The organism is Microbacterium binotii (assembly GCF_021398715.1).
Classification (GTDB): domain Bacteria; phylum Actinomycetota; class Actinomycetes; order Actinomycetales; family Microbacteriaceae; genus Microbacterium; species Microbacterium binotii_A.
Window position 1 is genome coordinate 559,380 of the sequence record NZ_CP090347.1, and the last position, 55,031, is coordinate 614,410.

The following is a 55,031-nucleotide window of genomic DNA, read 5'->3' on the forward strand; positions in this document are numbered from 1 at the left end:
GCGGCCGGCTTTGCGGATGCGCGGTCGCTGCGGCGTGCGACCCGGCGCTGGGCGGGATGTCGCCGACCGAGTGGCGTCGCGCTTCAGCCCACCGGGCGACGCAGCATGGCGACCGGCCGGGCTCCGGGAAGGCCCGTGATGGGAGCGAGCTCCTCGAAGCCGAATCGACGGTAGAGACGCCGGTTGTCAGGGGTCGATGATTCGAGGTACGCGTTCTGGCGCATGGTGTCGAGCGCACGCAGGTGCGTGGAGAGCAGGGTCGCTCCCACGCCTCGACCGCGGGCGCGGGGGTTGACGCCGATCTCGGCCAGGTACCAGTGCGGCGCCGTCGGCCGGTACCGCTCCATCCGGCTCAGCATCGCGAAGGCACCCGCGAGCCGCATCCATCCCATCGAGCGGACGAACAGCGGGAGTCGACGGGCTAGGCGCCCCAGCGCCCCGCGCCGCGCTTCGGGTCCCTCCCACGCCGCCACGCCCAGCAGTTCGCCGTCACTGCTGCGGGCGAGATCGACCGTGCCCGTCGTGTACGGTCCGGCGTTCAGTGTCGCCTCGAACAGATCCGTCAGGCGCTCGCGCCGGCGGTCGCGCTGCGGCACGATGACGCCGAGAACGGGGTCGTGCTCGAAAGCCTCGGCGAGGATCGAGGCCGCGGGACGCAGCTCCTCGGCGCGGGCGGGAGTGACGATGATGTTCGACATGACGCTCCAATTGGTCCAGATGGATAAAACTAGTATGGATGCGACGATCGACCACCGGCTCGGAGGATGCTGTGAAGGATGAACCACAGTCACGGCCCTATCTGGGAGTGACGGAACGTCGCAGGCAGCTCCTCGATGCGGCCGTGGAGGTCATGGTGGAAGAGGGCGCCGGTGCTCTCTCCTTGCGCTCGGTGGCGCAGCGTGCCGGCGTGGCGCATCGCGTGGTGAACTACGCGTTCGGGACGAAGGCTGCGCTCGTCGCCGCATTGCTGGATCGGGAGTCCGAGCGCCTCGCTGCGCGGGTCTGGGCCGAGCCGCTACCTGCCCAGACGTTGGAGGTGGCGGTGGCCGCGGCGCTGGGCTCCTTCCTTGCGGAGGTGCGCTCCGACCCCCGCAGGTTCGAGCGCCTGGCGGAACTGACCACTCTCGCCCGCGCATCCGATGCGCTGGTGGATGCGGCTCGCGCGGAATCCGCCGCGTATCGGCGGATGATCGCGGAGCGGCTCGAGCTCTGGTGTGCGCAGCGCGGCACCCAATTGGTATCGCCGCAGGTGGTGGTCTCGGCGATCCATGCGGCGGCGGACGGGCTCGCGGAGTGGTGGCTCACGACGCGGGATGACGCTCAGGTGGAGGGGGTGATCGCCGTGCTCGCGGGTGGTTTCGCGAGTGTTCCGGTGATGCAGTAAGGGCCGGTCGGAGAGGCTTCCGACCGGCCCTTGTCCCTTTGCACCAAGAGTGTCCTGCAATCACATGTCGGTAGCTGCCACAGCAAAACAACTACCGTGCGAGCACTCTATAACGGTGAGATAACGGAGGGGAAGAGGTTTCCGTTACCTTTTCGTGATTCTTTGCTGACGCATAGCCGAAGCCCAGGTTCGCGGATGGACGGGCTCTTCAGTCCGCCGCGGCGAGCCACGCGCGCACGCGGTCGGCGAACCAGTCGGGGTGCTGCAAGAGACGCAGCGCGGCTCCGACCGCACAACTCAGCCATCGGTGCCTTCCGCGCGGACCAGCACCGGTCGGCCGGGCGGCGAAGGCTGAATTGTGCAGCATGCACGTGCTGCGCAACCCCCCTGCGCATGTCGCTGCGGAGGAGTGGACTGGACGTGTTCCGAATCCGAAGGCAACGACCACGAGGGAGATCGTGATGAGCAACGCCGAGAACACCGGACGCGACGAGCGCGACGCGAAGAAGTCCGACGACTCCGCCGCATCCGCCGGCTCCGAGTCGCACGAAGAGGGCGAGGCGGCGATGGACGCTGCCGAGGAGGCGGTCGTCGACCACGGCCGCGACTGACCGCATCCCATGCCGGTGCGGCTGAAAGGGCGGCGCCGCGCAGCGTCGGCGACCGCGCGCCGCGTCGTGGACTGGGCGCGTGTGGATTCGGCCGTTCATTCGGTGATCCAGGTGGGCTCCTACGCACGCGGCACCGAGACGATGGCGAGCGACCTCGACCTCGTCGTGATCGTCGACGATCCCCGCGTTGCCGCGGAGAGCGCCGTCGTTCACGCACTGTTCCCGCGCGCGCGAGTGATCGCCCACCGTCGGTGGGGTCCGGTTCACGAGGTGCGGTTGCGCACGTCGTCCGGGCTCGTGGTGGAGCTGGACCTCGCGTCGGAGTCCTGGCTCGAGGTGCCGCTCGACGCCGGCACGGCGCGGGTCCTCGGCGACGGTCATCTCGTCCTCTACGACGCGGGCGTCGCGGCAGTGGCGATCGCTGCGCTCGACCGAGGCTGATGACGGCCCGCCGAAGGTATCCGACTTCGGCGGGAGACGAATACACCGGGAGGACGATCCGCGGCCGACCACGTCATCGTCAGCGTCGAGGGAGCGCACTACCTGCATGATGTCGCCGCGGGCGCACTGATCGGTCTCGCGGTTCCTGCCATCTTGGCGTGGGTGGCGCACCGGATGCGTCCGCGCCGGCTCGGCCAGAGCCACTGACTGCGCCGGAAACAGTCGGCCGCTAGAGTTCGGCCATGATCCCGTTCGAGAACCTCGTCGCCTTCGTCGTGACGTCGGTGGTGATCATCGTGATCCCCGGGCCCAGTGTGCTGTTCGTGATCGGACGATCGATCGCGCTCGGGCGTCGCGCCGGTGTTCTGAGTGTCGTGGGCAACGCCCTCGGCACGGTGCCCGCGGTCGTGGCGGTCGCCTTCGGTGTCGGCGCGATCGTCGCTTCATCCGTCGTCGCGTTCACGGTCATCAAGGTCGCTGGCGCGGTGTATCTCGTCTGGCTCGGAATCCAGGCGATCCGTCACCGGCGCGCCCGCGTCGACGGTGTCGACCGTGCGCCGGTCTCGACCTTCACGTTGCTGCGCCAGGGCTTCGTCGTGGGGCTCACGAACCCGAAGACGATCGCCTTCTTCGTGGCGGTCCTGCCGCAGTTCGTCGACCCTGCGAGTGGTGCGGTATGGCTGCAGCTGCTGCTCTTGGGACTGATCTTCCAGACGCTCGCTCTCGTATGCGACAGCGTGTGGGCGCTCGCCGCGGGAACGGCGCGGGCCTGGTTCGGCCGTTCGCCGCGACGTATCTCCACGCTCTCCGGCGCCGGCGGCGTCATGATGATCGGTCTCGGCGGGGTGCTGGCGGTCAGCGGTTCGAAGAGCTGACCTTCGCTCAGTGCTCGTTCTCGAGCACCATTCCGACCGAGGTCGCGCAGGCGTCGCCGCGCCACGCCTCAACACCTTCTCGAATCGCGAATGCGGCGATCACCCGGAGCGTGCCGTGATCCGAGCCCTGCGGATGCAGCGGAGTGGCACGCGAAGGCGACTGCGTGAACGATCCGCGAGTGGCGACGCCATCTGCGAGAGACTCGAATCATGACTGCGCCGCGTCCGCTTCCCACCGGCTACCGCCTCCACGCCGACCCTCCGACCGCCGCGGACTACTGCACGCTGCGCGCCGAGAGCGGGCTGTCGCCGAAAACTGTGACCCAGGCGGATGCGGCGATCGCCGGCACATGGACCTTCCGCCGAGTGACGGATGCCGAGGGGCGGACGGTCGCGATGGGCCGAGTCGTCGGCGACGGCGGCTGGTACTTCCTCATCGCCGACATGGCGACGTTGCCGGATCACCAAGGTCTGGGCCTCGGCTCGATCATCCTCGACGGGCTGCTCCAGGAGATCCGCGATCGTGCGGAGGACGGCGCCTACGTCACACTGACCGCGGACCCTCCCGGACGGCGCCTCTACGAGTCGCGCGGTTTCGCGGACGTGGCGCCCGAGCGCACCGGCATGCATCAGGTGTTGCGCGCCTCGGGGTGATCATCGCTGCGCGGTGAGCCACGCATCGAGGATGCGGTGGAACTCCTCCGGCTTCTCCACCCAGGGGTAGTGCCCGCAGTCGCTGATCATGGCGAGCTCGGCGCCGAGGGCTCCGGCGTACGCCTCGACCGGGCGGCGACCGGTCAACAAGTCGACGTCGCCGCCGACGACGAGCGTGGATGGCAGTGACGCGGCGCGGATGAGGTCGACGGCATCGGCGGGGATGTCGCGGAACCAGGCCTCGGCCGCGGCGAGACTCATGCGCCCGATGCTCGCATGCGCCTGCTCGGTCGCCGTCCACCGTGCGTAGGTGGCGGGTGCCTGCCGGCGGAAGACCTCCTCGAAGGCCTCCTGCGTCTGGGGTTCGTCGTTCACGACGGATCTGTACCCGTCGAGGCCCTGCGGGTCCTCTCGAAGCGCGACGAGGTCGTCGCCGTCGTGCGCGGTGCCGGTCAGCCAGGTCGCGGGCGGCGTCACAAGGGCCAGCGAGCGCACCCTGTCGGGGAACCGGGTCGCCAACGCGAGCGAGAGGCGCGTGCCCGCCGAATGGCCGATGATGTCGATCGTGTCGATCCCGAGCGCGTCGATCGCTGCGACGACGTCCTCGGCGTCCGTCCACCATCCTCGGGAGAGGCCGCCGGATGCGGGCGTGCCGCGCGGGTGGAGAACGACGAGGGGGTGGCGCTCGCCGAGTCCGGCGAAGTCGGTGAGGTACTCGGGCGGGCGGCACGGTCCGCCGGGGAGGACGAGGACCGGGCGGCCGACGGCGGAGCCGAGCGGAGTGAGGGCGACGGGCAGGGAGGCGGTGCTGAGATCCACCCGGCCAGTTTCCCAGCTGCCATGCACCGGATCGCATACGACCTGGGGTTGAATCGAGGAGGGCGAGGCTGCTCGCCGCGAACACCGCGGTACCCGCTCATCCGACCTCATCCGAGACGAGAGAAGTCCATCGTGACCTACGGTTCGATCACCACCTTCCCGCAGGCCGCGGACGTCGCCGCCGAGGCCGCCCGCGACGCGGTTCGCACGCTGGGCGCCGCGATCGAGGCGAACGGCGGCGCTGTCTGGGTGCTCGCCGGCGGAAGCTCGCCGATGGCGGCCTACGCGATCCTCGCTGCCCAGGATGCGGACGCGATCGACTGGTCGAAGGTCACGGTCCTGATCGGCGATGAGCGTTCGGTGCCGCTGAGTGACCCGCAGTCGAACTGGGGCACGATCGCTCCCGCGCTGCTGGACCAGCCCGGCTTCGACGCCATGGTGCAGCTGCGTCCCGACACGGACGTCGACGAGGATGAATCCGCGCGCCGGTACGCCGCGGCGATCGCAGCGCTGCCGAAGACGGATGCGGGAGCGCCGCGCCTGGACCTGGTCTGGCTCGGCGTCGGAGAAGACGGACACACACTGTCGCTGTTCCCCGGGCATCCCGACTTCCGCCCGGTCGACGAGCTCGTGATCCCAGTCCACAACTCTCCCAAGCCGCCGCCCACGCGCATCACGCTCACCCTCAAGGCGCTGGACGGTGCGCAGCATGTGGTCGTCTTCGCGACCGGTGCAGGCAAGAAGGATGCGCTGGCCGAGGCGCTCGCCGACGGCGCGTTGCCGATCGCGGTCGTCGCGGCTCACGTCACCGCCGCCGGAGGATCCGTGCAGTGGTTGTTCGACGAGGCAGCGGCCGGCTGAGCCGAACGCTGCGCACGGGAGGAATGGACATGACCGCGGACACGATCTCCGGCTCACCGCTCGAGGCCCGCCCCTGGATCGCTTCCTACGCAGAGGGGGTGCCGGCCGAGATCGAGCCCGTCACCGAGACGCTCGTCGACCTTCTCGACGCATCCGTCTCGCGCTACGGCGACCGCGTCGCGCTGGAGTTCTTCGGCGCCGAGACGACGTACGCCGAGCTGGGGGAGCAGGTCTCCCGCGCCGCAAACGCCCTGCGCAAGTTGGGCGTGCAGGCGGGGGACCGGGTCGCGCTCATCCTGCCGAACTGCCCCCAACACGTCGTCGCGTTCTACGCTGCCCTGCGCATCGGCGCGATCGTCGTCGAGCACAACCCGCTCTACACGCCGCGCGAGCTCCGCCACCAGTTCGAGGTGCACGGCGCCGTCGTCGCGATCGTGTGGGACAAGGTCGCCGACACGGTCGCCGAGTTCCCCGAAGACGTCGCGCCCTCGGCCATCGTCTCCGTGCGGATGCCGGACGCGCTGCCCTTCGGCAAGCGTCTGGCGCTGCGGCTGCCCGTCGCGAAGGCGCGGGAGACGCGCGAAGCCATGACCACCCGCCCGCGCGCCCGCGGCCTGCTCGAATGGTCCGACTTCGTGCGCGTGCGCAAGCTCCCGCGTAAGTGGCCGAAGCCGCGTCTCGACGACACCGCGCTTCTGCAGCTCACGAGCGGCACCACGGGCACGCCCAAGGCGGCGATCCTCTCGCACCGCAACCTCCGCTCGAACGCCGCGCAGGGGCGTGCCTGGGTGCCGGGGCTCACCGAGGGTGGCGAGGTGTTCTACGCCGTGCTCCCGCTCTTCCATGCGTACGGGCTCACCCTCTGCCTCACCTTCGCGATCTCGCTGGGTGCTCGCGTCGTGCTGTTCCCGAAGTTCGACGTGGATGCGGTCATCGCCGCCTCCGCGAGGTCGAAGCCCACGTTCCTGCCCGCCGTGCCGCCGATCTACGACGCACTCTCGCGGGCCAGCACGCGCAAGGGTGTCGATCTCTCCAGCATCCGTTTCGCGATCTCCGGAGCGACGAGTCTGCCGGTACCGACGGTGACGCGCTGGGAGGAGGCGACTGGCGGGCTTCTCGTGGAGGGCTACGGCATGACCGAAACCTCCCCGGTTGCCCTCGGCAACCCGATCGGGCCCTCGCGGCGCCCCGGCACGGTGGGTGTGCCCTTCCCGAGCACCGAGATCCGGGTCGTCGACCCCGACGATCCGCGCGTTGACCGTCCGGCCGGGGAAGCGGGGGAGCTGCTCATCCGCGGCCCGCAGGTGTTCCAGGGCTATTGGCAACAGCCCGACGAGACCCAGGCCGTGCTGCTTCCCGGAGGATGGTTGCGCACCGGCGACATCGTGACGGTGAGCGAGGACGGCTTCGTCACCGTCATCGACCGCGTCAAAGAGCTCATCATCACGGGGGGCTTCAACGTCAGCCCGACCGAGGTCGAGCAGGTGCTGCTGCTGCATCCGGATGTGGCGGAGGCGGCCGTCGTCGGCATCCCCCGTCCGTCGGGCGGCGAGGATGTGGTGGCGGCGATCGTCACGCGCGAGGGTGCAGTCTTCGACGCGGCCGCGCTGCGGGACTTCGCGCGCACGCACATCACCTCGTACAAGGTGCCCAAGCGGATCGTCGAGGTGCAGGATCTGCCCCGCTCGCAGATCGGCAAGGTGCTGCGCCGCGTCGTCCGCGAGCGACTCTCGGCCCGCTAGGGCACGGATCGCCTGACATACCGCATCGCCACGCCGTCTGCTCAGTCGGTGAGTTGGCGGTAGGTCAGGCGGGGCTGATCGCTGAGAAGGTGCCCCTCGTGCGAGCGAAGCTCCACCTCGGCAGCGGGGATCGTCGAGCGGATGCGGCTGGCAGCCGCCACGGCGTCGAGCATCCGGTCCTTTGCGCCGAAGGTGGCGGTCACGCGACCCCGGATGTTCCGCAACAGCTCCGTCGGGTGCTCGGGGAGCTTGTCGGTTCGAGGCGAGAAGTGTGCGAAGGTCTGCATCGCGTACCGGTCGAGCTGTCGCTGGAGTTCTGTTCGCGCTTCGTCGGTCCGGTGCGGCCCTGTGAGATAGGACAGAGCACGCTTCCGGCCGCGCTCCCCGAGCCCGGCGAGGAGGCCGGCAACAACGAGCGGGGCGATCTTGCGCGGGCCGAAACCGCTGGACGAATGAAGGATCAGACGTTCCACCAGCTCGGGGCGGTGTGCCGCGAACGCCGTGGCGATCCACCCGCCGAGCGAGACTCCGACATAGGCGGCCGGGGCGCCGATGAGCTGTTGATGCGCTTCGAAGAGCCAGCGGGCTTGATCCTCGGCGGCGAAGGGCACCCGGGTGGGCGTGCTCCTACCTGGCTCGCCGGGCAGATCGAGCGCGAGGACGTGATGCGACCCGGCCAACTGCAGGATGGTCGGAGCCCAGGACAGCGCCGTCGAGCCCGAGCCGTGCAGAAGGACGACGGGCGGAGCTGTGAGAGATCCGGCGGTGATTGCCGTGATCTCGCCGATCGAGGTGAGTGCGACGCTCTGTCCGGCATCGGGCAGGTAGCGGTGCAGAAGCCGCTCATATGTCTCGCGGATCTGGCGGGCACCAGCGCTGCTGCGATAGCGGAGGTCATTCATTCGTGATCTCCACAGCATTGTTGATGGTGACGAGGACGTCCAGGACGGCCTCGAGCGGACCGGACGCGATGATCTGGAGCGCGAGATCATCTGGCATTCGCACGATCTGAAGTGCGACCCGGGGTGCCGCCCCATTCGCATTGAGCAGGTCTGAGACTCGCCGTTCCTGTTCCGCGCTCGCGGCGTCGACGCGAACGACGACGGAGGCCGCAGTCCGCGTCGACGCGCCATCCTGGGTGGGCGCTGCCAGGGGCGCACCGCCTTCGATGAGCTTCAGATCCTTGATGTGAATGCGGTACTGCTTGCCGATGCGGGTCGCTTGCAGACGTCCACTGCGGATGTACTCGCGCACGGTACGGGGCCGGAGCTGTAGACGGGCAGCAACGTCGTCGACACTCAGAAGCTCTTCCACGGCTACATACTGCCATAAACGTACATAAATGTATGTAAGGGAGCTCTTATTCGCGCGAGAGGGTCACCAGCCCGCGGCGCGAGGCGGACTTCGCGAGCCCTTCCGCCTCGGCGAGACGAAGGGTGCGCGCCGGCAGCGGAGGAAGCTCGGATGCGAGTCCGTCCGCCTGCTTCGCGATGCCCACCAGCAGCGCCAGATCGATCCCCGGTGCGGTGACTTCAAGCCGCGCGTAGTCGCTCGTGATGCCCCATCGCAGCCGCTCGATCTCGCTCAGCCGAAGCGCGTGCGTCGCCTCACCTGCCGTGATCCACATCCGGTCGCGTGACACGCGCACGCTCGCCTCGACCGAGCGCCTGCGCAGCAGTGCGGTGACGACGAGGTAGGCCGGGAAGGCGAAGAGCGCCCCGAGCGCGAGGATCAGCAGGCGGGGTCCGAGTCGCTCGACGATGGTGCTGAATGTGATGAGCGCCGTCGTGACGACCGCCCCCGTCACGACGATGGTGGCGACCATCCACACGGTGAGCTCCCGCATCCGCATCGGGATCGCCCGGAAGCGGACGATGACCGCGTCGCCGTCGTTCTCCCAGGCGAGCGGTACCCGCGGCTGTGCTCGGGTCTTGCCCGGCAGGAGGTTGATCACGCGGTTGAGAAGCGTGATCCAGACCCAGCCGGCGGCTGGCGGCAGTGCGAGCAGCAGCCCCGCGTAGATCGCCCGCGGTGCGCCGGGCGCGAAGAGCGGCGGAAGGAGTTCGATCGATGCGTACAGCGCTGGTGCGAGCGCGACGGCCACGAGCAGGTGGACGATCGCGCCGGTCGGATGCGGCATGCGAACCGTGAGGTTCACGAACCAGATCCCGCAGAGGGCCCCAGCGATGATCGACATCAGGTACGAGAAAAATCCGCCGTCGGTGAGGTATCCGGGCAGCGCTGCCAGGATGCAGGCGGCCGCCCAGACCAGCGGATTCAGGGCGATCCTCCGCAGCAGAGGCGGCCGTCTCGCCGCCTCGGCGGGGTCGTTCACCCGCCGATTCTATGAGGTCACAGAAACGCTCTGGAGGGCGCTGTGAGAACTAGCACTCTCCATGCGAGAGTGCTAATCTGTGATTGTTGAGCCAAGGGGGCTCAACTTAGGGACTACGGGTCGGATCCCGCATCCGATCCCGCTCGAGAGGAGACGACTATGGCTGCATACGACTCGCTCCGTGACCTGGAGCGCATGGCGAACACGTTCTTCGACACCGCGCGGCGCGGCCCTCGGCAGATGCCGATGGACCTCTACCGCGACGGTGACCACTACGTCCTCACCGCCGACCTGCCGGGCATCGATCCCGGATCGGTCGACGTCGACATCGACGGTCAGCTGCTCACCATCCGTGCCGAGCGCACGCTTTCGGCGGGTGACGGAGTCACCTGGATCACGCGGGAGCGGACGTCGGGCACGTTCTTGCGTCAGTTGAGCCTCGGTCAGGGGCTCGACACCGAGAAGATCTCGGCGAGCTACCGCAACGGCGTGCTGAGTGTCACGATCCCCGTCAGCGAGAAGGCCAAGCCGCGGAAGGTCGAGATCGTGACGGGTGACGACGCCCCCGCGCTGCAGGTCTCGGAGTCGCAGAGCTGACGCATCGCGGACAGCAGTAAGGGCCGGTCGGAGAGGCTTCCGACCGGCCCTTGTCCCTTTGCACCAAGAGTGTCCTGCAATCACATGTCGGTAGCTGCCACAGCAAAACAACTACCGTGCGAGCACTCTATAACGGTGAGGTAACGGAGGGGAAGAGGTTTCCGTTACCTTTTCGTGATTCTTTGCCGACGCATAGCCGACTACCGGGTGAGCGGTCAGGTGCGCGCCCCGCGCCGGCGCGCCGGGAGACTGTCGTCGAGAAGATCGTGGAGCCTCAAGGAGTCGAGCCCTCCAGCCCTGACCGGACGCGACTCGGCGAGGAAGTTGTTGGGACCATGCAACGGTTCGGTCGGCAGCGGACATGAACGGGTTATCGCCACCCGATGGGATCACCAATGAACACCATGTCCGACGCCGAGCTGCTCACAGTTCTGCGTGCTGCTGACCCTGCGTCTGCAATCACCTTGTCGACCGCCGAGGCATCCGAGTCTCTGCGGCGGTCGCGCGCAGCACGTAAGCCGCGACGTCGGCTGCTCATTGCGACAAGTCTGGCCGCAGTTCTTGTGGTCGGCGTTCCTGCAGGTGCCCTCGCCTCAGGGCTTGTCGCACGTACCGGATGGTTCGGATCGCCGAACCCCGGCGATGACCGCGGTTCGTGCACGAGTACTGAGTACGACTGCAACAGCGAGTGGATCGATCTGAGCGCTCCCGATCTCGACGAGGTCGTCGAGTCGGTCTACCCCGAGTGGATGCCGCTCGCGCCGGGCGTCACCCGGGAGGACCTCACTGGCCGTGTCGTGGTGATCATGACAGCTGACAACGCACTCGCGCCGGAGCGGCTGCTCCGACGCACCTTCGAGTCCGAGTCTTACAAGGACTGGCTCGGCGCGTGGATCGCAGCTCACGACAGGGGTGACGCCGTGGCGCAAGAAGCCGCGTCGCGAGTGATCACGGAAGCATCTGATTGGCCGACGCTGGTCGCGACGGACGGAGGTGGCGTCACCGACATCATGCGTGCATACGCCGAGCGGATCGCAGCAGGGGATAGCGATGCGGCCCAGGCGATGGCGCAGTTCGAGGGTGCGCCCGGCTGGGATGGTGTCGATCGCTCGGCGCTCGGCGAGGAGATCTACAACGAAGTCCTGGGAGACAGGCGGTGAGCGCGGCCGATGCCATCGGCGGTGAGAACGATGCTGAGCACATCTTCGAGGCTCTTACCGGGGTGACTCGGTCCGCGGAAGGGGCGTTCGAGGAGGCCGTGGCGCCGCTCGTCCCTTTGCTGCTGCGCTACTTCGCGCGTCGTGTATCGCCCGTTGACGATGCGGCCGATTGCACCTCCGAAACGCTCATCGCGCTCTGGAAGCACCGCACGCGTCTTCCGATCGCTGAGGCTGAACGCAGAGCCTGGGCATACGGGATCGCGCGGAAGGTGCTGTCGACCCACCGCCGCGGGCGCGTACGTCGCGACCTGGCGCACGAAGCGCTGCGCGCCGCCGCATCCGTACCGGCCCCTCCTATCCCGGACGAGGCTTTCATCGCAGCTGAGGCACTCAAGCTTCTGCCAGAGCGCGACCAGGAACTCATTCGACTCGTGGTGTGGGAGGAACTGTCGATCGCGGCAGCGGGTCGCGTCGTGGGGGTGGGTCCGGCGACTGCGCGTTCGCGCTATTCCCGTGCACTCACACGACTGCGTGGCGCATACGAGGCGCTCGAGTCGTGAGCAAGGAGGTGACCCTCCGGCAACCGGTACCTCGGCGCGGAAGATGTTGATCTGTTATCGGACGTCAGTTCTCGCGGACCGGCGTGATCAGCACCCCGCCGAAGCGCGCCTCGGAGTACTCCCACTCGCGCCCGTCGACCCAGACCCGGGCCGAGGCGCAGGGGAGTGACTCGTGTTCGCCGTCGGGCCAGTGCAGGACGAAGCCGCCGCCGAAGGAGGCGTTCGATCCGGTGACGCGGGCGCCGTCCGCATCCACTGCGCGAGCCTCGCACTCGCCGCAGAGGTACTCGGGGTACCGGTCCGACTGCGCGACCTGGGCGCCGCAATTCGGGCAGGGTTGCGTGCCGCGGGAACCGGGGAGGAAAGCGCTCATGGCACGAGTGTAGGTCGGGTGTTCACGCCGCCGGCGGGAGCCAGATCGTCAGGCGCACGGCGTCGTCCGGCAGATGGAGGATCTCATAACTCCGCTCGACGACGACACCGTCGAGGCCCCGGATGCGGGTGGTCGCGCCCCGGCGCCGCTCGACGATGTGGCCGCTCCACCATGCCGTGAACTGCGGGCTCCTCGTCCCGAGCTCGCGCACGAGATCCCCGAGTCGCGGATCATCCAGGCGGTCGACGTTCGCCGCGCGCAGGTGGGCGACGGCGCCGCGGGCGAGCTCCTCCCAGTCGAGGAAGGTCTCCCGGGCGCGCGGGTCGGTCAGCAGATAGCGGCACGTGTTGCGCTGCGGGGGCGGAAGCTCAGCGAGCCCGGCGTGCAGCGACATCCCCTCCTCGTTCGCCGCGACGATCGTGCTGAACCTGTCGAGCACGTACGCGGGGTGTGGGCGGACCGCCGCGACGAGCGCCGACATCCGCGGGAGGAGGCCGCTGTCCGCCCTCGGCTCGGCGGGCGCAGCGTCGGCGTCGCGGAGCCGCACGAGATGACGCGCCGCATCCGGTGACAGCGCGAGCGCGTGGGCGAGAGCCGTGAGTACGGCATCGCTCGGGTGGGATTCGCGCCCCTGCTCGAGCCGGATGTAGTAGTCGACGCTGATCCCGGCGCGGGTCGCGACCTCCTCGCGGCGCAGGCCTGGAGTCCGCCGGGCGCCGGGGGAGTCGTGCCCGGGCGCGAGCGCCCTGTCCTGACGGCGAGCACGGAGGAAGTCGCCGAGTTCGTTCGCGATGACCGGCTCCTCTCGGCTGGGTGGGTGGACCGCTCCTATGAACAGTACGGTCTTCCGTCGGGACGACTCGAAGCCGGAGCCTGGAGGCATGTCCACTTACACCCACGGTCACCACGAATCCGTGCTGCGCTCGCACCGCTGGCGTACCGCCGAGAACTCCGCCGCCTACCTTCTGCCCTTCCTCGGAGCCGATGACCGACTGCTGGATGTGGGGGCCGGGCCAGGCACGATCACGGTCGATCTCGCGGATCGCGTGGCCCACGTCACCGCCACCGAGATCGGCGAGGACGAGGCAGCACTGACCCGCGCGACCGTTCGAGAGCGGGGAACCGCGAACGTCGACGTGCGGATCGCGGACGTGCACGCTCTGCCGTTCGACGACGACTCGTTCGAGGTCACGCACGCCCATCAGGTGCTGCAGCACATCGCGGATCCGGTGCAGGCGCTGCGGGAGCTCGCGCGGGTCACTCGGCCCGGCGGGATCATCGCGGTGCGCGACGCCGACTTCGCCGGGTTCGCGTGGTGGCCGCAGCTGCCCGAGATGGACCGCTGGCTGGAGCTGTACCAGGCGGCGGCGCGCGCCAACGGCGGCGAACCGGATGCCGGCAGACGCCTCCTCTCCTGGGCGCGGGAGGCAGGGCTCACCGACATCAGCGCGTCGTCGAGCACGTGGTGTTACGCGAGCGCCGATGAGCGGATGTGGTGGGGCAATCTGTGGGCGGACCGCATCCGTCAGTCCGCGCTCGCACGGCAGCTGGAGAGCAGCCCTGACACCGACGGCGACGAGCTCGACCGGATCGCCGCCGGATGGCGTGAGTGGGCCGCATCCGACGACGGCTGGTTCTCGGTCCTGCACGGTGAGATCATCTGCCGCGTGTCCTGACGAGATCAGACCGGGTACGGTGGCACTTCCGACCCATCGACGCCGGAGGACGACATGAGCTCTGACCAGCGGGGCCGCCCGCGTCCGCCGCAGGCGTTGAATCTCGTTCTCGCGTACATCGCCTTCGTGCCCTTGGCGATCTTCTGGGCGTCCTTCTCGTGGATCATGCTGACCACGAGCGGCGCGAGCAGCATGGCGGCGCTCATGCCGATGGCGGCATTCCTGTTCACCTCGTGGCTCTGGGTGCTGCTGGCGATCATCGCTCTGGCGCGGTCTGCGCGATACGGGGGCAACGCGCACGCGCTCGTGGTCTCGCTCGCGGCGCTCCTGCTCGCGGTCCTCGGGCTCTTCTTCATGCTGCCTCGCTGACAACGAGGACTAGGCTTTCGCGAGCTACGGCGAAGGAGGCCTCATGGTGGGCAAGACGATCGTGATCACCGGTGCGAGCGACGGCATCGGGCGGGAGGCGGCGCGGGTGCTGCACGCGCAGGGGCACACCGTCATCCCCGTCGGGCGCAATCGCGAGCGCACCGCGCAGATCGCCCGAGAGGTCGGGTCGCGTGTGCACCTCGCGGACTTCGCCGATCTCGCGAGCGTTCGTGAACTCGCCGACGATCTGCTCACGCAGTACGACCGCATCGACGTGCTCGCCAACAACGCCGGGGGCATCTTCGGCAAGGTGCGTGAGAGCACGATCGATGGACACGAGATGACCTTTCAGGTGAATTACCTCGCGCCGTTCCTGCTCACACAGCTGCTGATGGACCGGCTCATCGCCTCCACGGCCACGATCATCAACACCTCCAGCGTCGGCGCGCGTCTGTTCGGTCAGCTGGAGATCGACGACCTCGACAACGAGCGCTCCTTCGGCGCCACGCGCGCCTACGGCACCGCCAAGCTCGAGCAGATCCTCCACGTCAAAGAGCTCGATCGGCGCTACCGCGCACAGGGCATCGGCGCGGTGGCGTTCCACCCGGGCAACATCGCCACGAGCTTCTCGAACGCACCCGGCTCGCCCATGCGCCTCATCTACCAGACGCCCCTCAAGAAGCTCTTCCTCACGAGCATCCCCAAGGGTGCCGACACCCTCGTGTACCTCGCGGAGGGCGAGCCTGGTCGTGACTATGCGACGGGCGAGTACTACGTGAAGCGCAGGCCCGCGCGGACTCACGCACAGGCGGACGATGCTGCTCTGGCGCGAGAGCTCTGGGAGCGCAGCGAGCGCATGCTCGCGCTCTGAGGCGGCAACTCTGCTCTTGCCTTCGCAGACTACTTTGCGATACAAAGTTGGTATGACTTCCGCGAACGCTGCTTCCTCCGACGCCCCAGCCGTCATACTCCAGGTGATCGAGCATGAGAAGCGCGCGCTCGCGCGACAGCAGGCGCGGGGTGTGCCGTGGATCCTGCTCGCATGGGGACTCGCGCTCCTGATCGGGTTCGGAGCGCTCTGGCTTGTGGAGCGGGCCGCGGTGGCAGCTCCCATCTCCCTCACCGTCTGCGGTGTCGCGATGGCTGGAGCGCTGGCCGTCAGCTCGATCTTCGGGGCGCGGATGGGGCGTGGTCTGCGACACCGTGGGCCGATCGAGTGGGTCGGTCCTGTCTTCGGTCTCACGTGGCCGGTCGGACTGCTCGGGCTGTTCCTCGTCGGTCTCGGTCTCGTGCGCAACGGAATGGATCCCGCCCTGCTGTGGGTCTTCCTTCCGGTGGCCGGCGTGCTCTTCGTCGGCGTCATGTACGTGATCGCGGGTGGTATCTGGCCCAACTGGCCGACGATCGCGATGGGGGCTTGGCTCGTGCTCGTTGCCGTCGTCGCACCGTTCACCGGTGCGCCTCTGCTCGTGCTCGCTGTGGCCGGCGGCGGGGTCTTCCTCCTGGCCGCCGCCTACGTCGCGCTGTGGATCGGCCGTCGACCGGTCGCTGGGGTGGCACCGTGACCGAGCTCGACCCGGTCATTCACGCAGCAGCTCGATTGCGCATCACCGCCGCTCTGGCGGCTCTCGACCCCGGCACCAGCGTGTCGTTCCCGCGACTGCAGGAACTGCTCGACATGACGGCCGGCAACCTCTCCACTCATGTGCGCAAGCTCGAGGAGGCGTCCTACGTCTCTGTCGAGAAGACGCATCGCGGTCGGACGCCGGTCACCTATCTGTCGCTGACAAAGACCGGACGCCGCGCGTTCGAGGACTACACCGAGACCCTGCGCAGCATCCTCGGCGCGTCATAGCCGAGTCGAGCGCGCGCCCAGTGCCCGCGCCCATTTCGTCTCGTGCTCGCGCACGTAGCGGGATGCGGCGAGCCAGTGATCGCCGTGGCCGGATGCGTACATGGATCCCCAGGGCTCACGGCCCGCCGCGTGGGAAGAGCGCAGAAGCTCGTGCATCGCCTGCGCGCGGGCGGCCATCGCTGCGGGCAGCGCCGCACGCAGCGCGGCGTCCGCCCCGTATCCGTCGACGAAGGCGGCCAGATCCGCAGCGGCGTCGGCGGGGGAGCGCGACGGATCGTTGAGCGTGAACGCCTGCGCAGCGTACGCGAGATCCCAGAGTCGGGTGCTGGGAGCCGCCGCATCCCAGTCGATGAAGACCCATCTCTCGCCCATCACGAGGTTCCACGGGGCGAGGTCGTTGTGGCAGACCAGCTCGGCGCCGGGCGCCGGGATCGCCGAATCCCAGGCCGCATCCGCCGGCGCCGCGAATCCCACGCTCGCATCGTGGATGGCGCGCACCATCCCGCCCACACGATGAAGCTCCGGTCGCGTCAGGCCCTCCGCCGCCAGCGGGCCGGGGACGAACTCCCACACCTGACGGCCCTGCTCGTCACGGCCGAGGGGAGCGGGCGCGTCGACGCCGGCCTCGAGCAGGGACGTGACGTACGCGTGCACGTGAGGAGATGCCGGCGTCCAAGCCTTGCGGACGGTGTTCCCCGCGCGGAAGACGGGACCCGCCGAGTTGCCTCCCGAAAGACTCTGCTCCTGCCGCATCCTTTGAGGCTATCGGCGAGATGCGGCTCCCTGCGCGGGGGTGCTCGTCTCGCCCCCGCGCACCTCGTGGTGCCAGGTCTCACCCCTCCGCTCGTACATGATGCGCGCGTGGCGCCGGTCGGGCGAGCCCTGCCAGAACTCGACGTGCGTGGGCGCGAGCCACCAGAGCATCCAGTCCTCGGGCGTCCTGCCGGAACGCGCGGATTCCGGGCGGGCCTCGAAATCCGCCGCGATCTCTGCGGCGGGGGCGGGCTGTATCCCGCCACGCAGCCGCACGGCGCGGACGATCGGCTGCCACCAGAAGCTGAGGGCCGCCACCGGGTGCGCCGCGAGCTGTTCGGACTTCGCGGAGGACCGGGGACCGGCGACCGCCCATCCGCGGGGACCGGCGTCCTTGAGGATCAGCGCGCGGGCATCGGGGAGCCCGTCCGCATCGACGGTCGAGAGCGTCGCCACGTGCGGCTCGGCGACGCCGGCGGCCTGTGCGCCGCGCAGCCACTGTTCGAACAGCACGTGTGGCCCATCTGGAAGACTCGCCGTGTCGAGAGCCGGTGCTGCCCCGGCGAGCGAAGGCTGCGCCCGCAGCCATGCGGAGAAGGAGGAGGACGTCACCCTCTCATCCTCCTCCTGCACTCGCCGAGTGAGCACGCATTGAGCGAGCGAGCACCCGATCGGATGCTCGCTCGCTCAATGAATGCTCGCTCGCGCCTAGCCGTTGTCGCGGAGGGTGACGTCGCCCGCGGAGACGCGGACCTTGACGGGGATGCGGGGACCGCTGCCCGCGGAGAGCCGGTTGTCGACGCCGCCCGCCTCCACATTGGAGCGGACGTCGTAGTTGCCGCGCGGCACGGTGACGTCCGCGGATCCGGCGCTGACGCCGATGTCGATACTGCGGGGGGTGTCGCCGGTCAACTCGGCGGCGAGGTTCCCCGCCGAGAGCTCGAACGCGGCCTCGGTGACACCCGACAGGCGGATGTCAGAGCTTCCGGCACTCATGGAAGTGTCGATCGTGCGGGCCTCGCCGGAGACGATGAGGCTGCCGGCCGAGAGATGCGTGTCGAGATCGCCGAACGTGCCCGTCGCGCGAAGCTCGCCCGCGGAGAGGGTGAGGGACGCATCGACGCCCTCGAGCGACCGCGGGAGCGTCAGAAGGACTCGCGGCTGCTGGCCGATCCAGCCGATCCCGAAGAACCCTTCGGGGGCGGTGACCTTCAGCTCGTCGCCGTCACGCTCCATCCGCCATGTGGATCGGCCGGCGGTGACCTCGAGCCGCGCTTCGTCGACGTCGGCGAAGCGCAGCTCGAACAGCGCCGCGCTGGCATCCACGTCGACCTCGGTGACGCCGGTGGTGGCGACGCTGAGCGTCTGCGACGACGTCGGCAGCGAGGCGGTCACGGCGTTCGCGGCGCCCGAGACCACGGTGCCGCCGAGGATCACGGCGCCGATGACGATCGCGGTGATCGCGACGGCCTTGCCTGCGGGATGCCGGGGCGGTGTCGCCGAGCCCGAAGGAGTGGCCTCGCCGGGATTCGCAGGGGGAGGGGTGAGCGTGGTCATCGTGATGCTCCTGTCTGAGGTGTCTGCGGGCCGGTCTCGCCGGCGCCGTGCTCGACGTGCGCGAGGGCGGCGAGAACGCGGCGGTTGCCCGATTCGCCGGGCTCGAGTTCGAGCTTCTGGAAGATGGCGGTGATGTGCTTCTCGACGGATGCCTCCGAGAGGAAGAGGGTCGCTGCGATCGACTGGTTCGACCGCCCCTCGGCGATGAGCGCCAGCACCGTCGATTCGCGCTCGGTGAGTCGCTGCATCCGCTCGTCGCGGGTGCGCCGATTCAGCAGCTGCGCGATGACTTCGGGATCGAGCACGGTCGCTCCGCCGCCGATACGGCGCACCGTGTCGAGGAAGTCGGCCACATCCGCGACCCGGTCCTTCAGCAGGTAGCCGAGCGCTCCGCCGTTCGCGGCGATCAGCTCGCTCGCGTACCGCTCCTCGACGTACTGCGAGAGTACGAGCACCGGCAGTTGCGGGTGCGCCGAGCGCAGGCGCAGCGCCGCGCGGATGCCCTCGTCGGTGTAGGTCGGGGGCAGGCGCACGTCGAGGATGCAGAGCTCCGGGTCGGTGGCGGCGACGCTCTCATCGAGCTCGCTCGCGTCCGGGAGGGCGGCGACCACGTCGTGCCCGGCGTCCGCCAGCAGTCGGACGAGACCTTCGCGCAGCAGGACGGAGTCCTCGCAGATCAGGATGCGCACGGCACACTCACCTCCAGTGCGGTGGGCCCGCCTTGCGGGCTGTCGAGGCGGACGTTTCCGCCGGCGGCGAGGATGCGGTTCGAGATGCCGTCGAGGCCGCCGCCGGGCAGGACCCGCGCGCCACCGATGCCGTTGTCCTCGATGCGGGCCCAGAGGGTGGCGCCGTCGCGGACGCGGACGACCACGCGGCACTCGGCGGCACGCGAGTGCTTCGCCGCGTTCGTGAGGGACTCGGCGATCGCGAAATACACCGCGGTCTCGGCCTCTCGGGAGCAGCGGCCGTCGACGCGTACGTCCAGCGCCACCGGCACGTGCGAGCGGGCGGCGAGGGCGGAAAGGGCCGCATCCAGTCCACGGTCGTCCAGGACGGAGGCGTGGATGCCGCGGGCCAGCTGGCGCAGCTCGGTGATCGCAGCCTTCGTGGAGGTGTGTGCCTCTTCGAGCAGCGCCTTGGCGGCCGTCGGGTCGTCATCGATCTTCTGCTGGGCGAGTCCCAGGGTCATGCCGACCGAGACGAGACGCGGCTGGACGCCGTCGTGGAGGTCCCTCTCGATGCGCGTGCGTTCGACGTCGGCGGCGCGGATGGCTCCGGCACGCTGTGCGTCGGAGGTGCGTGCCGCCTGCGCCAGCATCGCGCTGCGGGAGCGGCCGAGGAGGGCGCGGCTGATCACGCCGTGCAGCAGTCCGAGGCCGATCGTCGCCGCGATCGCAGCCAGCGCGGTCACGACGCCCACGACCGGTGCCCAACCTGCGGGGATCGTGCCCACGCCGACCCACACCTCGTCGACCCCCGAGAGGGGTGCGAAGGCGACGCCGATCGCGCCGGTGGCGACGGAGACCAGGCTGACGACCGTGACGCCCATGACGGTGGCGATCGCTGTGTTGGCCAACGCCCGCCACATCGAGGGATCGATGAACTGGTGCCAGAGCGAGTGCAGGTAGCCGCCGAAGCCCGGTCGGAGCCGGGGGCTGAAGCGCGGGGCGGGGAGGCCGAGTCCGTAGAGCCCGTCGATCCGCGCGATCTCCAGCCACCCGACCGCGTACATGACGTAGACGAGTCCGACGAGCACGACGAGACCCACGCCGAGGGCCGGCACGAGCCCGAGTCCGGTGCCGAACAGGCCGATCAGGGTGCTCAGGATGAAGGGGCCGATGAGGCCGAGCGCGGCGAGCTGGGCGATCGCCCCGGCGGTCTGCGCCGGGGCGAAGCGCCTCGCGCGTCGCACGGTGGGAGCTGCGGAAGTCATGTCTCCAAAGTAGGGGCGCACTGCGCGGGCCACATCGGAGCAATCCCGACGACCGGATTCGGGAAAACCCGAACCCTCGCGCATGTCGGCGCCTGACGTCATGATGGACCCACCATCCAGCGAAGCGGAGCCCGCCATGCTCGAAAGCCCCGACACGGCCGAGCACGCCCGCACCTCGCGCATGCGCAGCTTCTACCAGGTCCTGGCCAACACGCTCGTCGCCAACGTGACCACGAGCTACCTGTGGTTCGCGCTCACGTTCTGGGCGTACCTCGAAACGCGCAACGTGCTCGCCACCTCGATCATCGGCGGCAGCTACATGCTCCTGGTGGCCGTGTTCGGCGTCGTCTTCGGGGCGATCGTCGACCACATGAAGAAGAAGGCCGTGATGGTGCTCTCCAGCCTCATCACCCTGGCCACGTACCTGCTCGCGGGCGCCCTCTTTCTCGCGCTTCCCGCATCCGCACTCATCGACTGGGGCGGCCCGTGGTTCTGGCTGTTCGCGGGCGTCATCCTGATCGGCGGGGTCGTCGAGAACCTCCGCAACATCGCGATGTCGACGACGGTCACCCTTCTCGTGCCGGCCGAGCGTCGCGACCGCGCGAACGGGCTCGTGGGTACGGTCCAAGGTGTCGCGTTCATGGTCACGAGCGTCTTCTCGGGGCTCTCGGTGGGGTTGCTCGGCATGGGGCCGACCGTCTTCATCGCGATCGTCGCGACCGCCGTCGCCTTCGCCCACCTGCTGTTCGTACCGATCCCCGAACGAGGAGTCGCGCACGACCCCGAAGCCCCGCCGCGGCGATTCACGTTCCGCGGGGTGCTTCCCGCCATCCGCTCGGTGCCAGGACTCATGCCGCTCCTGCTGTTCACGACGTTCAACAACCTCGTGGGCGGCGTCTTCATGGCGCTCATGGACCCGTACGGGCTCACGCTCTTCAGCGTCGAGATCTGGGGCGTCGTGCTCGGCATCACGAGCATCGGCTTCATCATCGGCGGCGGTCTCGTCGCCAGATTCGGTCTCGGCAAGAACCCCGTGCGCACGCTCCTATGGGTGAACGTCGGCGTCTCTGGGCTGGGGCTCACCTTCGCGCTGCGCGAATGGTGGTGGCTGTACGCGGTGGGGATGCTGGTGTTCATGGCGCTCATGCCGGTGGCCGAGGCCGCCGAGCAGACGATCATCCAGCGAGTGGTGCCGTACGAGACGCAGGGGCGCGTCTTCGGGTTCGCCGCGAGCATCGAGTCCGCGGCCGCGCCCATCTCGGCCTTCCTCATCGGCCCGCTCGCCGAGTTCTGGCTCATCCCGTACATGCGCACGGACGCGGGTCGCGACGGGTGGCGCTGGCTGCTGGGCGACGGCGAAGCGCGGGGCATCGCGCTCGTGTTCGTCGCGGCGAGCCTGGTCATGCTGGTGATCGTCGTCGGCGCGTTCCTGTCGCCGCAGTACCGGCGTCTCTCGCGCAGCTACGCGGAGAGGCCGGCCCCGCTCGCCGAGCAGACCGCGGCGACCACCTGAGCGCGGACGCGTCCGGCGGATCGGGGAGGATGGGGGGATGAGCGAGCCCGCATCCGACATCCGCCTGGTCGCCGTCGACATGGACGGCACGCTCCTCGACGGCGACGGCCGCGTCCCCGGGGGTCTGTGGCCCATCCTGGAGCGGATGCGGCGCGCCGGCGCCTTCTTCGCGCCGGCCAGCGGCAGGCAGTACGCGACCCTGCGCCGCGAGTTCGAAGACCACGCCGACGGGATGGTCTTCATCGCCGAGAACGGCACGTACGTCGTGCGCGACGGCGCGGAGCTGGCCTCCGACACCCTCGACCGTGCCGTCGTCGCCGACGTCCTCGGCCGAGTGCGCGGGATGAGCCACGATGTGGGCGTCGTGCTCTGCGGCAAGCGCTCGGCATACATCGAGCGCGACGACCGAGCGTTCCGTGCGGAGGCGGAGAAGTACTACGCGCTGCTCGAGCACGTGCCCGATCTCGAGCAGGTCGACGACGACGTCCTCAAGATCGCCGTCTACGACTTCGGCGACGCGGAGACGGGCGCGGCCCCGGCGCTGTCCGAGATCGCCCGCACGCACCAGGTCGTCGTCTCCGGTGCACACTGGGTCGACGTCATGAACCGCGGCGTCAACAAGGGCGTCGCGCTCCGGCGGCTCCAGGATGTGCTGGGTGTCTCAGCCGAGCAGACCGCCGTCTTCGGCGACTACCTGAACGACCTCGAGATGATGGATGCGGCCTACCACTCGTACGCGATGGCCAACGCGCACCCGGATGTGGCCGCCCGCGCCCGCCTGCGCGCGCCCTCCCACCTGGAGCACGGTGTCGTCCGCGTCCTGGAGGAGCTGTTCCCCGCCTGACCGCGCAAATGACGAGGGCCCCGGAGCACACGCTCCGGGGCCCTCGTCGTGGCATTGCGGTCAGGCGCCCTTGAAGCTCTGCAACTGCGCGAGGAGGGCAGGCGCGTTGCGGTCGAAGACGCGTCCGCCCACCAACACCCCGACGATGGCGAACACGACGCCGAGGACGAGGCCCGTCGCCAGCGCCACGAATCCCCACATCGCGTCGCCGGTCACGCCGGCGAGGATGGCGGGGATGAGCGAGGGCAACGAGAGCACCGCGATGCCGATCCAGATCACGAACATGAGCAGCGCCGTCACGACGCTGGCCCCGGGAACCCGCTTGAACGGGCTGTCGCCCGGGGCGGGGACGGGCTGCACGATCGATGCCGAGCTGATCGCGCACACGCCGTATCCGGTCAGGAGTAGGCCGAGACTCGCGCCGAGCACCGGCATGAGCAGCGACCACTGCGTGGACAGGCCCACCGTGATGATCGCGATCGCGATGGTCAACGGCACCCCGAGCCCGGCCGCGGCGAGGAGACGGCCGGCGCGGTCCTGCCGGCCGCGCACACCGGTGGCGAGCACCGTCGCGAAGGCGGTGCCGTCGTACGACACATCCGCGTAGGAGACGATGCTGAGCACGAAGGCGACGAGCACCGCGGAGTACGCGAACAGCGGGCTGCGCACGTCGCCGCCGGAGTAGAACAGCATGAGCACGGGGAAGATGGGCACCACCAGGAGCTGACGGAGGTAGCGCGGGTCGTGCAGCCAGTACGTCAGCGCTCGTGCCCACGTCGCTCCCGTGCCGCCGGTGGGCATGCGCCCGAACCAGCCGATCTTGCCCGCCTTGACCGTGGCGGTGCGCGCACGCGGCGGCGAGACCAGGGCCGCAGCCAGCGATCGTCGCCACAGCCACCAGAGGAGAACCAGGGTCGCAGCCCCGATCAACAGCTTCAGGATGCCCCCGAGGATGTCGCCCGACGCCAGCGTCGCCGGCACCGCCCACGCGGCGGCGATCGGAGTCCACGAGGCCGCGGAGATGATGCCGCCGATGCGGTCAGTGGGATCGCCTGCGGCGCTCACTCCCGCGTCGAGCAGGTTCATGATGCCGATCGTGATGGGCCCGGCGAGCATGATCACGAGGAACGCGAGACCACCGAGGAGCTCCCGCGTGCGGCGGTTGCCGCCGGCGCTGCTGCTGAGCGCGGCGATGAGCCGCGACACGACGACGCAGGTGAGGATGCCCAGCGGGATGCACACGAGGGCGGCGACGAGGGCGATCGGCCACCGCCACAGCGCGAGGAAGAGGCCGAGTGCGCCCGCGATCGAGGCGATCCCGGGGATGCCGGTGAGCCCGGCAGCCGTGAGGGCGACCATCATCTTGTTCGTCGTCAGGGGGAACGGGGCGAGCTTGACGGGATCGAGCGTCGTGTCGACACCCGCGACGAACAGCGGTCCGAGCGCCCAGCCGAGCACGAGGATGCCACCGCCCGCGGTCACCACCATCGTCACCACGTCGAGGCCGGCGAAGCCCGCTGCGAACAGCCCGATCCACACGCCGATCAGGAGCCCGACGGCCCAGAGTCCGCCGAGGATGAACCCGACGAGCTGCCAGGGGTTGGCGGCGAGGGTGTTGCCGAGGACGCGGAAGCGCAGCTTCAGGAGAGTCGCAACCACTGCGGTCCCTCCGAATGGTGACGGCCGCCGACGAGGTCGACGAAGCGGTCCTGCAGGCTCTGGCCGGCCCGCACCTCGTCGATCGTGCCCGCCGCCAGGACGCGCCCGCTCGCGATGACCGCGACGTGGTCGCACATACGCTGCACGAGGTCCATCGAGTGACTCGAGACGATCACGGTGCCGCCGCTGCCGGCGTAGCTGCGCAGCACGTCCTCGATGTTCGCCGCGGAGACGGGATCCACCGACTCGAACGGCTCGTCGAGCACCAGGATGCGGGGCGCGTGCACGAGGGCGCAGGCGAGCGCGACCTTCTTCGTCATGCCCGCGGAGTAGTCGACGACGGCGGTGCCGGCGGCTTCCGTCAGGTCCATGAGGGTCAGCAGATCGGCGGTGCGGGCGGCCACCTCGTCGCGCGCCAGACCGAACATCATGCCGGTGTATGTGATGAGCTGCTCGCCGGTGAGCCGGTCGAACAGGCGCACGCCGTCGGCGAGGTTGCCGATCATCGCCTTCGCGGCCACCGGGTCGCGCCACACGTCGACCCCGTGCAGGACGGCGGTTCCCGCATCCGGGCGCAGCAGACCCGTGGCCATCGACAGCGTCGTCGTCTTGCCCGCGCCGTTGGGGCCGACGAGCCCGTAGAAGGAGCCGGTGGGCACGTCGAGGTCGATGCCGGCGACGGCCACCTTGTCACCGAAGCGCTTGGTCAGGCCGCGCAACTGCAGAGCAGGTCCGGATGCGGCGGGGGGATCGATCGGTGGCAGGGCAGGATCTGTGGTGGTCACGCGCCCCATCCTAGGAGCGCGCTGTGCGCGCCCTCCAGGGGTGGCGCGCGATTCGGCCCGTGGCACTCACCCCAGAGACGCGATCCATTCGGTGAAGCTCTGTCGTCCGATCGTGGCGCCGGCGTCGGGCAGGAGTCGACCGTCGCGCATCGCTCGTCCGAACGATCCGGGCAATGACACCGCCGGGATCCACCCGTGATGACCCGTGGCGCGGGCGTAGCGCCGGACCATGTCGACGAGGCTCTCTTCGTGCGGGCCCGCCAGATCCGGAACGCGTCCGCACGCCGGCATCTCGGCGAGATCGACCAGGTGCCCTGCGACCTCGTCAGCGGCGACGGGCTGCGTGCGCATCCGCGGGGCGAGGTGGATCGGACCGCGGGAGGCGACGGTGAACATCTGCGCCGCGAACTCGTGGAACTGGGTCGCCCGGAGAATCGTCCACGGGATCGCGCCCTGCTGCACCGCGCGTTCCTGGGCCACCTTCCCGGCGTAGTAGGCGGTGGGTGCGCGGTCGACGCCCACGATCGAGAGGGCGATGTGGTGGATGACCCCCGCTCGCTCCTCTGCGGACAGCAACGCCCGCGTCGTGGACTCGAAGAAGGCGACCGAGACCGCGTCGCTCTGCGTGCCGACGCTGAGGACATCGACGACCGCATCGCACCCCTCGATCCGCGCCGCAGCGGAAGTGATGCCGTCGGGTGCCGTGAGGTCGATGCCGGTCGCGCGCGAGAGCAACCGCACCTCATGTCCCCGTTGCTCGGCCTCGTGCGCGAGTTTGCCGCCGAGCAGCCCGGTTCCTCCCGCGATCGCGATTCGCATGTCACGTCCTCTCCGCCCCGTCCGTCGGGTGCTTCTGCGTCATCGACGACGCAGCCGGTCAGAACGTGAGGTCACAATCGGAGAGGCTGTGTCGTCGAACGGATGAGAGGGGTGCAGCCATGCGCGATGTCGAGGATGAGCGGGTGTCGCTGGTGGCTCTCGCCTACCGGATGCTGGGCGACGTGGGCGAGGCCGAGGACGCGGTGCAGGAGGCGTACCTGCGCTGGGTGGCGCTGAGCGAACAGGAGCGAGCCGCCATCGACCGGCCGGGGGCGTGGCTCAATCGCGTCACCTCTCGCATCTGCCTCGACGTGCTCGGCTCCGCAAGGTCTCGTCGCGAGCGTTATGTCGGGCCATGGCTCCCCGAGCCGGTGCCCGCGTCCGGCGCTATCGGTGCGGCTCGGCCGGCGACGGATCCGCTCGACTCGGTCACGCTGGACGACTCCGTGAGTCTCGCGCTGCAGATCGTCCTCGACGCGATGACGCCGGCCGAGCGGGTGGCTTTCGTGATGCACGATGTGTTCGGGGTCCCCTTCGCCGAGATCGCCGAGACGGTCGGACGCTCGCCCGCAGCAGTGCGCCAGCTCGCCGCATCCGCTCGGCGCAAGGTCGGCGAGGAACGAGATCGACGCGCATCGCGTGCCGTTCACGACCAGGTGGTCATGGCGTTCGCCGCGGCGTGCGCGAGTGGACGGCTCGAGGAGCTGGTGGTCGCGCTGGATCCTGGGGTCGTCCTGACCTCGGACGGGGGAGGTCGGGTCTCCGCCGCGCGTCGTCCCGTCGTCGGCGCGGACAACGTCGCGAGGTTCGTCCTCGGGATCCTCGCCAAGCAGCCCGATGCGAGCCTGGAGCCCGTGGAGACGGGTGACGGTCTCGGGTACCTGCTGCGCCAGGGCGGCGAAGCCGTCGGGCTCGCCGCATTCGGGGTCGACACCGTCGGGAGGATCGTGGACATCTGGCTTGTGCGCAATCCCGACAAGCTCAGGCAGTGGGCATGAGTCTCAGAGCTGGGCGCCGTCGTCGTCCCGGTCGTAGATGCCGACGTTGCGACCCCGCCACGACTCGTAGGCGATGAGCCATCCGATCGACACGATCAGGGCGAGGAGCAGGCCGATCCAGACCGAGCCGAGGGCGATGCCGATCACGACACCCGCCGCGAACAGGGCCAGCGTGCCGAGGATCCACATGGTGCGACCGCGGGGCCAGCCCGTTCTCGAGTTCGTCATGCGCCCAGCGTAGGGGGTGGATGACTCAGCGCGAGCGGTGGTCCTCCGGCGCCAGGCGCGCGCCGCGACGCTGCTCGTGCACGCCGCTGGCCGCCAGCAACCGGATCACCCTCTGACGCTGCCCCGCCCACGGGGCGAGCAGCTCCAGCATCGCGTCGTCGTCGACGCGGTGGCCGATGAGTGCGTGCCCGACCTCGTGCGCGAGGTGGTAGTCCCCGACGCTCACCGCGTCCGCATCGCCCCAGGCGCGGATGCGCGTCTCCGCCGAGGTCCACGGGCCGATGCCGGGAAGGCTCGTGAGGATGTGGTCGCGCCGGGTGATGTCCGAGGCCTCCGACAGCGCACGCACAAGGCTGTCGCCGTGGGCGGCTGCCTTGACCACGGCACGCGACTGCGGCGGCTCGAGTCCTGCGCGGTGCCAGGCCCAGGAAGGGATGCGTCGCCACTGGTCGACGGTGGGTGGCGCGAACATCGGGCGCGGGGTGGGGCCGGGGGCGCGCTCGCCGAACCAGGTGACGATCCGACGCCATGCTCCGAATGCCTGCAGCCCCGTGACCTTCTGTTCGAAGATCGCGCTTGCGAGGGCGTCGAAGACGAGGTCCGTCCTGCTCAGGCGGAGTCCGGGGTGGCGATGATGCGACGACGCGATGAGCGGATGCCGGGAGGCGTCGAAGTCACCGTGGTCGTCATGCGCGCCGCACAGGCCAGGAGCCTGGTCGAGCACCCAGCCGGCTCCGGGACCCCACGCCGCCAGGCGGATACCGACGCCGCTCTCGCGGAGGGCGAGGGTGGCGATGCCCTCGGGGGTTCTGCTCGCGCGCCAGATGACGTGGCCGTCGACGACGAGGGTGGGGTCGTGCGCCCCACGCCGTTGGAACACGACGGTGCGGGTCAGATCCAGCTCGCCGCGCGGGCGGTAGACACTCTCGCGAGGGCGCGCGTGCGTCGGCGCGGCGGAACGAGGCGGGCGGTGCCCGATCGTCGCCGTGCCCGCATCCATGTGCACACCCTACGTCGGCCCGCCGACAGCGGGCCGACCGGCTCAGAACCGGTCGGGGGAGGGTGTGCCGTGGCCGTATCGGATGGCGACGTCGGCGTGCCGGTCGAAGCGGTAGCCGACGCCACGCACCGTGCGCACGATGTCCTCGAAGCGCCCGAGCTTGGCCCGCAGGCGACGCACGTGCACGTCGATCGTGCGCTCGCCGGGAGCGTCCGCGTCGCCCTGCTGCCAGAGCGAGCCGACGAGCTCGGCGCGCTCGATCGTGCGGCCCTCGCGCAGCACGAGGTACTGCAGCAGCTCGAACTCCTTGAAGGTGAAGGCGGCGGACTCGCCGTCGATCAGAACGCGCTTGCGGGAGATGTCGACGACCACACCGGCCTCGGCGCGCTCCTCGACCTCGATCTCGGGCTTCGTGCGTGCGACGGCGGAGGGCTCGTGCAGTGCCAGGCGCACCACGTCGACATCGCGGCCACCGGCGCCGACGGGGGCGAGGGCGACGGTCGCGTAGGTCTCCGCGGCGGGGGCGAGATCGTGCAGTGTGCGGCGGAGTGCCTCGACGATCGTGCCGAGGGAGACGCCGGACGCGGCGGCCTTCGCCTCGTCGAAGCCGACGTAGAGCGCGAAGCCGCGCGGCGCGGTGCCGGCGGGAAGACTCCGTTCGGCGGCGGGCGCCGGAGCGGGGGATGCGGGAGCGTCGGTGACCAGACGCAGGGCGGGACGGGCGGTGGTGCGGTCGTCGAGAGCAACGGGAGTGGACATGTGCGGATTCCTTGCCGGAAGAGGAACCGGGACTCGTGCCCGATTCGCGTGTTGTCAGTCGCGGCCCAGGGTCAGGGCCGGGTGCGCAGCATCACAGAACGGATGCAGAGGACGCGCGGCGCTTCAGATGCGCGGCGGCGTCGGACGGGGTGACCGAGTCAGCGGCACATTCGACAACACATGACAATGCGGCCGGCCATCATGGAGCCGGCAGTCCCGTTCGCCTCCCAGGCGGACAGAGAACGTGCATCGTCAGTCATGTGGCCGATTATGACGTGCCGGGCGTGTCCGCGTCAAACGGGCGGCCGCCTCGATTTTGTTGTTCATTCCGCGAAACATGTTGCGCTGGCATCCGATCGTGTTCTACAGTCCTGGACGAAGCAGCGTCGAAGCGCTTCGACCAACCCGGCGAAGAGGATGAGATGGTCACGATCAACGAGGTGGCGCAGGCTGCCGGCGTGTCGATCTCGACCGTCTCCTACGCGCTCAGCGGCAAACGGCCCGTTGCCGTGGACACCCGTCGGCGCATCGAGAAGGCCGTCGCCGAGCTCGGCTACAGCCCGAACGCCGGCGCGCGCATGCTCGCCGGGCGGCGGACGCAGATCTTCGCGCTCACCGAGCCGCTGCGCATCGACACCCACGCGCCGACGCACATGGCGTTCGTGCTGGCCACGGCGGTCGCGGCACGGCGCAACGACTACGACATCCTGCTCCTGACCGACGAGGACGCGCAGGCCGGGATGCGGCGCGTGGCCGCCAGCGGCCTGGTCGACGCGATCCTGGTGCTCGACGTCGCTCCCGACGACGCCCGCGTGGCGCTGTCCCGCGAGATCGCGCTCCCCAGCATCTTCATCGGCGTCCCGAACGATCGGGACTCGCTCGTCTGCGTGGACCTCGACTTCGAACGCGCCGCCGCCCTCGCAGCCGACCGGTTGATCGATGCGGGCCATCGTTCGATCGGCATGCTCGGTCACCCCGAGATCTCCTACGAGCGCTCGAACTTCCCGCCGCGCGTGCGCGCCGGCTTCGAGCGTGCTGCCGAGAGCCGCGGTGTCACGACCGCGTTCCGCTACGCCGGGCAGTCGCGTCCGACGACGGCGACGATCCGCGATGCGGTGCGGGCTCTGCTGGCCGAGGGCGTGACGGCGATCGTGCTGCACTGCGCGGAGGACGTCCACCAGGGCGTGCTCGACGCGCTCGCGGATGCGGGACTGAGCGTTCCCGGCGACATCTCGATCGTCTCCGTGGGCTCCTCGTTCGACACCGCCGCCCTGAGCACGCCGCTCGACTCGATTCCTCTCGTTCCCGCCGAAAGCTGCGAGCTCGCCGTCGAGCTCGCGGTCGCCGCCCTGTCCGGATCCACGCCGGAACCGGGTGTGCACCTCATCGCCCCCCACTACCTCGACGTCGGATCCGTCGCCGCCACGTCGAGATGACCCTCCTTCCTCTGTCCCTTCTCCTGCGCGTTATCGAAGCGCTTCGATGAGGCGCTTCGCCCGTCCCGCAACACCCGACCACCGACGGTCACCATGAAAGGAGTGCCGAAGATGGCACGCATCACATCACGCACCACACACCGCTCCCTCATCCTGCTCGGCGGCGTCGCCGTGGCCGCCCTCGCCCTCAGCGCCTGCTCGGGCGGCGGCGGGAGCACGGAGGACTCCAACACCCTGACGCTCTGGCACTACGAGGGCGAAGACAGCGCCATGGGCAAGGCATGGGACGAGGCGATCAAGGTCTTCGAGGACGAGACCGGCGCCAAGGTCGACTTCGAGGCCAAGGGCTTCGAGCAGATCCGCTCCACCGCCAGCCAGGTCCTGAACTCCGACGAGGCGCCGGACATCATGGAGTACAACAAGGGCAATGCGACCGCGGGCCTGCTGGCCAGCCAGGGGCTGCTCACCGACATCACGTCGGCGGTCGAGGAGAACGGCTGGGCCGACAAGCTCGCCCCGTCGCTGCAGACAACGGCCCGTTACAGCGAGGACGGCGTCATGGGCGGCGACGCCTGGTACGGCGTCCCGAACTACGGCGAGTTCGTCACGGTCTACTACAACAAGCAGGCCTTCGCGGATGCGGGTCTCGAAGTGCCGACGACCTACGACGAGTTCGTGAAGGTGCTCGACGCGTTCGTCGCCAAGGGCATCACCCCGCTCGCCGAGGCGGGTGCGGAGTACCCGCTCGGACAGCTCTGGTACCAGCTGGCGCTGAGCAAGGCCGACCGCTCGTGGGTCGACGACTACCAGCTGTACAAGAACCCGGTCGACTGGAACGACGAGCCCATCACCTACGCGACCGACACCCTCAAGGAGTACGTCGACGCCGGCTACATCTCCCCGGACGTGGCGGGCATGAAGGCGGAGGATGCGGGCACCGCGTTCATCGCCGGCAACTACCCGATCTTCGTGTCCGGCAGCTGGTGGTACGGCCGCTTCACCGAGGAGATCAGCGGGTACGACTGGGGCATCTTCAACTTCCCCGGCAGCAAGCTGAGCCTCGGCTCCTCGGGAAACCTGTGGGTCGTTCCGGAGAACGCGAAGAACAAGGATCTGGCCTACAAGTTCATCGACATCACGCTGCGCCCCGAGATCCAGGCGATCATCGGCAACAACGGCGGCGTTCCGGTGGCGGCGAACGAGTCCGACATCACGGATGAGAAGAGCAAGGAGCTCATCACCGCGTTCAACTCGATCCTCGACTCCGACGGCCTCTCGTTCTATCCGGACTGGCCCACGCCGACGTTCTACGACACCCTCGTCGCCCAGCTGCAGAACCTCGCCAACGGCAGCTCGACGCCCGAGCAGGTGCAGACCGGACTCGGTGACGAGTACGAGTCGTACGTCTCGAGCCTGCGCGGCTGACCGCCGGTGGCGGAGGGGCAACCGCCCCTCCGCCACCCCCATCCCTTCGACCAAGTGAGGAGACGGTCATGTCCGCCGTCCCGTTCGTGCGGCCGCCCAGAGCGCGGCGCGCCAAGCCCCTGCCCGAGGAGCCGCTGATCCCGCAGCGCGGGCGCGGATCCGCCGGCTACTGGCTCTACCTCGTCCCCGGCCTGATCCTGCTGAGCGTCGTGATCCTGATCCCGCTCGTGTGGAACATCTACCTCTCGTTCACGAGCTGGCGCGGCATCAAGCCGCCGGAGTGGATCGGTGTCGAGAACTGGGTGCGTCTGTTCGGCGACACCAAGTTCTGGACGTCGTTCGGCAACAGCATCTGGATGATCGTCGCCATGGTGATCCTGCCCACGGTGCTGGGCCTCATCATCGCCGCGCTCCTCTTCGACGTCGTCGGCCGCAAGTACGGCGGGCGTCTCGCGAGCTTCCTGCGCGCGACCTACTATCTTCCGCAGATCCTCCCTGCGGCCATCGCCGGCATCGTCATCGGCTGGGTGCTGCGCCCCGACGACGGCGCCCTCAACACGATCCTCGAGAGCATCGGGCTCGGATCCCTCGCACACAACTGGCTCGGCAGCCCCGACACGGCGCTCGGCGCGATCATGGTCGTGCTCGTCTGGGTGCAGCTCGGGTATCCGATCGTCGTCTTCATGGCCGCCCTGCAGCGCGTCGACCCCGAGCTCTACGAAGCCGCCGAGCTCGACGGCGCGAACTGGTTCCAGCGCTTCCGCTCGATCACGATGAGCATCATCCGCCCGGAGATCTTCGTCGTCACCCTCACGTGCACGATCGCCGCCCTCAAAGTCTTCGGCCCGGTCTACGTGCTGACCCGCGGCGGCCCCGGCACCTCGACGATCGTGCCCGCCTACTACGCCTACAGCGAGTTCTTCCAGGCCCAGCAGGTCGGCTACGGCGCCACCATCGCCACCGCACTCACCATCGTCATCGCGATCGTCGCCGTGCTCTTCATCCGCGCGCAGAACGCGGCGGAGCGCAAGGAAAGGGAGGGTCGCTGATGGCCGTCACCATGGCTGTGACCACCACGAAAGACGAGGGGCGTCGCGCCCCGCGCACGCCGCGTCGCGGTCGCGGGGGCATGACCCGCCCGCGCGGCATCGACTGGCTGATGCTCGCCTTCGTCATCGTCGGGGCGATCGTCGTGATCGCGCCGTTCTACCTGATCCTCGTGAACTCGTTCAAGTCGCCCGCCGACTACTCGAACGGGGGACCCCTCGCCCTGCCCAGCCAGATCGACTTCACGGGTCTCGCCGCGTTCTGGGAGCGCGTCAACTTCCCCGAGAAGGTGTGGAACTCGTTCTTCATCTCCGGGATGGTGGCGCTGCTGGCCGTGCTCATCTCGGTGCTGAACGCGTTCGCGATCGGCATCGGCCGGGTACGCGGGCGCAGCTGGATCGTGCTGCTGTTCCTGCTCGCCAACCTCCTGCCCCAGGAGGCGCTGCTGTACCCGCTCTACTACCTCTCCAAGGCGGTCGGGCTCTACAACAACGTGTGGTCGGTGATCATCATCTTCACGGTGATCCAGGCGGCCTTCGGCACGTACCTGCTCGCGTCGGTCTACGGCACCTTCCCCAAGGAGGTCCTGGAGGCCGCCGCGATGGACGGCGCAAGCCGCTGGCAGATCCTGTGGCGCGTCGTCTTCCCGATCAGCCGTCCGACGCTGTCGGTGCTCGTCATCTTCTTCTTCATCTGGACGTGGAACGAGTTCCTCATCCCGCTGACCTTCCTGGTGTCGAACGCCAACCAGACCGTGCCGGTCGCGATCAGCGTCCTGCAGGGCGACCGGCTCATGGACGTCACCACGACCAGCGCCTCGGCCCTCCTGGGTCTGATCCCCACCCTTCTCTTCTTCCTCATCTTCCAGCGCACCCTCACGCGCGGCATCACCGCAGGAGCAGTCAAGTAATGAAGTTCACCGATGGTTTCTGGCAGCTGCGCCCCGGGGTCACCGCCCTGTACGCGCAGGAGGCGTACGACATCTGGGAGACCGACACGCCCGACGGCCCCGGGCTGGTGATCACCGCGCCGACGAAGGTCATCGAACGCCGGGGGGACACCCTGAACCGTGCGACGCTGACGGTCACGCTCTCCTCGCCCGCCGAGGGAGTGGTGCGCGTGCGCATCGTCCACCACGACGGCGGCACGCCGCCGCTGTCCTTCGGCATCGCGGCCGCGTCCGGCACCGCCGAGGTCGAGGCGGATGCGGCGGGCGCGCGCCTGCGCACCGGATCCCTCATCGCGCGCATCGCCGCGGGGGCACCGTGGTCGCTCGATTTCTTCTCCGGCGAGAAGCGTCTGACCGGCAGCGGACACAAGGCGCAGGGGTACATCGCCCTCGCCGATGATGCGCAGGTCGACCCGGGGATCGTCGACAACGCCAGGGCCGGGGGCAGCAGCGCCCGCGCGCACACGTTCGTCCACGAGCAGCTCGATCTCGGCGTCGGCGAGCTCATCTACGGTCTCGGTGAGCGCTTCGGCCCCGTCGTCAAGAACGGACAGAGTGTCGAGATCTGGAACGCCGACGGCGGCACCTCCAGCGAGCAGGCCTACAAGAACGTCCCGTTCTACGTCTCCAGCCGCGGCTACGGCGTGCTGGTGAACGATCCCGGACACGTCTCCTACGAGATCGGCTCCGAGACGGTCGAGCGGGTGCAGTTCTCCGTGCCCGGCGAGGTGCTCGAGTACTTCGTGATCGACGGCCCGACGCCCAAGGACGTGCTGACGCGCTACACCGCGCTCACCGGGCGTCCGCCGATCGTTCCCGCCTGGTCGTACGGGCTGTGGCTCTCCACGAGCTTCACGACGGACTACGACGAGGCGACCGTCACGTCGTTCATCGACGAGATGGCCGCGCGCCAGCTGCCGGTGTCCGTCTTCCACTTCGACTGCTTCTGGATGCGCGAGTTCAACTGGTCGGACTTCGAGTGGGACCCGCGGGTGTTCCCCGACCCCGACGGGATGCTGCGGCGACTGCACGAGCGCGACCTCCGCGTGTGCGTGTGGATCAACCCGTACATCGCCCAGCGCTCGCCGCTGTTCGCCGAGGCGGCCGCACAGGGCTTCCTCGTGCGGCGCGCGGACGGCTCGGTCTGGCAATGGGACCTCTGGCAGGCGGGCATGGGGCTCGTGGACTTCACGAATCCCGACGCGACCCTGTGGTATCAGGACAAGCTGCGGGCTCTCGTCGCGCAGGGCGTCGACTGCTTCAAGACCGACTTCGGTGAGCGCATCCCGCTGGAGGTCGTCTACGCCGACGGCAGCGCTCCCGACCGGATGCACAACCTCTACACCCACCTGTACAACACGGCCGTGCACGAGGTGCTCGTCGAGGCGCGCGGCGCGGACGACGCGGTGCTGTTCGCGCGGTCGGCGACCGCCGGAGGGCAGTCCATGCCGGTGCACTGGGGCGGCGACAGCACGTCGACCTTCGTGTCGATGGCGGAGACGCTCCGCGGGGGTCTCTCGCTCGCGTGGAGCGGCTTCGCGCACTGGAGCCACGACATCGGAGGGTTCGAGGGCACCCCCGATCCCGAGGTGTTCAAGCGCTGGACGGCCTTCGGCCTGTTGAGCTCCCACAGCCGCTTCCACGGCTCGGAGTCGTACCGCGTGCCGTGGAACTTCGACGACGAGGCGGTCGAGGTCACGCGCATCTTCACGCAGCTGAAGATGCGGCTCATGCCGTACCTGTTCCAGCGCGGCGTGGAGGCCGCATCCGACGGCGTGCCGCTGCTGCGCCCGATGGCGATGGAGTTCCCCGAGGACCCCACCTGCGCCCACCTCGATCGGCAGTACATGCTCGGCGGCGACCTGCTGGTCGCGCCGGTGTTCTCCGCGGACGGCGAGGTGGAGTTCTATCTGCCCGACGGCGAGTGGACACACCTGCTGACGGGAGAGAGCGCGACGGGCGGGTGGCGCCGCGAGCGTCACGGCGTCGAGTCGCTTCCGCTGTACGTGCGCCCCGGCGCCGTCCTGCCCTGGGGTGCTCGCGACGACCGCCCTGACTACGATTACCTCGAGGGGCTGACGCTGCGGGTGTTCCCCGGCGGAGAAGGCGTCGCCGAGGTGCTCGTGACCACGCCCGACGGACGCAGCGAGACGCTGCGCGCAGACCTTGCGGAGGTGACCCGATGAGCGCGGGCAACGCGGATTTCCGAGACAGCGGCCTGGTGTTCCCTCCCGGCTTCACGTTCGGGTCGGCGACGGCCTCGTACCAGGTGGAGGGGGCGGCCGCAGAGGACGGTCGCGGCCCCTCGATCTGGGACACCTTCAGCCACACGCCCGGGCGGGTGTGGAACGGCGACACCGGTGATGTGGCGTGCGACCACTACCACCGCTGGGAGAGCGACCTCGACCTGATGGCGGAGCTGGGACTGGACGCCTACCGGTTCTCGATCGCGTGGCCGCGGATCATGCCCACCGGCACGGGCGAGGTCAACCGTGCCGGCATCGATTTCTACTCGCGGCTCGTCGACGGGCTCCTCGAGCGCGGGATCCGTCCCGTGGCGACCCTCTACCACTGGGACCTGCCGCAGCCGCTGGAGGACGCGGGCGGGTGGCCCGTCCGGGCGACCGCCGACGCCTTCGAGCGCTACGCCGAGGTCATGGGTGCAGCGCTCGGCGACCGGGTGCACACCTGGACGACCCTGAACGAGCCGTGGTGCTCGGCCTACCTCGGCTACGGCCAGGGCGGTCACGCCCCCGGCCGCCACGAGCCCGCGGCGGCGCTCGCCGCCGTGCACCACCTCAACCTCGCCCACGGCCTGGCCGTCCGGGCGCTGCGTGCGACCTCGACGGGCGATCCGCAGTACTCCGTCACCCTCAACTTCCACGTCCTGCGCGGCGTGGGCGAGCGGTCGGGGGAGGCGGTGCGTCGCATCGACGCGCTCGCGAACCGCGCGTTCACGCATCCCATGCTGAAGGGCGAGTACCCCGCCGATCTGCTGGAGGACACCGCATCCGTCACGGACTGGTCGTTCGTGCAGGACGGCGACCTGGAGCGGATCAACCAGCCGATCGACGTGCTCGGGGTCAACTACTACTCGACGGCGACCGTGCGCCTGTGGGACGGCTCCTCGCCGCGCCAGCAGAACGACGGACACAAGGCGAGCGCGGGCGGGACGGCCTGGCCCGGCAGCGACCAGCTCGTCGAGTTCGTCGAGCAGCCGGGTCCGTACACGGAGATGGGCTGGAACATCGCGCCGGAAGGACTCGAGGAGCTGCTGCTGGCGCTTCGCGACGAGTTCCCCGCGCAGCCGCTCATGATCACGGAGAACGGCGCCGCCTTCGCGGACGACGTCGCGCCCGACGGGGCGGTGCACGACGTCGAGCGCGTCGACTACCTGCAGCGTCACCTCACCGCCGCGCACCGTGCGCTCGACCAGGGCGTGGACCTCCGCGGGTACTTCGTGTGGTCGCTGCTCGACAATTTCGAGTGGGGCTACGGCTACGCCAAGCGGTTCGGCGTGGTGCGCGTCGACTTCGACACCCTCGAGCGCACCGTCAAGGACTCGGGGCTTTGGTACCGGCGTCTCGCACGAACCCGTGCGATCCCGGCCGCCGACGAGCTCGGTTGAGACGGCCTCGGTCACCCCGCCGACGGCGTAGCCTGGCGGGGTGACCGAGTTCCGCTTCGAAGACCAGACGGATGCCTCCCGCTACGCGCTGTACCTGGGCGACGACCTCGTGAGCGTCCTCGACTACCGCGACGACGGGCGCAGCGTCTCGATGACGCGGGCCTTCACGGTGCCGAGCTTCCGCGGCCACGGCTACGCGGGCGAGATCGTCGAGCGCGCCGTGAGCCTGCTCGAGCAGGCGGGCGACCGTCAGATCGTCCCGATGTGCTGGTACGTCGCCGACTGGTTCGCCGCTCACCCCGAGCGCGCGGGCATCCTCCAGCAGCGCGTCTGAGCGCTCTACCGTCGCCGTCCACAGGCGTCAATCCCTGAGGCCCTCCTCGTGCGTTCCGGGATGCTGGGACACGACGAAAGGGAGTGCGCCATGGACCATCGCGATCTGCCCGAGGGCGTGATCAACGCCGACCCGCCCGGCGGCTGGGAGGGCACCTCCGACGAGGAGGCCGCCGAGCAGAACGAGCGCGCCGAGGCGTCGCCGGAACTGGTGGAGTCCGACGAGCCGTCGCAGGGCGCCGACCCCGACCTGGCGACGGGAGACACCGAATGACCACCGAATCGTTCCCCGAGGGCACACAGGACGAGCCCGTCATGGACCAGCACATCGCCACGCGCCAGGACAAGGTCGACGGGATCATCGCCCAGACGCGCGTCGACGTGAGGGGCCTGCCGATCGAGCGCGTCATCGACGTGCTGCGTCAGCGCTTCGACGACGCCGCCATCGAGACCGATGACGACGAACTCGCGCGCCTCGCGGAGCAGGTCAACGCCTGATCCTCACGCGGCGGGCGTGCCCGGCGACTCGGCCACGACTGTCGCGAGGTCGTCGCCGAACGTGTAGCTGCCGTACGCCGTGCCGCCGCGAAGCACCGCGGGCAGCCAGCGGCGCGTGTCGTCCCACATCCGGTCGTAGGGCACCTCGTCGAGCCCGAACCACGCCGGCACGATCTCGTCCGTCTCGACGGGCTCGACCACGGGCGCCCGGTAGACGAAGACGTGCGAGCGCTGCGACCAGCCGTCGCGGGAGGGGAAGCGGTAGACGAGCCGGCCCACCGGCTCCAGCAGAGCGCGATCGATCTCGAGCCCGGTCTCTTCCCGCACCTCGCGCACGGCCGCGTCGACGACGCTCTCGCCGGGTTCCGCGTTGCCGCCGATGCCCACGACGCGTCCCAGACCCATGCCCGTGCGCTTGTAGCCGAGCAGCACCTGCGCATCCGACGCGTGCCCGCGCAGGATGTAGACGACGCAGACGTCGCGGATGGCCATGCCCGCCACCTTACGGCGGCAATGTTTCGGAACTGTGGCGAGGGTCCGACACCGTGTCCGAGGCCGCCCGTACCGTGAACACATGCGGATCCTGCACACCTCGGACTGGCACATCGGGCGTACCTTCCACGGTTACACCACGATCGACGCCCTGCGCGGTGTGCTGAGCGAGATGGTGTCGATCGTGCGCGAGGAGGCGATCGATCTCGTCATCGTGGCCGGCGACGTCTTCGACTCGGCAGCCCCCGCCCCCGAGTGCTACACCCTGCTCACCGACGCGCTCGTCGGGCTGCGCGAGGCCGGGGCGCAGGTCATCGTCACGAGCGGCAACCACGACTCGGCCGCACGTCTCGGCTTCCAGGCGCGGCTGCTGCGCGACGGGATCCACGTGCTCACCGATCCCACCCGCCTGGCCGCGCCCATCACGGTCGTAGACGCGCACGGTCCGGTGCACGTCTACGGCATCCCCTACCTCGCCCCGGCGCAGGTGCGTCACCTGTGGCCCGAGGCCGAACTGCGCACCCAGGCGCAGACCCTGCAGCACGCGATGGATCTCGTGCGTGCCGACCGCGCCGAGCGCGGCGGTCGCTCGGTCGTCGTCTCGCACTGCTTCGCGGCGGGGATCGAGGCGACGCCGGGGCTCGAACGTGAGATCCGGCAGGGGTCTCTCGACGTCGTGCCCCTGGCGGTGTTCGACGGGCCCGACTACGTCGCGCTCGGCCACATCCACGGTCGTCAGCAGCTCAGCGACCGCGTGCGCTACGCGGGTGCGCCGCTGCACTACGGCTTCGGTGAGAAGGGGCGTCGTCGAGGCGTCTGGATCGTCGACCTCGACGAGGCGGGGCTCGCGTCGGTCACCTGGCGCGACGTGAGCGTCCCGCGGCGCCTCGAGGTGCTGCGCGCACCCCTGGACGACCTGCTCACCGATCCGCGCTACGCCGACGCCGAGTCGGCGTGGGTGAGCGCCGAGTACACCGACGCGCTGCCGCAGCGCGACGTCATGCGCCGGCTGCAGCAGCGGTTCCCGTTCTGCGCGAGCGTGGCGCACGTACCCGACCGGGCCGGTGCCGGGCAGGTAGCCAGCTACGTTCAGCGTGTCCGTCAGGCACGCAGCGACCGCGAGCTCATCGATGCGTTCCTCGGGCACGTCCGCGAGGGCGAAGCCGCGTCGCCCGCCGAGGCTGAACTGCTGCGCACCATGCTCGCCGAGAAGCAGGACGCCCTCGTCGAGGCCGGGGCGTGAGGCTCCACCGGCTCGAACTGGCGGGTTTCGGTCCGTTCCGCGATCGGCAGGTCGTCGACTTCGACGCGTTCGCCGATGACGGCATCTTCCTCATCACCGGGCGCACGGGCGCCGGGAAGTCGAGCGTTCTCGACGGCGTCGCGTTCGCCCTCTACGGCAACGTGCCGCGTTACGACGGTCCCGACAAGCGTCTGCGCAGCGATCACTGTGCGCCGGAGGATCCCACCGAGGTCAGCCTCGAGTTCACGGTGGGCGACGTGCGCTGGCGCGTCGTCCGCTCGCCCGAGTATGCGCGCCCGAAGCTGCGCGGCGGCGGGATGACGACAGAGCCGGCGCGCGCCGAGCTGTTCGAGCTCGTCGACGGCGTCTGGATCGGCCGTGCCTCGCGTCCGCGGGATGCCGCCGAGATCCTCGATCGGGTGCTGGGACTCAACCTGCAGCAGTTCCAGCAGGTCATCCTGCTCGCGCAGAACAAGTTCTCCCGCTTTCTGCTGGCGCGCAACGACGAGCGACAGACGCTGCTGCGCACCCTCTTCGGAACCCGGCGCTACGAGGACTACGCCCGCGAGCTCGACGACCGTCGTCGCGACACGCAGCAACAGCTGCGGGAGCGGGGCGTGCACGCCGAGGCGTTGCTGGCCGAAGCCGAGCTGCTCGTCGACGAGGAGGCCGAGCCCTCCGCACCCGACGATCTCACCGCGCGGCGAGAGGCGGTGCGCACTGCGGCGGAGCGGGCGCGCTACCGGGTCGAGACGGCCGAGATCGCGCGGGCGAGCGCCGACGAGGTGTGGACCGCGGCCGCCGCCGACCTCGCGCTCCGCGAGCGCCAGCGCCAGGCGCAACGTGCCCGCGACGAGGCGGACGCCCGGCTCGCGGCGCTCGAGGCCGACGCCGATGTCGTCGCGCAGGCGCGCGTCGAACGCGACCGCGCGGTCGCGGCCGAGGCGCTGCGCGGTGCCCTCGAGCGCGCCGCCCGGACGGGTCTCGCCGCCCGGACGGCCGAGATCGAGGCCGTGGCGGCTGATGAAGAATGGCTCGCTGCCGGTGAGGATCCGGCGGCGGATCTCGACGCGACCGACGAGGAGCTGACGGGCGAGCTCGCCCGTGTCGACGCCGCGGTCGAGAGCGAGCGTCAGCTTGAGTCCCTGGATGCGGAGCTCGCGCTGGCGAACGGTGCCCTCGCCGATGCGGGCGAGACGCTGCGGCGCCTGACCGCCGAGACGGCCGAGACACCGGCGCGGCGGGAGGCTCTGCTCGCCGCCCGGGCCGAATCCGCGGTTCAGGCGGCCCGGGTCGCCGAGGGGGAGGGCGCCGTCGAGGCAGCGCGGCTGCGGCAGGAGGCGGGCCGGCGGGCGTCGGATGCGGATGCACGACTCGCCGTCGCCGAGGCTGCCTACACCGGGGCACTCGACGCGTCGGCGGCGGCATCCGCGGCACTCGCGCGTCTGATGCGTCGACGCGTCGCGGAGCGCGCGGGTGAACTCGCGGCTGCTCTGGTTCCGGGCGAGCCCTGTGCCGTCTGCGGGTCCACCGAGCACCCGCATCCCGCGCCTCGTGCCCACGATGCCGTGACGGACGAAACGATCACCGAGGCCGAGGCGGCCGTCATGCAAGCCCGCGCGGAGGAGACGCGTGCCGCGGACGAGGCACGCCGTCTGCGGGACGAGCTCACCGAGGCGCGCTCGGTCGCGGGAGGCGCCGGTGCCGAGGAGCTCGACCGGGCGCTCGCCGACGCGGAGGAGGAACTGCGGCGCGCACGCGACGCCGAGGCGCGCCTCGGTGAGATCGAGCGCGACCTCGCGCTCATTGACGCACAGCAGGCCGAGCTCGCCGCAGCGGTCGAGAGCGCGACACGCGACGAGCGTGAGGCTGCGACGCGCGTCACCGCCCTGTCGGCACGCCGGGAGGAGGTCGCGCAGACCGTCGCGCGTGCGCGCGAGGAGTTCGAGAGCGTGGCGGACCGCCGCACCGTCCTCGTCGCGCGACGCGAGCGCGCGCGTCGCCGACGCAGCGCGCAAGCGGCGCTCGTGGCCGCCCAGCAGGCGGCGGATGTGGCAGCGGCCGAGGCCGCGGAGGGTGCGGAGCAGGCGGGTTTCACCGACCCGCTGGACGCCGCCGACGCCCTGCGCTCGCGCACGGAGACGGCGGCGCTGGTCGAACGGGTCCAGACGCATGAGCGCGATCTCGCACTGGTGCGCGCGCGTCTGCTCGAGCTGCAGCTCGAGCTGGCCGGCGTGCCGGAGGGGCCGATCGAGCTCGATGAGGCGAGGCAGAAGGCCGAGGATGCGGACCGGGCGCGCGGACATGCGATCGCCGAACTCAGCCGCGTCGTCTCCGCCGCGGAGCGGCTGAGCGATCTCGTCGTGCGGATCGACGAGGCCTACGCGACGGTCGCCGAGCTCGCCGAGGAAGCAGCGGTCGTCACGCGTCTCGCCGACACCTTGCTCGGGCGTGCGCCGAACACACGGCGGATGACACTCGAGACCTTCGTGCTCGCGGCAGAGCTGGAGGAGATCGTCATCGCGGCCAACGTGCGCCTGGCGGAGATGTCGGCGGGTCGGTACAGCCTCCATCACTCCGATGTGCTGGCCGCGCGTGGCGCCGCATCCGGACTCGGGATCGAGGTGATGGATGCGTTCACCGGTCAGCTGCGCCCGCCGCAGTCGCTGTCGGGCGGTGAGACGTTCCTCGCTTCTCTGTCGCTCGCGCTCGGGCTCGCCGAGGTGGTGACCGCACGCGCCGGCGGGATGCGGCTGGACACGCTCTTCATCGACGAGGGATTCGGCTCGCTCGACGCCGAGACGCTCGAGCTCGCGATGAGCGTCCTCGACGAGCTCCGGGCGGGAGGGCGGACGGTGGGCGTGATCAGCCACGTCGAGGCGATGAAGGACCAGCTGCCCGCCCAGCTGACGATCGAGGCGACGCCGCAGGGACCGAGCATCATCCGGCAGCGATGACGACGTTCGACGAATCCTCGTGCGACGCAAGCCGGGACCCCGGGTCCGCGCCCGCGCCTAAAGTGGAAGCGTGAGCAAGAACACCCTGTGGACGGTACTGGCCGTCATCGCGTCGATCGTGATCGGCTGGTTCCTCGTCAACCTGCTGTTCTCGGTGATCGCCTTCGTCTTCAAGCTCGTCATCGTCGCTGTTGTCGCGCTCGTCGTCTTCCTCGTGCTGCGCTCGGCCTTCAGCCGCAGCGGGGAATGAGCGTGGCGGCCGACGGCGCATCCGCCGCGCACCCGGTCACGACCGACATCCCGCTGAGCTCGGCCGCGCGCTGGCGCGCCTTCTGGGTGTGCGTCGCCGTCGCGGGTCTCACGATCCTCGACCTGTCCAAGGTCAATGTGGCCCTGCCGTCGATCGAGACGGCCTTCTCCGCGGGCGCGACCGAGCTGCAGCTCATCGTCTCCGGTTACGTCCTCACCTTCGGCCTGTTCCTCGTGCCGATGGGACGCATCGGCGATCAGCGCTCCCGCCGCGCTCTGTTCCTGATCGGGCTCACGCTGTTCACCGCGATGAGCGTCGTCTGCGCGCTCGCGCCGAACTCCACGGTGCTCCTCGTCGCGCGCCTCCTGCAGGGCGCGGCTGCCGGCATCCAGATGCCGCAGGTGCTCGGGCTCATCCAGCAGCTCTTCCAGGGCAAGGAGCGCGGCCGCGCCTTCGGGCTGTTCGGCGCCACGATCGGTGTGGCGACGGCGTTCGGGCCGACCCTCGGCGGTCTGCTCATCGCTCTGGGCGGTCCTCAGGACGGGTGGCGGTGGATCTTCTGGATGAACCTGCCGCTGGGGCTGATCGCCATCCTGCTGGCGGCTCTACTCCTGCCGGCCACGCGAACCCGCTCGCACCGCAAGCTCGCTCTCGACCCGGTCGGCGTCATCCTGTTCGCCCTCACCGTGGTCTCGCTCATGTGGCCGTTCCTGTTCACCACCGGCGCGCCGGGGGACGACCCGCGACGGTGGTGGCTGCTCGTGCTGTTCGTGCTCTTCGCGGCCGGGTTCGTGGCGTGGGAGCAGCGTTACACCCGCATCGGCAAGCAGCCGCTCATCCCGCTGAAGCTCTTCCGGATCGGCTCGTACCGCAACGGCACGCTCCTGCAGACGACGTACTTCGCCGCGGTGCCGTCGATGTTCCTCATGACCACTCTCTATCTGCAGAGCGGTCTGCACATCGAGCCCGTCTTCGCGGGCATGGTCACGATCGGGTTCGCGCTGGCCAGCGCGGTCTCCTCGTACATCGGAGGCTCGCTCGTCGTGCGGTTCGGCAGGCCCGTCGTGGTCGTGGGACTCGGGTTGATGCTGGCCTGCGTCGCCGGTCTCGTGGCCACCGCGCTCTACGTCCCCGACCCCGTCACGCCGTTCGTCATGGCGGGTGCCATGCTTCTCGGTGGCATCGGGGGCGGCCTGGTGGTCTCGCCGAACCAGACCCTCACCCTCGCCGACATCCCCGTGCGCGAGGGCGGGCTCGCGGGCTCGGTCGGACAGCTCGGCCAGCGCATCGGCACCGCGGTGGGGACGGCGGTCGCGCTCGCGCTCTTCTACGCGACGGTCTACCGCGAAGACGGCCACTCGGCCGAGGATGCGGTCGTGTTCCACGACGCGTACGGCTTCGGGATGGTGACCGTCGCGCTGTTCCTCGCGGTCGCCTTCGTGATCGCCGTGGCAGACCTCGGCGCGAGGCGCCGGTCCCAGAAGGTCGCCGACGCGGCATCCTGACCCGGGATCAGACCCCGTAGTCGGCGCGGATGCGCTCGCGCAGGATGTGGCTGCAGGCGGTGACGGCCGCATCCCAGTCGGTCATCGCATCGTCCTGGGCGTTGTCGGAGACCGCCTTGAGAACGCGGATGGGCACACCGAACTCGGCGGCCACCCAGAAGTACGCGTACGTCTCCATGTCGACGAGGCCCGCACCCAGCGATCGGATGAGCTTCACGGTCTCGGCATCGTCCACGAAGGAGTCGCCGGTCGCGATGACGACACCCTCACGGTCGTGGCCGACCCGCGCCGGAAGCGACAGGTGCTGACCGACGACGCCGTCGGGGTCCGTCACATCGTGCTGGATGGCGCCGGCGATCTCGTGCAGATCCCCCTGCAGCAGCGGATCGATGCAGCCGGCGGTGCCGACCACGACGATCTCTTCGTAGTCGCCGGCGCTGAGCGCGCGCGTGAGGTTCACGGCGGCGGGCAGCTTGCCGGGGCCGGTGATGAGTCGGTCGAAGCCGTCGAGTTCCGCGGGGAAGGCGACGACCTCGCTCTCGAGCGCCGCGACGAGCAGACGCATCAGTTGCCGCCCCCGCTGACGATGCCGATGATGCCCGAGATGAGGAAGAAGAGGCCGACTCCGGCGACGGCGATCCAGATGCCGATGCGGGTGGCGGAGGGCTTGCCCTGGTCGTCGCTGGGACCGGAACCGAAAAGACTCACCCTGCGAGCGTAGACGAGCCCGCGACGATCGTGGTCGTCGCGGGCTCGTCAGATGTGCTCAGGAGGCGGGCTGCCACGTGGACAGGCGGTCCAGCTCCGCGATCTGCTCGCTGGTCAGCTCGACGCCGACACTCGTCAGCAGATCGGGGACCTGCGACGCGCGAGAAGCGCTCGCGATGGGCGCCACGACGGTGGGCCGCTGACGGAGCCAGGCGAGGGCCGTCGCCGCAATGGACACGCCGTGCTCGCCGCCGATGCGCTCGAGGGCGTCGATGATCGCGAGTCCCTGCGGCGTCGCGTACTTGGCCGCGCCCTCGGCGCGGGGGGAACCGGCACCTGCCGCATCCGCCGAACGGTACTTGCCCGTCAGGAAGCCCGACGCCAGTCCGTAGTAGGGCACGAGCGCGAGGTCGAACTCTTCGGCGACCGGGATGATGTGCTCCTCGACGTCGTTGCGGTGCACGAGGTTGTAGTGCGGCTGGACGGCGATCGGGAGCGGTCCGCCCGCGGCCTGCGCGAGCTCGATCCACTGCCGGATGCGGTCGCCCGAGTAGTTGGAGACGGCGGTGTAGCGGATGAGGCCGTCGTTCACCAGATCGGTGAAGGCGGCGACGGTCTCCTCGAGCGGCGTTTCGGGGTCGTCGAAGTGGGCGTAGTACAGATCGATGGTGTCGACGCCGAGTCGCTTCAGCGATGCCTCCGCGGCCGCACGGATGTTCTTCGCGGACAGTCCGCGGAACTCCGGGTGCTGGCTCACCTTGGTCGCGATGACGATGTCGCGGGGCTTGCGTGCGGCCAGCCATTCGCCGATGAGCGTCTCGCTCTCACCGCCGCTGTTTCCCGGCACCCACGCGCTGTAGGCGTCGGCGGTGTCGATGAAGTTGCCGCCGCCGGCGTGGAACGTGTCGAGGATCTCGAAGGAGGCGTCGCGGTCGGCCGTCCAGCCGAACACGTTGCCGCCGAGAGAGAGGCCGAAGACGTCGAGGTCGCTGCGTCCGATGCGGGTCATGATGTCCTTTCGTCGCTGCTGCGCACGGTCAGTGTGCGCGCACTCCCTATGAACAAGACGGGGATGCCGCCGCCCATTCCCATTACTTCCGGGATCGCCCGGTGGCGGCGCGGCGTGCCCGGGCTAGGGTCGAAGACAGGGCGCAGACGGCTGTGCCCGCGATCTCGGGAGGCAGCGATGGAATCGGTCGTTCTCGACACTCCGGCGGGAATCGACGCTCGACTCGGATGGGACCCCTCGGTATCCGCGCACGACCGTAAGCGTCTGCTCGCCCGGGCGATCATCGGTGCGCGACTCGGTGTCGATCCGGCCGCCGTACGCATCGAACGCGAAGCGCCGACGACCTTCGGCCACCACACGCGTCTGATCGCCTCGCTGGACGGCGAGGAGCTCGATCTCGTCGTGACCGTCGCTGAGTACCGGGCGGCCAATGTCGTCGCGGTGAGCGAGCCGGGCGTCCGCGTGGGGATCGACCTGCGCGACCTGCATCCCGACACGCACACCCGCGCGGTGATGCGGGCGCAGAGCCAGCTGTGGGAGGGCGCGACCGACTTGGATCTGCTCACCCACTGGAGCCGGGCACAGGCGGTGCTCGCCGCCGACGGGCGCGGACCGCGGTTGTCGGCCACGTCCGTGAAGCTCGATCAGGGCGGCCACCGCGGATGGGTGCGGGATCGGCCGACGAGCTACACGATCCAGGATCTGTCCCGGAACGCCTTCGTGATCACGCTCGCCTGGGCTCCCGAAGAGGGCTGATCGGCCCCGGCGCGCTCAGGCCTCCAGGGCGGCGTCCAGCTCGCTGAGCCACGCGGAGGCGTTCCCGTCGCTCGGTGCGCGCCAGTCCCCGCGCGGCGACAACGATCCCGCGGGGGAGACCTTCGGGCCGTTGGGGATCGCGGTGCGCTTGAACTGGGCGAAGCCGAAGTAGCGCCTCAGGAACACCCGCAGCCACCGCACGATCGTCTCGCGGTCGTAGGCGTACCGCTCGTCGTCGGGGAACCCGGCCGGCCAGAGCCCCGCCTCCGCGTCGGCGAAGGCGACCTCGGCGAGATACGCGATCTTCGACGGCCGCATCCCGAAACGCAGGACGTGGAACAGCGTGAAGTCGTGGAGGGCGTACGGGCCGATGGCGTCCTCGGTCGACTGCACCTTGCCGTCCTCGCCCGCGGGGACGAGCTCGGGGCTGATCTCGGTGTCCAGGACCGCCTGCAGCACGGCGGCGGTGCGCTCGTCGATGCCGACGCCGTCTGCGATCACCCATCGGATGAGGTGCTGGATCAGTGTCTTGGGGACCCCGGCGTTGACGGCGTAGTGACTCATCTGGTCGCCTACGCCGTACGTGGCCCAGCCGAGCGCCAGCTCGGAGAGGTCGGAGGTTCCGATGACGATGCCGCCGTGGCGGTTCGCGAGGCGGAACAGCAGGTCGGTGCGGACTCCCGCCTGCACGTTCTCGTACGTGACGTCGTAGAGCGGCTCGCCGTCGGCGGCCGGGTGGCCGATCCCGCGCAGGATCTCGGTGGCGGCGGGGCGGATGTCGATCGTCTCGATCGTCGCGCCGATCGCCTCGGCGAGTTCGATCGCGTTGGATTTGGTGCCGTCTCCGGTCGCGAAGCCGGGCATCGTGTAGGCGAGGATCTCGCTGCGCGGGCGCCCCATCCGGTCCATCGCGCGGGCGACGACCAGCAGCGCATGGGTGGAGTCGAGGCCCCCCGAGACGCCGATCACCGGACGCGGGGAGCCGATCGCCCGCATCCGCTGTTCGAGTCCGGAGACCTGGATGCTGAAGGCCTCGTAGCAGTCCTGCGCGAGGCGGGCGGGGTCGGCGGGGACGAAGGGGAATCGTGCGACCGGGCGACGCAGCCCCGAGAGGTCGGCGGGCGGGTCCAGACGGAAGTGGATCGTGCGGAACGCCCCCACACGCTCTGCGAGTGAGCGGCGGTTGTCGTCGAAGGTGCCCTGGCGCAGGCGGTCCTGGCGCAGGCGGTCTAGGTCGACGTCGGCGACGCTGCGGCGGGCCGCGTCCGGGAACCGATCCGTCTCGACGAGCAGCTGACCGCCCTCGTAGATCATGGTCTGACCGTCCCACGAGACGTCGTTCGTCGACTCGCCCTGGCCCGCCGCGGCATAGGCGTAGGCGGCGAGGCAGCGCAGCGACTGGGACTGCGAGAGCAGCTTCCGGTCGTCGGCGCGGGCGATCGTGATCGGGCTGCCGCTGAGGTTCAGCAGCACCGTGGCCCCCGCGAGCGCAGCCTCGGACGAGGGCGGTACGGGAACCCACATGTCCTCGCAGACCTCGGCGTGCACGACGAGCCCGTCCACGTCCAGCGCCTCGAACAGCAGGTCTGGTCCGAAGGGAGCGTAGAGGTCGCCGATGCGGATGTCGCCGCCGCGCTGGTCGTCGCCGGGGGCGTACCAGCGGCGCTCGTAGAACTCGCGGTAGGTGGGGAGCATCGACTTCGGGGCGACGCCGAGGATCTCGCCGCGGTGGATGACGACCGCGCAGTTGTAGAGGCGGTTGCCGTGGCGCAGCGGCGCGCCGACGGCCAGCACGGGGCGGAGGTCGACGGATGCGGCGACGATCCGCTCGACGGCGACGGTCACCGCATCCAGCAGCGGGTCCTGCAGCACGAGATCATCGATCGCGTAGCCGCTGAGGGCCAGCTCCGGGAAGAGTGCGACGGCGACACCGTCGTCATGGCAGGCGCGCGCCTCGGCCAGCACGGCCTCCGCGTTCGTCGCGGGATCGGCCACGCTGACCGGGATCGTGACGGCGGCGACACGGGCGAAGCCGTGCCGGTAGGGGTTCGTGAAGGGCAGGTGCGTGCTCACGGGTCCAGTCTGGCACCCGTACGGGCGCGCAGAACGGGGTTGTGTCGCCGGGGAGGCGCTGTCGGCGGCCGCAACTAGGGTCGATGAGGGAAAGGGAGCGAATGCGATACATCGAGCCTGCGGGGTCCGACAGCGGGCGCGTGGTGTGGAGCGCGAGCGACCTCAAGGCCGCCGCGGAGTGCGAGTTCGCGTGGTTGCGCCAGCTGGATGCGCGGCTGGGCCGCATCCCCGCGGTCATCGAACCCGAAGACGTCATGCTCGAGCGGGCGGCCAGGCTCGGCACGCGGCACGAGCTGGCCGTGCTGCAGCGCTATCGCGACGAGTTCGGCGACGCGGTCGTCGAGATCCCCGAGACCCGGTCGGGCGATGAGACGGCGATGACGGATGCGGTCGCCGCGACCCTCGCCGCTCTTGCGGATCCGGATGCCCACGTCGTCTATCAGGCGGCATTCCGCACCGGTGAGTTCGTGGGCTTCGCCGACTTCCTGGTGCGTGCGGACGACGGCGCGTGGATCGTGCAGGACACCAAACTCGCCCGCCACGCGCGCGTGACGGCTTTGATGCAGCTGGCGGCATACGTCGATCAGCTCGACGCCGCGGGGGTCCCCCGAGCCGACCGTGTGGAGCTGCTGCTGGGCGACGGTTCGGTCAGCACCCACCGGGTGCGCGATCTGCTTCCGGTGTACCGGCAGCGTCGCGCGCGCCTGCGCGCGCTCATCGTCGACCGCGACCTGACCGCGGGCGCCGCCGGCGAGCCGATCGCGTGGGCGGACAGCCGCGGGGCGCTGCGTGTCGTGGCGTGCGGGCGGTGTGCGACGTGCGAGACGGAGGTCGCCGCGCACCGCGACCTGCTGCTCGTCGCCGGGATGCGTCCCGTGCAGCGCGAGCGTCTGCGTGCCGCCGGCATCACGACGATCGACCAGTTGGCCGGTGCCGAGGCGCCGCCGGAGCGCATGAGCGACGACGTCTTCACGTCGCTGCGGACGCAGGCACGTCTGCAGCTGGAGAGTCCCGCCGGCGTGCCCGGACCCGACGGCACGGTGCCCGCGGACGCCGTGCCCCGCTACGAGGTCGTCCTGCCGCAGGCGCTCGCCGCCCTGCCGCGACGCGATGCGGGCGATCTCTTCTTCGATTTCGAGGGCGACCCGCTGTACACCGAAGGGGCCGGCGACTGGGGGATCGACTACCTCTTCGGATGGATCGATCCCGAGCAGCAGTACTCGGCGCTGTGGGCGCACTCGTTCACCGACGAGAAGGCGGCCCTCGAGACGTTCATCGACTTCGTCGATCTGCGTCGCCGCGCGCATCCGGGCATGCACATCTACCACTACGCGCCCTACGAGCCGACGCACCTGCTGGCGATGGCCGCGCGTCACGGCACCCGCGAGGCCGAGGTCGACCGTCTGCTGCGCGACGGCGTCTTCGTCGACCTGTATCCGATCGTCCGGCGGGCGCTGCGGGTCGGGTCCCGGTCGTACTCCATCAAGAAGCTCGAGCCGCTGTACATGGGCGCCCAGCGCCGCACGAGCGACGTGCAGCGCGGCGACGACTCGATCGTGCGTTACGTCGAGGCGCGGGCGCTGCTCGAGGTGGGGCAGAGCGATCAGGCTCAGCTCGTGCTCGACGATCTGGCCGAGTACAACCGCGACGACTGCGTCTCGACGCTCCGCCTGCGGGACTGGCTCGTCGACCGCGCGCGCGAGGCCCAGCTCTTCCCCTCGGCGGATCCCGTCGTGGGTGAGGACGTCTACGAGCCGTCGTTCCGCTCCGTCGCCCTCCAGCGCCGCGCGGCCGTCACCGACGACGAGGCGGATGCGGCGGCCCTGCGCCTCGGCGCCGCGGCGATCGACTACTACCCGCGCGAGGCGAAGACCTTCTGGGCCTCGCACTTCCTCCGGCTCCGCGAGCCGGTGTCGCTGTGGGAGGACACCCGCGACGTCGTCGTGCTCGACGGCGCACGCACGCGTGTGGTGGACGACTGGCAGCCGGGGCAAGGGCGTCAGCGCGCCCTGCGTCGCCGCCTCGAGCTGCGGGGCGATCCCGCGCCGGGCACGCGGCTGAGCGTCGGCACCCAGCCCTTCCTCGTGTACGCCACTCCGGCGCCGTTCGGTGAGGCATCCCCGCGGTGGATCCATGCGGCGCGTGCGGTGCGCATCGTCGAGGCGCTGGATGACGGCGCCGTCGTGGAGGAGCTCGCCGCCGACGGCGAGACCTGGGCGGATCTGCCGATCGCACTCGCGCCGGCGGCTCCCCCCGCAGCCGGTAACCAGCAGGCGGCGATCGACGCGTGGGCCGACACCCTGATCGACGCCGACCCGCACTTCCCGCTCGACGCGGCCACCGACATCCTGCGTCGCGTCGCTCCGCGCACCACGACGGACGCGCTGACGCCCTCGACCGGCGACGACGTCGCGGCCATCGTCCGCAGCGTCGTCGATCTCGACGACAGTTATCTCGCCGTCCAGGGCCCTCCGGGCACGGGAAAGACCTACGTGGGCTCCCATGTCGTCGCGCGTCTCGTGGCCGAGCGCGGCTTCCGCGTGGGTGTCGTCGCGCAGTCGCACGCCGTCGTGGAGCACATGCTGGATCGGATCGTGGCTGCAGGACTCCCCTCGAATCTCGTCGGCAAGGCGCTCAAAGACCCGAGCCAGGCGGATGCCGTGTCGTTCACGGTGTTCGAGAAGAACGCGCTCGCGGCGTTCACCGAGGACCGACCCGGCGGCTTTGTCGTCGGCGGGACCGCGTGGGACTTCAGCCACGCCGGACGCGTTCCCCGTCGCAGCCTCAATCTGCTCGTGATCGACGAGGCGGGTCAGTTCTCCCTCGCCTCGACGATCGCCGTGTCCCGGGCAGCGCGTCGCCTGCTGCTGCTCGGCGACCCGCAGCAGCTGCCGCAGGTCAGTCAGGGCACGCATCCCGAGCCGGTCGACGAGTCGGCGCTGGGGTGGGTCATGGACGGGCAGGCGGTGCTGCCCGCATCCCACGGCTACTTCCTCTCGCACACGTGGCGGATGCACCCCGCACTCGCGAGCGCGGTGTCCGAGCTCTCCTACGACGGCGAACTCGCGTCCGCGCCCGTGACCGCCACCCGCACGCTGGACGGCGTGGAACCGGGCGTGCACCCGGTCCCCGTGGTGCACGCGGGCAACGCGGTCGCCTCGCCCGAGGAGGCGGCGGAGGTGGTGCGCATCGTCCGCGACACGATCGGCCGTACCTGGACGTGCCAGGACGACGGCGAGGTGGTCGCGCGGCCGCTCACCGCCGCGGACGTCATCGTCGTGACGCCCTACAACGGTCAGCAGGTGGAGGTGGAGAACGCGCTGGAGGCGGCGGGTCTCGCCGGCGTCCGGGTGGGCACGGTGGACAAGTTCCAGGGTCAGGAAGCGGTCGTCGCGATCGTGTCGCTCGCCGCGTCCTCGGGCCGCGAGGCTCCGCGCGGGCTGGAATTCCTGCTCCTGCAGAACCGGCTGAATGTGGCCGTCTCGCGCGCGCAGTTCGCCGCGTACGTCGTCTTCTCGCCCGACCTGCTCGACGACCTGCCGCGCACCCCCGAGGGAGTGGCGCGACTGAGCGCGTTCGCCCGGCTGGTCGGCGAGGACGAGCCGTCGTCGGTCACGGCGACAGGGGTGCGAATCGGTCATCCGGGAGAGGTATGATCGCCCGGGCCCGCTGAGCGGGCGGAGCACGGGCACCTTCCGTGCGGGAGAAGTCCCAGCCGAGACGACCACCCGAGAAGACAGAGAGGCGGTGATGGCCATGGCCGGCGATAGTTCGTGCGCCACGGCGCACACCGCCGCATCCCTCCGGTAGAGAAGGGATTCGGTGGCCGCGCCATGGCGAGCCCGGAAACCCATCCTCTGGCGCCTCGCAGCGCCCGCACCACCGGAGAATCCCATGACTCTGATCGACAACGCCATCTACGTCCAGGGGCACCGCGTGGAGACCCCGCGCAGCCTCGACGAGACCTACGAACTGCTCGACGCCCACGACGGCTTCGCCTGGATCGGGATGTACCGGCCCGGCCCCGCAGAACTCGCGAGCGTCGCGGGCGAGTTCGGCCTGCATCCGCTCGCGGTCGAGGACGCGCTCCAGGGCCATCAGCGCTCGAAGGTGGAGCGGTACGGCGACACCCTGTTCGTCGTGCTGCGTCCGGCGCACTACGACGACGAGCTCGAGCACGTCGACTTCGGTGAGCTGCACCTGTTCGTGGGACCCCGATTCGTGGTGACCATCCGTCACGCCGAGTCGCCGAACCTCGCAGCCGTCCGGCAGCGGCTCGAGCGCCAGCCGGAGCTGCTGGAGCTGGGGCCGGAGGCCGTGCTCTACGCGATCCTCGACCGCGTGGTCGACGAGTACGAACCGGTCGTCGCCGGTATCGAGAACGACATCGACGAGATCGAGGATCAGCTCTTCGGCGACAGCGACGACGACGCACTCTCACGTCGCATCTACGAGCTCTTCGGCGAGGTCATCAGCTTCGGTCGTGCCGTGCAGCCGATGGCCGGGATGCTGGAATGGCTGCGTCGCGGCTACGAGAAGTACGACGTCGATCTCGAGGTGCAGCGCAACCTCCGCGATGTGCTCGACCACGTCATCCGCATCGCTGACCGCATCGACGGTTTCCGGGCGCTGCTCGATAAGGCGCTGACGGTGCACTCCGCCCTCGTCGCCCGCCGTCAGACCGAGGCCAACCTCGCGCAGAACGACGAGATCAAGAAGATCTCGTCGTGGGCGGCGATCATCTTCGCGCCGGGGCTCATCGCGGGCATCTACGGCATGAACTTCGAGAACATGCCCGAGCTGCACTGGGAGTACGGCTACCCGCTCGCCGTCGGCGGCATGGGGGTCTTCGCGGTCGCCCTCTGGGTGATCTTCCGCAAGAAGAAGTGGCTCTGAGGGCTTCTCAGACCGTGCCGTAGAGGCGGTCGCCCGCGTCGCCGAGACCGGGCACGATGTAGCCCTTCTCGTTCAGGCGCTCATCGAGCGCACCGAGCACGAGGGTCACATCGCGGTCGCCGACGAGTTCCTCGATCTTCGCGACGCCCTCGGGCGCGCCGAGGATGCAGATCGCGGTGACGTCCTGTGCCCCGCGGGCGAAGAGGAAGTCGATCGCCGCGCCCAGCGAACCGCCGGTGGCGAGCATCGGGTCGAGCACGAAGCACTGGCGGTCGCTGAGGTCGTCGGGCAGGCGCTCCGCGTAGGTGTACGGCTGCAGGGTCTCCTCGTTGCGCGCCATGCCGAGGAAGCCGATCTCGGCCGTGGGCAGCAGCTTGACCATGCCGTCGAGCATGCCGAGACCCGCGCGCAGGATGGGGACGACCAGGGGACGCGGCTCGGAGATCCGCACGCCCGTCGTCGAGGTCACCGGCGTCTCGATCTCGAGCTCCTCGACCCGGACGTTGCGCGTCGCCTCGTAAGCGAGGAGGGTCAGCAGCTCCTCCGTCAGCTGACGGAACACCGGGGAGGGGGTGTTCTTGTCGCGCAGCACCGTGAGCTTGTGCGTGATGAGCGGGTGGTCGGCGACGTGCAGGCGCATGGGTCCAGATTACGTCACGCGGA

At 69.8% G+C, this 55,031-nt stretch carries 58 protein-coding genes; 34 read left to right on the forward strand and 24 right to left on the reverse strand.

Translation table 11 applies throughout. The features are described from left to right. Positions 1-83 precede the first annotated feature (83 nt). Entirely contained in the window at positions 84-698 is a 615-nt protein-coding gene (locus LXM64_RS02875) for a GNAT family N-acetyltransferase (protein WP_234074538.1), read from the reverse strand. Between the two features lie 71 nt (positions 699-769). On the opposite strand from LXM64_RS02875, the gene LXM64_RS02880 reads away from it, so the two are divergent. The 5 genes from LXM64_RS02880 to LXM64_RS02900 all read left to right on the forward strand — a co-directional run bounded on the left by LXM64_RS02880 (position 770) and on the right by LXM64_RS02900 (position 3,965). After that, the gene (locus LXM64_RS02880; RefSeq protein WP_234074539.1) at positions 770-1,384 is read left to right on the forward strand and encodes a TetR/AcrR family transcriptional regulator; all 615 of its coding nucleotides are present in this window, start codon (positions 770-772) and stop codon (positions 1,382-1,384) included. A 461-nt stretch (positions 1,385-1,845) separates the two neighbouring features. Further along, the gene (locus LXM64_RS02885) at positions 1,846-1,995 is read left to right on the forward strand and encodes a hypothetical protein (protein WP_234074540.1); all 150 of its coding nucleotides are present in this window, start codon (positions 1,846-1,848) and stop codon (positions 1,993-1,995) included. Between the two features lie 81 nt (positions 1,996-2,076). Further along, positions 2,077-2,436, forward strand: a complete 360-nt coding sequence (locus tag LXM64_RS02890; RefSeq protein WP_234074541.1) for a nucleotidyltransferase domain-containing protein — start codon at positions 2,077-2,079, stop codon at positions 2,434-2,436. Between the two features lie 242 nt (positions 2,437-2,678). Then, positions 2,679-3,311 (forward strand): LysE family translocator, encoded by a 633-nt coding sequence (locus tag LXM64_RS02895; protein WP_234074542.1) that lies wholly within the window; start codon positions 2,679-2,681, stop codon positions 3,309-3,311. A 210-nt stretch (positions 3,312-3,521) separates the two neighbouring features. Beyond that, positions 3,522-3,965, forward strand: coding sequence for a GNAT family N-acetyltransferase (locus LXM64_RS02900; protein ID WP_234074543.1), 444 nt, complete (start codon positions 3,522-3,524; stop codon positions 3,963-3,965). On the opposite strand, the gene LXM64_RS02905 is transcribed toward LXM64_RS02900, so the two are convergent. After that, positions 3,966-4,784 (reverse strand): alpha/beta fold hydrolase, encoded by an 819-nt coding sequence (locus tag LXM64_RS02905; RefSeq protein ID WP_234074544.1) that lies wholly within the window; start codon positions 4,782-4,784, stop codon positions 3,966-3,968. It lies immediately after the preceding gene. Positions 4,785-4,916: 132 nt separating this feature from the next. Here LXM64_RS02905 and pgl point away from each other — a divergent pair, with 132 nt between their 5' ends. Beyond that, a complete protein-coding gene (gene pgl, locus LXM64_RS02910; RefSeq protein WP_234074545.1) occupies positions 4,917-5,645 on the forward strand; it encodes a 6-phosphogluconolactonase in 729 nt (242 codons plus the stop codon). A 29-nt stretch (positions 5,646-5,674) separates the two neighbouring features. Then, entirely contained in the window at positions 5,675-7,387 is a 1,713-nt protein-coding gene (locus tag LXM64_RS02915) for a long-chain-fatty-acid--CoA ligase (protein WP_234074546.1), read from the forward strand. 41 nt (positions 7,388-7,428) lie between these two features. Here LXM64_RS02915 and LXM64_RS02920 read toward each other — a convergent pair whose 3' ends face one another. Genes LXM64_RS02920 through LXM64_RS02930 form a run of 3 tightly spaced genes read right to left on the reverse strand, consistent with a single transcriptional unit; the run spans position 7,429 to position 9,722 of the window. Further along, complete coding sequence (locus tag LXM64_RS02920) at positions 7,429-8,289, reverse strand: alpha/beta fold hydrolase (protein ID WP_234074547.1); 861 nt, start codon at positions 8,287-8,289, stop codon at positions 7,429-7,431. Further along, complete coding sequence (locus LXM64_RS02925) at positions 8,282-8,701, reverse strand: helix-turn-helix domain-containing protein (RefSeq protein WP_137417977.1); 420 nt, start codon at positions 8,699-8,701, stop codon at positions 8,282-8,284. Before LXM64_RS02925 ends, LXM64_RS02920 begins: the two co-directional genes overlap by 8 nt. Positions 8,702-8,747: 46 nt before the next feature. Continuing rightward, the gene (locus tag LXM64_RS02930; RefSeq protein WP_234074548.1) at positions 8,748-9,722 is read right to left on the reverse strand and encodes a hypothetical protein; all 975 of its coding nucleotides are present in this window, start codon (positions 9,720-9,722) and stop codon (positions 8,748-8,750) included. A 159-nt stretch (positions 9,723-9,881) separates the two neighbouring features. On the opposite strand from LXM64_RS02930, the gene LXM64_RS02935 reads away from it, so the two are divergent. The 3 genes from LXM64_RS02935 (at position 9,882) to LXM64_RS02945 (ending at position 12,039) form a co-directional block, all read left to right on the forward strand. Beyond that, positions 9,882-10,319 carry an Hsp20/alpha crystallin family protein gene (locus tag LXM64_RS02935; RefSeq protein ID WP_234074549.1) on the forward strand — a complete coding sequence of 146 codons (438 nt, stop codon included), beginning with the start codon at positions 9,882-9,884 and terminating at the stop codon, positions 10,317-10,319. A gap of 395 nt (positions 10,320-10,714) precedes the next feature. Next, a complete protein-coding gene (locus tag LXM64_RS02940) occupies positions 10,715-11,479 on the forward strand; it encodes a hypothetical protein (RefSeq protein ID WP_234074550.1) in 765 nt (254 codons plus the stop codon). After that, the gene (locus LXM64_RS02945) at positions 11,476-12,039 is read left to right on the forward strand and encodes an RNA polymerase sigma factor (RefSeq protein WP_234074551.1); all 564 of its coding nucleotides are present in this window, start codon (positions 11,476-11,478) and stop codon (positions 12,037-12,039) included. The genes LXM64_RS02940 and LXM64_RS02945 overlap by 4 nt, the downstream gene beginning before the upstream one ends. Positions 12,040-12,103: 64 nt before the next feature. Here the strand turns inward: LXM64_RS02945 and LXM64_RS02950 are convergent, their stop codons facing one another. Together LXM64_RS02950 and LXM64_RS02955 are read right to left on the reverse strand one after the other, a co-directional pair. Beyond that, entirely contained in the window at positions 12,104-12,412 is a 309-nt protein-coding gene (locus tag LXM64_RS02950) for a hypothetical protein (RefSeq protein WP_234074552.1), read from the reverse strand. A 22-nt stretch (positions 12,413-12,434) separates the two neighbouring features. Continuing rightward, positions 12,435-13,295 carry a helix-turn-helix domain-containing protein gene (locus LXM64_RS02955; RefSeq protein WP_234074553.1) on the reverse strand — a complete coding sequence of 287 codons (861 nt, stop codon included), beginning with the start codon at positions 13,293-13,295 and terminating at the stop codon, positions 12,435-12,437. On the opposite strand from LXM64_RS02955, the gene LXM64_RS02960 reads away from it, so the two are divergent. The 5 genes from LXM64_RS02960 to LXM64_RS02980 are packed head-to-tail and all read left to right on the forward strand — an operon-like array spanning position 13,294 to position 16,312. Next, positions 13,294-14,088, forward strand: coding sequence for a class I SAM-dependent methyltransferase (locus LXM64_RS02960; protein ID WP_234074554.1), 795 nt, complete (start codon positions 13,294-13,296; stop codon positions 14,086-14,088). The two genes, LXM64_RS02955 and LXM64_RS02960, sit on opposite strands and share 2 nt — an antisense overlap. Positions 14,089-14,142: 54 nt before the next feature. Next, positions 14,143-14,457 carry a hypothetical protein gene (locus LXM64_RS02965; RefSeq protein WP_234074555.1) on the forward strand — a complete coding sequence of 105 codons (315 nt, stop codon included), beginning with the start codon at positions 14,143-14,145 and terminating at the stop codon, positions 14,455-14,457. A 43-nt stretch (positions 14,458-14,500) separates the two neighbouring features. Continuing rightward, positions 14,501-15,328, forward strand: coding sequence for an SDR family NAD(P)-dependent oxidoreductase (locus LXM64_RS02970; protein WP_234074556.1), 828 nt, complete (start codon positions 14,501-14,503; stop codon positions 15,326-15,328). 52 nt (positions 15,329-15,380) lie between these two features. Beyond that, on the forward strand, positions 15,381-16,022 hold the full coding sequence (locus LXM64_RS02975; RefSeq protein WP_234074557.1) for a hypothetical protein: 642 nt from the start codon (positions 15,381-15,383) through the stop codon (positions 16,020-16,022). After that, complete coding sequence (locus LXM64_RS02980; protein WP_234074558.1) at positions 16,019-16,312, forward strand: transcriptional regulator; 294 nt, start codon at positions 16,019-16,021, stop codon at positions 16,310-16,312. Before LXM64_RS02975 ends, LXM64_RS02980 begins: the two co-directional genes overlap by 4 nt. On the opposite strand, the gene LXM64_RS02985 is transcribed toward LXM64_RS02980, so the two are convergent. The 5 genes from LXM64_RS02985 to LXM64_RS03005 all read right to left on the reverse strand — a co-directional run bounded on the left by LXM64_RS02985 (position 16,307) and on the right by LXM64_RS03005 (position 20,558). Beyond that, on the reverse strand, positions 16,307-17,065 hold the full coding sequence (locus tag LXM64_RS02985; RefSeq protein ID WP_234074559.1) for a phosphotransferase: 759 nt from the start codon (positions 17,063-17,065) through the stop codon (positions 16,307-16,309). The two genes, LXM64_RS02980 and LXM64_RS02985, sit on opposite strands and share 6 nt — an antisense overlap. A gap of 9 nt (positions 17,066-17,074) precedes the next feature. Then, positions 17,075-17,677 (reverse strand): pyridoxine/pyridoxamine 5'-phosphate oxidase, encoded by a 603-nt coding sequence (locus LXM64_RS02990; protein WP_234074560.1) that lies wholly within the window; start codon positions 17,675-17,677, stop codon positions 17,075-17,077. A 96-nt stretch (positions 17,678-17,773) separates the two neighbouring features. Beyond that, on the reverse strand, positions 17,774-18,622 hold the full coding sequence (locus tag LXM64_RS02995; RefSeq protein ID WP_234074561.1) for a DUF2807 domain-containing protein: 849 nt from the start codon (positions 18,620-18,622) through the stop codon (positions 17,774-17,776). Continuing rightward, the gene (locus LXM64_RS03000) at positions 18,619-19,311 is read right to left on the reverse strand and encodes a response regulator transcription factor (RefSeq protein ID WP_234074562.1); all 693 of its coding nucleotides are present in this window, start codon (positions 19,309-19,311) and stop codon (positions 18,619-18,621) included. The genes LXM64_RS02995 and LXM64_RS03000 overlap by 4 nt, the downstream gene beginning before the upstream one ends. Further along, positions 19,299-20,558 (reverse strand): sensor histidine kinase, encoded by a 1,260-nt coding sequence (locus LXM64_RS03005; protein ID WP_234074563.1) that lies wholly within the window; start codon positions 20,556-20,558, stop codon positions 19,299-19,301. Before LXM64_RS03005 ends, LXM64_RS03000 begins: the two co-directional genes overlap by 13 nt. 136 nt (positions 20,559-20,694) lie before the next feature. Here LXM64_RS03005 and LXM64_RS03010 point away from each other — a divergent pair, with 136 nt between their 5' ends. Both LXM64_RS03010 and LXM64_RS03015 read left to right on the forward strand, forming a co-directional pair. Further along, positions 20,695-22,071 carry an MFS transporter gene (locus LXM64_RS03010; RefSeq protein ID WP_326490536.1) on the forward strand — a complete coding sequence of 459 codons (1,377 nt, stop codon included), beginning with the start codon at positions 20,695-20,697 and terminating at the stop codon, positions 22,069-22,071. A gap of 37 nt (positions 22,072-22,108) precedes the next feature. Continuing rightward, the gene (locus LXM64_RS03015; protein ID WP_234074564.1) at positions 22,109-22,915 is read left to right on the forward strand and encodes a Cof-type HAD-IIB family hydrolase; all 807 of its coding nucleotides are present in this window, start codon (positions 22,109-22,111) and stop codon (positions 22,913-22,915) included. Positions 22,916-22,975: 60 nt separating this feature from the next. On the opposite strand, the gene LXM64_RS03020 is transcribed toward LXM64_RS03015, so the two are convergent. From LXM64_RS03020 to LXM64_RS03030, 3 genes are read right to left on the reverse strand one after another with little or no spacing between them, the layout of a single operon-like run. After that, the gene (locus tag LXM64_RS03020) at positions 22,976-24,574 is read right to left on the reverse strand and encodes a hypothetical protein (RefSeq protein ID WP_234074565.1); all 1,599 of its coding nucleotides are present in this window, start codon (positions 24,572-24,574) and stop codon (positions 22,976-22,978) included. Further along, positions 24,556-25,368: an ABC transporter ATP-binding protein gene (locus tag LXM64_RS03025; protein ID WP_137417963.1), complete on the reverse strand. Its 813-nt coding sequence runs from the start codon at positions 25,366-25,368 to the stop codon at positions 24,556-24,558. Before LXM64_RS03025 ends, LXM64_RS03020 begins: the two co-directional genes overlap by 19 nt. 57 nt (positions 25,369-25,425) lie before the next feature. Beyond that, a complete protein-coding gene (locus LXM64_RS03030) occupies positions 25,426-26,178 on the reverse strand; it encodes an SDR family oxidoreductase (RefSeq protein WP_234074567.1) in 753 nt (250 codons plus the stop codon). 119 nt (positions 26,179-26,297) lie between these two features. Between LXM64_RS03030 and sigJ the strand changes: the two genes are divergently transcribed. Further along, entirely contained in the window at positions 26,298-27,176 is an 879-nt protein-coding gene (gene sigJ, locus LXM64_RS03035) for an RNA polymerase sigma factor SigJ (RefSeq protein WP_234074568.1), read from the forward strand. A 3-nt stretch (positions 27,177-27,179) separates the two neighbouring features. Here the strand turns inward: sigJ and LXM64_RS03040 are convergent, their stop codons facing one another. The 3 genes from LXM64_RS03040 to LXM64_RS03050 are packed head-to-tail and all read right to left on the reverse strand — an operon-like array spanning position 27,180 to position 29,163. Continuing rightward, complete coding sequence (locus tag LXM64_RS03040) at positions 27,180-27,404, reverse strand: hypothetical protein (RefSeq protein ID WP_137417961.1); 225 nt, start codon at positions 27,402-27,404, stop codon at positions 27,180-27,182. 25 nt (positions 27,405-27,429) lie between these two features. Then, positions 27,430-28,404, reverse strand: coding sequence for a DNA-3-methyladenine glycosylase family protein (locus tag LXM64_RS03045; RefSeq protein ID WP_234074569.1), 975 nt, complete (start codon positions 28,402-28,404; stop codon positions 27,430-27,432). 42 nt (positions 28,405-28,446) lie between these two features. Beyond that, complete coding sequence (locus LXM64_RS03050; RefSeq protein WP_234074570.1) at positions 28,447-29,163, reverse strand: winged helix-turn-helix domain-containing protein; 717 nt, start codon at positions 29,161-29,163, stop codon at positions 28,447-28,449. Positions 29,164-29,585: 422 nt separating this feature from the next. On the opposite strand from LXM64_RS03050, the gene LXM64_RS03055 reads away from it, so the two are divergent. From LXM64_RS03055 to LXM64_RS03095, 9 genes are all read left to right on the forward strand, one after another. Beyond that, complete coding sequence (locus tag LXM64_RS03055) at positions 29,586-30,599, forward strand: LacI family DNA-binding transcriptional regulator (RefSeq protein ID WP_234074571.1); 1,014 nt, start codon at positions 29,586-29,588, stop codon at positions 30,597-30,599. A gap of 111 nt (positions 30,600-30,710) precedes the next feature. Further along, a complete protein-coding gene (locus LXM64_RS03060; protein WP_137417958.1) occupies positions 30,711-32,024 on the forward strand; it encodes an ABC transporter substrate-binding protein in 1,314 nt (437 codons plus the stop codon). 68 nt (positions 32,025-32,092) lie between these two features. Next, positions 32,093-33,073: a carbohydrate ABC transporter permease gene (locus LXM64_RS03065; protein WP_234074572.1), complete on the forward strand. Its 981-nt coding sequence runs from the start codon at positions 32,093-32,095 to the stop codon at positions 33,071-33,073. Beyond that, on the forward strand, positions 33,073-33,981 hold the full coding sequence (locus tag LXM64_RS03070) for a carbohydrate ABC transporter permease (RefSeq protein ID WP_413816750.1): 909 nt from the start codon (positions 33,073-33,075) through the stop codon (positions 33,979-33,981). The genes LXM64_RS03065 and LXM64_RS03070 overlap by 1 nt, the downstream gene beginning before the upstream one ends. Continuing rightward, positions 33,981-36,206 carry an alpha-xylosidase gene (gene yicI, locus LXM64_RS03075; protein WP_234074573.1) on the forward strand — a complete coding sequence of 742 codons (2,226 nt, stop codon included), beginning with the start codon at positions 33,981-33,983 and terminating at the stop codon, positions 36,204-36,206. The genes LXM64_RS03070 and yicI overlap by 1 nt, the downstream gene beginning before the upstream one ends. Beyond that, complete coding sequence (locus tag LXM64_RS03080) at positions 36,203-37,648, forward strand: glycoside hydrolase family 1 protein (RefSeq protein ID WP_234074574.1); 1,446 nt, start codon at positions 36,203-36,205, stop codon at positions 37,646-37,648. Before yicI ends, LXM64_RS03080 begins: the two co-directional genes overlap by 4 nt. Before the next feature lie 40 nt (positions 37,649-37,688). Next, positions 37,689-37,982 carry a GNAT family N-acetyltransferase gene (locus tag LXM64_RS03085; RefSeq protein ID WP_234074575.1) on the forward strand — a complete coding sequence of 98 codons (294 nt, stop codon included), beginning with the start codon at positions 37,689-37,691 and terminating at the stop codon, positions 37,980-37,982. Positions 37,983-38,072: 90 nt separating this feature from the next. Further along, positions 38,073-38,255 carry a hypothetical protein gene (locus LXM64_RS03090; RefSeq protein ID WP_234074576.1) on the forward strand — a complete coding sequence of 61 codons (183 nt, stop codon included), beginning with the start codon at positions 38,073-38,075 and terminating at the stop codon, positions 38,253-38,255. After that, a complete protein-coding gene (locus LXM64_RS03095; protein WP_234074577.1) occupies positions 38,252-38,479 on the forward strand; it encodes a hypothetical protein in 228 nt (75 codons plus the stop codon). The genes LXM64_RS03090 and LXM64_RS03095 overlap by 4 nt, the downstream gene beginning before the upstream one ends. Before the next feature lie 3 nt (positions 38,480-38,482). Here LXM64_RS03095 and LXM64_RS03100 read toward each other — a convergent pair whose 3' ends face one another. Beyond that, positions 38,483-38,971, reverse strand: coding sequence for an 8-oxo-dGTP diphosphatase (locus LXM64_RS03100; protein ID WP_234074578.1), 489 nt, complete (start codon positions 38,969-38,971; stop codon positions 38,483-38,485). An 82-nt stretch (positions 38,972-39,053) separates the two neighbouring features. Between LXM64_RS03100 and LXM64_RS03105 the strand changes: the two genes are divergently transcribed. The 4 genes from LXM64_RS03105 (at position 39,054) to LXM64_RS03120 (ending at position 44,926) form a co-directional block, all read left to right on the forward strand. After that, complete coding sequence (locus tag LXM64_RS03105) at positions 39,054-40,214, forward strand: exonuclease SbcCD subunit D (protein WP_234074579.1); 1,161 nt, start codon at positions 39,054-39,056, stop codon at positions 40,212-40,214. Continuing rightward, positions 40,211-43,171, forward strand: a complete 2,961-nt coding sequence (locus LXM64_RS03110) for an AAA family ATPase (protein WP_234074580.1) — start codon at positions 40,211-40,213, stop codon at positions 43,169-43,171. The genes LXM64_RS03105 and LXM64_RS03110 overlap by 4 nt, the downstream gene beginning before the upstream one ends. 70 nt (positions 43,172-43,241) lie before the next feature. Further along, the gene (locus LXM64_RS03115) at positions 43,242-43,421 is read left to right on the forward strand and encodes a hypothetical protein (protein WP_137417948.1); all 180 of its coding nucleotides are present in this window, start codon (positions 43,242-43,244) and stop codon (positions 43,419-43,421) included. Then, positions 43,418-44,926 carry an MFS transporter gene (locus LXM64_RS03120; RefSeq protein WP_234074581.1) on the forward strand — a complete coding sequence of 503 codons (1,509 nt, stop codon included), beginning with the start codon at positions 43,418-43,420 and terminating at the stop codon, positions 44,924-44,926. Before LXM64_RS03115 ends, LXM64_RS03120 begins: the two co-directional genes overlap by 4 nt. Positions 44,927-44,933: 7 nt before the next feature. Here the strand turns inward: LXM64_RS03120 and LXM64_RS03125 are convergent, their stop codons facing one another. Genes LXM64_RS03125 through LXM64_RS03135 form a run of 3 tightly spaced genes read right to left on the reverse strand, consistent with a single transcriptional unit; the run spans position 44,934 to position 46,643 of the window. Further along, a complete protein-coding gene (locus LXM64_RS03125) occupies positions 44,934-45,491 on the reverse strand; it encodes a nucleoside phosphorylase (RefSeq protein WP_234074582.1) in 558 nt (185 codons plus the stop codon). Next, positions 45,491-45,634, reverse strand: coding sequence for a hypothetical protein (locus LXM64_RS03130; protein ID WP_161594077.1), 144 nt, complete (start codon positions 45,632-45,634; stop codon positions 45,491-45,493). The genes LXM64_RS03125 and LXM64_RS03130 overlap by 1 nt, the downstream gene beginning before the upstream one ends. A gap of 58 nt (positions 45,635-45,692) precedes the next feature. Continuing rightward, entirely contained in the window at positions 45,693-46,643 is a 951-nt protein-coding gene (locus LXM64_RS03135) for an aldo/keto reductase (protein WP_234074583.1), read from the reverse strand. 177 nt (positions 46,644-46,820) lie between these two features. Here LXM64_RS03135 and LXM64_RS03140 point away from each other — a divergent pair, with 177 nt between their 5' ends. Continuing rightward, a complete protein-coding gene (locus LXM64_RS03140; RefSeq protein WP_234074584.1) occupies positions 46,821-47,399 on the forward strand; it encodes a hypothetical protein in 579 nt (192 codons plus the stop codon). A 15-nt stretch (positions 47,400-47,414) separates the two neighbouring features. Here LXM64_RS03140 and LXM64_RS03145 read toward each other — a convergent pair whose 3' ends face one another. Continuing rightward, positions 47,415-49,472 (reverse strand): NAD(+) synthase, encoded by a 2,058-nt coding sequence (locus tag LXM64_RS03145; RefSeq protein ID WP_234074585.1) that lies wholly within the window; start codon positions 49,470-49,472, stop codon positions 47,415-47,417. A gap of 101 nt (positions 49,473-49,573) precedes the next feature. Here LXM64_RS03145 and LXM64_RS03150 point away from each other — a divergent pair, with 101 nt between their 5' ends. Together LXM64_RS03150 and LXM64_RS03155 are read left to right on the forward strand one after the other, a co-directional pair. Next, positions 49,574-53,128, forward strand: coding sequence for a TM0106 family RecB-like putative nuclease (locus tag LXM64_RS03150; RefSeq protein WP_234074586.1), 3,555 nt, complete (start codon positions 49,574-49,576; stop codon positions 53,126-53,128). A gap of 238 nt (positions 53,129-53,366) precedes the next feature. Next, complete coding sequence (locus LXM64_RS03155) at positions 53,367-54,368, forward strand: magnesium and cobalt transport protein CorA (RefSeq protein ID WP_137417941.1); 1,002 nt, start codon at positions 53,367-53,369, stop codon at positions 54,366-54,368. A 7-nt stretch (positions 54,369-54,375) separates the two neighbouring features. Here the strand turns inward: LXM64_RS03155 and upp are convergent, their stop codons facing one another. Next, positions 54,376-55,008, reverse strand: a complete 633-nt coding sequence (gene upp / locus LXM64_RS03160; RefSeq protein ID WP_137417940.1) for a uracil phosphoribosyltransferase — start codon at positions 55,006-55,008, stop codon at positions 54,376-54,378. Positions 55,009-55,031 lie beyond the last annotated feature (23 nt).

Bases quoted from the DNA above. Each gene is read 5' to 3' on its own strand.
- LXM64_RS03030 (WP_234074567.1), bottom strand. From the start codon at position 26,178: ATGCGAATCGCGATCGCGGGAGGAACCGGGCTGCTCGGCGGCAAACTC.
- LXM64_RS02950 (WP_234074552.1), bottom strand. From the start codon at position 12,412: ATGAGCGCTTTCCTCCCCGGTTCCCGCGGCACGCAACCCTGCCCGAAT.
- LXM64_RS03140 (WP_234074584.1), top strand. From the start codon at position 46,821: ATGGAATCGGTCGTTCTCGACACTCCGGCGGGAATCGACGCTCGACTC.
- LXM64_RS03050 (WP_234074570.1), bottom strand. From the start codon at position 29,163: ATGTCCACTCCCGTTGCTCTCGACGACCGCACCACCGCCCGTCCCGCC.
- LXM64_RS02975 (WP_234074557.1), top strand. From the start codon at position 15,381: ATGACTTCCGCGAACGCTGCTTCCTCCGACGCCCCAGCCGTCATACTC.
- LXM64_RS03100 (WP_234074578.1), bottom strand. From the start codon at position 38,971: ATGGCCATCCGCGACGTCTGCGTCGTCTACATCCTGCGCGGGCACGCG.
- LXM64_RS03095 (WP_234074577.1), top strand. From the start codon at position 38,252: ATGACCACCGAATCGTTCCCCGAGGGCACACAGGACGAGCCCGTCATG.
- LXM64_RS03025 (WP_137417963.1), bottom strand. From the start codon at position 25,368: ATGGGGCGCGTGACCACCACAGATCCTGCCCTGCCACCGATCGATCCC.
- LXM64_RS02970 (WP_234074556.1), top strand. From the start codon at position 14,501: ATGGTGGGCAAGACGATCGTGATCACCGGTGCGAGCGACGGCATCGGG.
- LXM64_RS02935 (WP_234074549.1), top strand. From the start codon at position 9,882: ATGGCTGCATACGACTCGCTCCGTGACCTGGAGCGCATGGCGAACACG.
- LXM64_RS02920 (WP_234074547.1), bottom strand. From the start codon at position 8,289: ATGAATGACCTCCGCTATCGCAGCAGCGCTGGTGCCCGCCAGATCCGC.
- LXM64_RS03015 (WP_234074564.1), top strand. From the start codon at position 22,109: ATGAGCGAGCCCGCATCCGACATCCGCCTGGTCGCCGTCGACATGGAC.
- LXM64_RS03005 (WP_234074563.1), bottom strand. From the start codon at position 20,558: ATGACTTCCGCAGCTCCCACCGTGCGACGCGCGAGGCGCTTCGCCCCG.
- LXM64_RS03010 (WP_326490536.1), top strand. From the start codon at position 20,695: ATGCTCGAAAGCCCCGACACGGCCGAGCACGCCCGCACCTCGCGCATG.
- LXM64_RS02915 (WP_234074546.1), top strand. From the start codon at position 5,675: ATGACCGCGGACACGATCTCCGGCTCACCGCTCGAGGCCCGCCCCTGG.
- LXM64_RS03070 (WP_413816750.1), top strand. From the start codon at position 33,073: ATGGCCGTCACCATGGCTGTGACCACCACGAAAGACGAGGGGCGTCGC.
- LXM64_RS02965 (WP_234074555.1), top strand. From the start codon at position 14,143: ATGAGCTCTGACCAGCGGGGCCGCCCGCGTCCGCCGCAGGCGTTGAAT.
- LXM64_RS02875 (WP_234074538.1), bottom strand. From the start codon at position 698: ATGTCGAACATCATCGTCACTCCCGCCCGCGCCGAGGAGCTGCGTCCC.
- LXM64_RS02960 (WP_234074554.1), top strand. From the start codon at position 13,294: ATGTCCACTTACACCCACGGTCACCACGAATCCGTGCTGCGCTCGCAC.
- sigJ (WP_234074568.1), top strand. From the start codon at position 26,298: ATGCGCGATGTCGAGGATGAGCGGGTGTCGCTGGTGGCTCTCGCCTAC.
- LXM64_RS02895 (WP_234074542.1), top strand. From the start codon at position 2,679: ATGATCCCGTTCGAGAACCTCGTCGCCTTCGTCGTGACGTCGGTGGTG.
- LXM64_RS03040 (WP_137417961.1), bottom strand. From the start codon at position 27,404: ATGACGAACTCGAGAACGGGCTGGCCCCGCGGTCGCACCATGTGGATC.
- LXM64_RS03080 (WP_234074574.1), top strand. From the start codon at position 36,203: ATGAGCGCGGGCAACGCGGATTTCCGAGACAGCGGCCTGGTGTTCCCT.
- LXM64_RS03090 (WP_234074576.1), top strand. From the start codon at position 38,073: ATGGACCATCGCGATCTGCCCGAGGGCGTGATCAACGCCGACCCGCCC.
- LXM64_RS02995 (WP_234074561.1), bottom strand. From the start codon at position 18,622: ATGACCACGCTCACCCCTCCCCCTGCGAATCCCGGCGAGGCCACTCCT.
- upp (WP_137417940.1), bottom strand. From the start codon at position 55,008: ATGCGCCTGCACGTCGCCGACCACCCGCTCATCACGCACAAGCTCACG.
- LXM64_RS03150 (WP_234074586.1), top strand. From the start codon at position 49,574: ATGCGATACATCGAGCCTGCGGGGTCCGACAGCGGGCGCGTGGTGTGG.
- LXM64_RS03065 (WP_234074572.1), top strand. From the start codon at position 32,093: ATGTCCGCCGTCCCGTTCGTGCGGCCGCCCAGAGCGCGGCGCGCCAAG.
- LXM64_RS03125 (WP_234074582.1), bottom strand. From the start codon at position 45,491: ATGCGTCTGCTCGTCGCGGCGCTCGAGAGCGAGGTCGTCGCCTTCCCC.
- LXM64_RS03045 (WP_234074569.1), bottom strand. From the start codon at position 28,404: ATGGATGCGGGCACGGCGACGATCGGGCACCGCCCGCCTCGTTCCGCC.
- LXM64_RS03105 (WP_234074579.1), top strand. From the start codon at position 39,054: ATGCGGATCCTGCACACCTCGGACTGGCACATCGGGCGTACCTTCCAC.
- LXM64_RS02940 (WP_234074550.1), top strand. From the start codon at position 10,715: ATGAACACCATGTCCGACGCCGAGCTGCTCACAGTTCTGCGTGCTGCT.
- LXM64_RS02985 (WP_234074559.1), bottom strand. From the start codon at position 17,065: ATGCGGCAGGAGCAGAGTCTTTCGGGAGGCAACTCGGCGGGTCCCGTC.
- LXM64_RS03155 (WP_137417941.1), top strand. From the start codon at position 53,367: ATGACTCTGATCGACAACGCCATCTACGTCCAGGGGCACCGCGTGGAG.
- yicI (WP_234074573.1), top strand. From the start codon at position 33,981: ATGAAGTTCACCGATGGTTTCTGGCAGCTGCGCCCCGGGGTCACCGCC.
- LXM64_RS03135 (WP_234074583.1), bottom strand. From the start codon at position 46,643: ATGACCCGCATCGGACGCAGCGACCTCGACGTCTTCGGCCTCTCTCTC.
- LXM64_RS03120 (WP_234074581.1), top strand. From the start codon at position 43,418: ATGAGCGTGGCGGCCGACGGCGCATCCGCCGCGCACCCGGTCACGACC.
- LXM64_RS03055 (WP_234074571.1), top strand. From the start codon at position 29,586: ATGGTCACGATCAACGAGGTGGCGCAGGCTGCCGGCGTGTCGATCTCG.
- LXM64_RS03060 (WP_137417958.1), top strand. From the start codon at position 30,711: ATGGCACGCATCACATCACGCACCACACACCGCTCCCTCATCCTGCTC.
- LXM64_RS02885 (WP_234074540.1), top strand. From the start codon at position 1,846: ATGAGCAACGCCGAGAACACCGGACGCGACGAGCGCGACGCGAAGAAG.
- LXM64_RS02900 (WP_234074543.1), top strand. From the start codon at position 3,522: ATGACTGCGCCGCGTCCGCTTCCCACCGGCTACCGCCTCCACGCCGAC.
- LXM64_RS02955 (WP_234074553.1), bottom strand. From the start codon at position 13,295: ATGCCTCCAGGCTCCGGCTTCGAGTCGTCCCGACGGAAGACCGTACTG.